Origin of the sequence: Virgisporangium aurantiacum, assembly GCF_016863635.1 — a bacterium.
GTDB classification, from domain to species: domain Bacteria; phylum Actinomycetota; class Actinomycetes; order Mycobacteriales; family Micromonosporaceae; genus Virgisporangium; species Virgisporangium aurantiacum.
Genome location: NZ_BOPG01000082.1, coordinates 56,728 through 108,140 on the forward strand (window position 1 = coordinate 56,728; position 51,413 = coordinate 108,140).

A 51,413-nucleotide genomic window follows, 5' to 3' on the forward strand; every position below is an offset into this window, starting at 1 on the left:
TCGCCGCCGAACTCCAGCGCAGCCGCCACCAGATCGTGACGGCGCGGGAGGAGGAACGCCGGCGCCTGCGCCGCGACCTGCACGACGGGTTGGGCCCGAGCCTCGGCGCGGTCGCGCTGCGCATCGACGCGGCCCGCAACGTCCTGCGCAAGGACGCGGTCCGCGGCGACGGGATGCTGGTCCAGGCCCGCGAGGACGCCCGTGCGGCACTCGCCGACGTGCGGCGGCTGGTGCACGACCTGCGTCCACCCGCCCTCGACGACGTGGGCCTCCTCGGCGCGATCCGGCAGCAGGCGGACAAGATGCCCGGCCCGACCGTGACCGTGGACGGCGGCGACGGGCTCGACCGGTTGCCGGCGGCGGTCGAGGTGGCGGCGTACCGGATCGTGTCGGAGGCGCTCACCAACGTGGTCAAGCACGCGTCGGCGTCCGCGTGCACGGTGACGCTGGCCGTGGCCGGTGGCGATCTCGTGGTCGAGGTGGCCGACGACGGCGTCGGGATCCGTCCCGAGACGCCCGCCGGGGTGGGCCTGGTCTCGATCCGCGAACGCGTGGCTGAGCTGGGCGGACACTGCCGGATAGAGTGCCCGGGCGAGCACGGGACCCTGGTGCGGGCGGTGCTTCCGTTGCTGGAGGTGGCGAAGTGACCAGTGTTCTCGTTGCCGACGACCACCCGGTGTTCCGCGACGGTCTGGCGATGCTGCTGGGGTCGGTCGACGGCATCGAGGTGGTCGGCACGGCCGCCAACGGGGTGGTCGCGGTGGAGTCCGCGGTGCGCCTGCGTCCCGACGTGGTCGTGATGGACGTGCAGATGCCCGAGCTGAACGGCGTCGAGGCCACCCGCCGACTGGCCGCCGAGGCGCCCGACGTCGGGATCCTCGTGCTCACGATGTCGGAGGACGACGGCACGGTGTTCGCCGCGCTCCGCGCCGGTGCGCGCGGCTACCTGGTCAAGGGCGCCGAGCAGGAGGAGATCGTGCGGGCGATCACCACGGTCGCGGCGGGCGGCGTGGTGTTCGGAGCGGCGCTCGCGCTGCGCATCGCCGAGTTCTTCGCGGGGGCGGCGGCGTCTGCGGTGGCTGAGCCGTTTCCGCAGCTCACGGTCCGCGAGCGGGAGATTTTGGACCTGTTGGCAGCGGGCCGGTCGAACGGCCAGATCGCGGGCACGCTCTACCTGTCGCCGAAGACGGTACGCAACACCGTGTCCAACGTCTTCGCGAAGCTGCAGGTGGCCGACCGCGCCGAGGCCATCGTGCGCGCCCGGGATGCGGGGCTGGGTCGGTAGCTGTTTGGTTTCGCTTTCTCAGCTGACCGGGTGCCGGACCGATGGGTTGAGCGTGACCGCCACCCCGAGGCTGCGGAGGGCAGCACCCCGACCGCTCCCCGGCGAACCCGACGAGTCCGACGAGGCCGACGCGCTTTGCGGGCGTCGGCCGCGCCGGCGCCACCGCGTGCTGCGCGCGTCGCTCGGGGTCGTCCTGCTCATCGTGCTGGGCGGCTGTTCGCTGCTCGGGTTGGGCACCGACCCGGGGTCGGACGGCGACGCGACGGAGAGCCCGGGCGCCGGCGCGGAGTGGTTCTGGTACCAGCAGGGCGACCGGGTGGCCTCCCCGGTGGCACCGGCCCTCCCGGCGACCGGCGTCCCGGGTGGCGACGACTACACGGTGACGCAGACCGTGTACCAGCAGCCCTCGGGCAGCGGCCGCCCGTACTGCCTGCGGCGGCTACGCGCCGACACCATGTACTGGCTCAACGCCACCCCGGGCGTCGGCCAGGCCGGCGTGACCTGGATGAGCCTCGGCGACCCGCGCATCGTCAACTACAAGGTCGCGGCGGTGCTGCAGAACCGGCCGGGTGGCTCGGTGCCGCCGGCCGTCTGGACCCAGGTGCCCGCGCCGGACGGGTGCCAGCAGGTGGACGTCACCGTCACCGGGCTGTTGAGCGGCAGCTGGTACGTGTTCTGGCTGGACGTCGTCCTCACCACGGCACCCACCGGCCGCCGCGAGCCGATGATCGGCCGGTCGCCCGCGTTCCAGGTCCTGTAGGCATCGTCCACCTACGATGGCTTCGTGGCCGAAGCCGGTATGACGCTGGTCCATGAAGCCGCCCGACGGCAGGGGCCCTGGCGGGCGCGATCCCCGACACCCGGTGGCGCTGGCCGGCGCTGCTGCTCGGCCCGGTGCTCGGTGCGGCGGCGGTGGTCGCGTACATGTTCCTGGGCGCGGTCGGCGGGGTCGAGCACCGCCGGCTCGTCGGCGTCAGCGCGGCCGGCGTGCTCGTGTACACCGAGGACGAGCTTTACACGTCGCTGAGAGAAGAGCGGTTCCACGAGACGATGAGCGACATCGTCGGCCCGCCCTAACCGCGGTCGGTCAGATACTCCTTCGCCAGCCGCTTGGGCGCCACCGCCAGCCACGCCTCTTCGAGGATCTCGGCGAGCTCGTCGGCGTCGATCTCCCCGAGCCGCACCAGCACCGCCGGATACCCGTTGAAGTGCGGCGTCGTGAAGTAGACGTGCGGGCTGTCGGCCAGCAGCGTCTCCTTGGCGCCGACGCCCGGCGTCCGCACGCAGAGGATCGGGCCGTCGGGCGCGGCGGCGCCGAGGTCGGCCAGGTCCTTCTTCCGGAGCGGACGCTCCCAGGCGAACCCCTTGTCCTTGACCTTCCAGGCCATCTCGGCCTCGGCGGTCTCCGGCAGGGCCAGCGCGAGCCGGCGCACGTCGTCCCAGGTCGCCATGGGTCCAGCCTAGGACTCGACGGGCACCGCCAACCCGGCCAACCGGTCGGGGTCGGCGATGATGTCGATCGTGGTCACCCGGTCGCCCCGCACGGTGAGCGCGATGACCGCGAACGGCTGCCCGCCGGGCATGGGCACGAACCCGACCGCGCCGTTCACCAGCACCCGCCGCGCGAACGGGGCCATCCGCGCGTAGCTGAGCACCTGCGGAGCGATCGCCTCGGCGCCGTGGAGTTCGGCCGGCGACCCGATGTCGGCGCGCAGCACCGCGTCGGGTGCCAGCACCTCCACCAGCGCCGAGAAGTCGCCGGCGCGGGCGGCGGCCAGGAACGCGTTCGCGACCTTCCACTGCCGGGCGAGGTCGACGTCGGGCGTCACGGCCGCGTCGCGGATCCGGCGCCGGGCCCGGCTGGCCAGTTGCGCGGCGGCGTTGGGTGACCGGCCGACCAGCCGGCCGATGTCGTCGAACGGGACGCCGAGCGTGTCGTGCAGCACGAACGCGAGCCGCTCGGCCGGGGTCAGCGTGTCGAGCACCACCAGCAGGGCCAGCCCGACGGCGTCGGCCAGCAGCACCTCGTGCTCGGGGTCGATCCCGTCGGGCGCGGTCAGCACGGGATCGGGGATCCGCATCCCGAACGGCTCCTCGGGACGGGCGGCGCGCCGGCGCAGCGCGTCCAGGCAGACCCGCGCCGTGATCGTGGTCAGCCAGCCGGCCGGGTTCGTCACCTCGCCGGCGTCGGCGCGGGCGACCCGGATCCAGGTCTCCTGTACGGCGTCGTCGGCCTCGGTGAGCGAGCCGAGCATCCGGTAGGCCACGGCCCGCAGCCGCGGCCGGTGGATCTCGAAGAGCTCTTCCACGTCATGATCCTCCGTCGGTGTGCGTCAAAGAGGTGACGGACCAGCGTCCGGAAACCTGACAAGGGAGACCCCCGTGAACCTGACAATTGTCGCCGCGACCGGCGGAATCGGCCGGCAACTCGTGGCACAGGCCCTGGCCGCGGGCCACGACGTGACCGCGGCGGTCCGGAATCCGGCCAACCTGCCGGCCGGACTGCGGGCGGTGAAGGTGGACCTCGCGACGCCCGACCCGGCGGCCCTGGCCGAGGCGGTGGCCGGTGCCGACGCGGTGCTGTCCGGCCTGGGCGCCCGTGGCAAGGCCGACTTCGGCGTCGCCGAGCGGGGGACGCGCGCCGTCGTCGCGGCGATGAAGGAGACGGGCGGGCGCCGCCTCGTCGTGGTCAGCGCCGCGCCGATCGGCACCGTGCCGTCGCCCGACCGCCCCAACCCGCCCCGGCACGACCCCGGCGACGGGTTCCTGATGCGGCACCTGGCGGCGCCGATCGTCAAGCGCGTGTTCCGGGACCACTACACCGACCTGGCCCGGATGGAGGACGTGATCCGCGACAGCGGCCTCGACTGGACGATCGTCCGCCCGCCGCAGCTCACCGACAAGCCGTTGACCGGGGTCTACCGGACGGCGTACGAACGGAACCTGCGCCGCGGTCTCAAGATTTCGCGGGCCGACGTCGCGCACTACATGCTGCACGCTCTCGCGCAGCCGGGGACGATCGGCCGGATCGTGGGGGTTTCCACGTAGAAATGGAGCCCGGCTCGCCGGGCTCCATTTATCACTATCTCGGTGCGCGCTTCACCGGCGCGCGGCCGTGCGGCTGGTGCACCGCCGGCCGGTCCTGCGGCAGCGGCGGGATCGCCATTACGGTCGGCTGGCTGCTGGTGATCGTCACCGGCTCGCCGTGGTGGCGGATCGGCAGCGTGCTGCCGTCGGTGCCGTTGCGCAGCGAGTACGTCACCTCGTTCGGCCGGACCTCCAGCCGCAGCCGCAGCCCCCGCCACAGCAGCGAGAACTCCATGCGTTCCAGGTGCTCCGGCAGGCGCGGCGCGAACGACAACTGCCCGCCGTGGTCGCGCATGCCGCCGAACCCGCACACCAGCGCCAGCCACGAACCGGCCAGCGCCGCGACGTGCAGGCCGTCGCTGGTGTTTCCGGCCAGGTCGTGCAGATCGACCAGCGCGGCCTCGGCGAGGTAGTCGTGGGCCAGTTTCAGGTAGCCCACCTCGGCCGCGAGCACCGCAAGCGTGCACGCCGACAGCGACGAGTCGCGCACGGTGAACTGCTCGTAGTGGACGAAGTTGCGCTGCTTCTCTTCGAACGTGAACGAGTCGCCGCACCAGTGCAGCGCGAGCACGAGGTCGGGCTGCTTGATGACCTTCTTCCGGTAGATGTCGAAGTACGGGAAGTTCAGCAGCAGCGGGAACTTCTCCGACGGCGTGTTCTCGAAGTCCCACTCCTGCAACCGGGTGAAGCCCCCGTGCTGCTGGTGGACCCGCAGCTCCTCGTCGTACGGGAGATGCATGGCCGCGGCGGCGACCCGCCACGCCTTCGTCTCGTCGTCGCTGACCTCGAGCTCGGCGGCCTTCTCCGGGTGCCGGCCGGCGGCGTCGGCCGCGTGCACCAGGTTCCGCTGGGCCATGAGGTTCGTGTAGAGGTTGTCGTTGACGATCGCGGTGTACTCGTCGGGGCCGGTCACGCCGTCGATGTGGAACTTGCCGTGCCGGTCGTGGTGCCCGAGCGAGTGCCACAGCCGCGCGGTCTCCACCAGCAGTTCCAGCCCGGTGTCGCGCTCGAAGTCGTCGTCGCCGGTGGCGTTGACGTAGCGCGTCACCGCCGCCGCGATCGCCGCGTTGTTGTGGAACGCCGCCGTGCCGGCCGGCCAGTACGCCGAGCACTCCTGGCCGCGCACGGTGCGCCACGGGAACGCCGCGCCCCTGAGCCCGAGCGTCTGCGCCCGCTCCCTCGCCAGGTCGAGCGTGCTCTGCCGCCAGCGCAGGACGTGCGCCACCACCGCCGGTTGGGTGTAGGTGAGCGCCGGCAGCATGAACATCTCGGTGTCCCAGAAGATGTGGCCGTCGTAGCCCGGGCCGCTCAGACCCTTCGCCGGGATCGACCGGTTCTCCGACCGGGCACCGCTCTGCAGCAGGTGGAACAGCGCCAGCCGCACCGCCTGCTGGATCTCCGGGTCGCCGTCGAGCTGCACGTCGGAGGCGTCCCAGAACACGTCGAGGTACTCGCGCTGCTCGCGGCACAGCCCGTCCCAGCCCGCGTAGCGGGCGCTGGTGAGGGCGGCGCCGACCTGGTCGCGCAGCGCCGGCAGCGACCGCCGGCTCGACCAGCCGTACGCGACCATCTTGACGATGCGCAGCTTCTCGCCCGGCTTCAGCACACACGCGACGGTGGTGCGCACCCAGTCGGGGAAGGACTCGGTCTTCACGTCGACCTTGCCCGGCGCCTCGACCACGTGGTCCATCGCCGACGCCATGCGCAGCCCGCTGGCCCGCGTCTGGTGCACGAGCAGGCCGCCGGAGGTCCCGGTGACGAGGTGCTCCTCCGACACGAGCGGCGCTTCGAGCGCCTTCTCGACCCGGGGGTCGGCCCGCGTCGTCGGCAGCTGCTCGTTCGCGACAAGCTCCGATTGGACGATCAGCCGGAGCGTCTCGTCGACCGCCTCGACCTCGTAGCAGATCGCCGCGATCGCCCGGTGGGTGAACGACACCAGCCGCGTCGAGTTGACGCGCACCGCGTCACCCGCCGGCGACGCCCACTCCAGTTCCCGGTGCAGGGTGCCGGCGCGCAGGTCGAGCACCCGCTCGTGCGAGCGCAGGTCGCCGTACCGCACGTCGAACGGCTCGTCGTCGACCAGCAGCCGGATCGGCTTGCCGTTGGTGACGTTGACGATGGACTGACCCGATTCCGGGAACCCGTAGCCGGCTTCCGCGTACGGCAGCGGGCGCAGTTCGTAGAACGAGTTCAGGTACGTGCCCGGCAGCCCGTGCGGCTCACCCTCGTCGAGGTTGCCGCGCAGGCCGATGTGCCCGTTCGACAGCGCGAAAATCGATTCCGACCAGGGCAGCTGCTCCAGGTCGAGGTTCTTCTCCCGAACCGCCCACGGCTCCACCTCGTACTTGGGGAGCGGGCGCTCCTCGTCGTCGAGGATCTGGACGTAGTCGTCGCCTTGAACGTAGTCGTCGGGAGACTGGACGTAGTCGTTCACGCTTGTTCCTCGTCCAGGAGCTCGGAAAGATCGCGCACGACGATGTCGGCACCCTGTTCGCTCAGCTCGGCCGCCTGCCCGACCCGGTCGACCCCGACGACGTAGCCGAAGTTGCCGGCCCGGCCGGCGGCGACGCCGGCCAGCGCGTCCTCGAAAACGGCGGCCTCGGCCGGCGACACGTTCAGGTGACGCGCGGCGGCCAGGAACGTGTCGGGCTCCGGCTTGCCGCGCAGGCCCTCCTGGCGGGCGACGATGCCGTCGACGATGTACTCGATGTACTGGTCGAGGCCGGTCGTACGGAGCACGTCGCGGGCGTTGGCGCTGGCGGAGACGACGGCGCGGCGGAGCCCCGCGGCCTCGGCGGCGCGCAGGTACGCGAGGGAGCCCTCGAACACGTCGACGCCCTTTTCGCGAATGATCTTCAGGAGCAGTTGGTTCTTCTTGTTGCCCAGGCCGTTGACGGTGTCGGCGCCGGGCTGGTCCTCCGGAGTCCCCTCGGTCAGCGTGATGCCACGCGATGCGAGAAAGGTTCGGACGCCGTCGGCGCGCGGGCGGCCGTCGACGTATCGGTTGTAGTCCGCTTCGGGATCGAACGGAACGAAGGGTTCCCCGGTCTTTGCTGAACGGTCCTTAAGGAACTCGTCGAACGTCGCCCGCCAGGCCGCATTATGAACGGCAGCGGTTTGGGTAAGCACGCCATCGAGGTCGAACAGGCATGCTTTGACGGTGGTGGGCAGGCCTAGCACATCGAGAATGTACATGCTGATAACCAATGCCACGCACCGGTCCGAAATCCCGGTGTAACCGGGTCGTCATGCCACAATGTGCCGGTGACGAAGGTACTGGTAACCGGCGGGGCCGGGTACATCGGCAGCACCGTGTGCTCCGCGCTCCTCGACCGGGGGATCCAGCCGATCATCCTCGACAATCTCGTCACCGGTCGTGAGCAGTTCACCGAGGGGCGCGTTTTCTACCGGGGCGACATCGCCGACGGCGCGCTGGTCGACGAGATCTTCGCGGTGCACCCGGAGATCTCGGCCACCATCCACTGCGCGGCGCTCATCGTCGTGCCGGAGTCGGTCGACAACCCGCTGCGGTACTTCCGCGAGAACGTCTCGAAGACGGTGGATCTGCTCGACCATCTACGGCGTAACGGCTGCGAGCGGGTGCTTTTCAGTTCATCGGCGTCGATGTACAAGCCGGGCAGCGACTTCGCGGTCGACGAATCCGCCGCGATCGAGCCCACCAGTCCCTACGCCCGAACCAAGTTCATGGTCGAGGGGATCCTGGAAGACGTGGCCGCGGCCGGCCAGCTGCGGGCCGTCTCGCTGCGGTACTTCAATCCCATCGGCGCCGACCCGAAGATGCGCACCGGCCTGCAGACCCGCAATCCGTCCCACGCCCTGGGCAAGATGATCGTGGCGTGGGAGGCCGGCGAGACGTTCACGATCACCGGCGTCGAATGGCCCACCCGCGACGGCACCGGCATCCGCGACTACATCCACGTGTGGGACCTGGCCCTCGCCCACGTGCAGGCCGTCGTCCGGTTCGACGAGATCCTGCCCCCCGACGGCAAGCACGGCTACGAGGCGATCAACCTCGGCACCGGCAACGGCACCACGGTGCGCGAACTGGTGGCCGCGTTCAACGCGGTGATCGGCGGCGAGCTGCCGGTGGCCGAGGCGCCACCCCGGCTGGGTGACGCGGCGGGCGCGTTCACCCGCAGCACGCGCGCCGCGACCCAGCTGGAATGGGAAGCGAAGTTCACGATCGAAGACGGCATCCGCCACTCGCTGGAGTGGCGGACGCTCGACAACGAACGGTCGTAACTAGCGCTGGTAGGTGCCGCGCAGGATGCCGCGGGCCAGCGTGTGGAAGGTCAGGTTGAAGCCCACGTAGGCGGGCGTCGCCGACGAGTCCAGCCCGAGGTCCTCGACGTCGAGCGCGTGCACCGCGAACACGTACCGGTGCACCACGTCGCCCTCGGGCGGCGCGCAGCCGCCGTACCCGGCCTGCCCGTAGTCGTTGCGCGCGTGGATCACCCCGCCGGGCAGCGGGCCGGACCGCGCGGCGTCGGTGAGCAGTTCGGTGGTGTCGGCCGGAATCCCGACGAGCACCCAGTGCCAGAACCCGCTGCCCGTGGGCGCGTCGGGGTCGTAGCACGTCACGGCGAAGCTCTTGGTCTCCGCCGGGAATCCCGACCAGCGCAGGTGCGGGCTGGCGTTGTCGCCGCCGGCGCTGTCGTGCGCGTGCCGCTTGTCGAGCGGCTGGCCCTCGCTGAAGTCGTTGCTGGTCAACTCGAAGGTCGGCTTGACCGGCAGGATGTCGAACGGGTCGGGCGCTGTGCCGCGTTCAAGGCTCATGGCGGGCTCCTATCAGGCGCTGGAATCAGAACTCACGCTACCGGCCCCATTCGGTTACCGTGCATCGCATCGTGATCCATCGACTTCACTGCGGGGAGTGTCGCGATGTCGTTGGTCGACCGGCGCCGGTCCTTGGTCCGGCCGTTGCTGCCGCAGCTGATCTGGGAAGGCGTGCTCCTCGTCGTCCTGGTGCTGCTGATCGCGATCGCCCGGGCCGCCGAGCCGGGGCTGTTCGGCAACGGGACGCTCTGGGCGCAGTGGGCGATCATCGGTCTCATGGCGGCGGCCGCGGCGTTCTCGCTGCGGATGGGCACCCCGAACCTGGCGATCCCGGCGCTGGCCGCCTTCGGCGCCTCGGCTTTCGTCGGCGGGGTGAACGACCTGTCCCCGGTCTGGATCTCGGCGCTCACGGCGGTCATCGTCTGCCTGGCGTGCGGGCTGGCACTGGGTGCGCTCGTGGGACTCACCGGCGTGCCGGCCTGGGCGGCGTCGCTCGGTGCGCTCGCGCTGCTGCAGGCCTATGCGGCCGCCTACACCGGGGGCCGGACCGAGCCGCTGCGCGGGCCCGCGATCTCGGCCAACGTCACCTGGTTCCTGCTGTTCGCGTTCATCTCGGTGCTCGGCGCCATCGCGTTGGCGACGCCCGCCGTGCGGGTCCGGCTCGTGTCGGCCGGCGCCGGGATGTCGGCGCGGCTGGTCACCTCGCTGGTCGGGCTCGGCGGGTCGTCGGCGCTGGCCGGCCTCGCCGGTGTGCTGCTGGCCGGCCACGCGCGGTCGACCGTCACCGTCCCGTTCGACCTGCTGCTGCTCGCGCTCGGGGTGGCGCTGATCGCCGGGGTCGGCGTGTACGGCGGCCAGGATCCGATCTTCGGTGTGGTGCTGGCCAGCGGCATCGCGGCGGTCATCGGCATGTGGACCGTGCTCGCCGGTGGCGCCTCGTGGTCACAGCTCGTGCTGGCCGGCGTCCTGATCCTGCTCGGCCTGCTGGTGAGTTGGGTGATCGCCCTGATCAACCGCCGGTTGCCGGCCTGACGAGGGAACCCGTTACCGATCAGTGACGTACCTGTGAGTGAGGTTTACGTTCGGTTGGGGTGATCATGGTGCTCGTCCGGTCTGCATTGACGCTGATCGTGGCGGCGTGCCTCTTCGTGGCCGTGCCGTCCGCGGGCCCGGCCGGTGCCGACCCCGCCGAGGACATCGCCGCCGACCTCCACCGTCAACTCGAAGCCGCGAGTCGCGGCTACCTCGACGCCGAGGCCACCCTGGCCGGCTCCCGGCAGCGGCAGGCCGACCTGGCCGGTCAGCTCGGCGCCGCCGAGGCGAAGGTGGCGGCCGCGCAGCCGCAGGCCAACGAGATCCTCGCCGCCACCTACCGCACCGGCGGCTCGGCGTCCACCGCGTCGATGCTGCTGGGCAGCGGCTCGGCGGGCGGGTTCGTCGACCGGGCCGCCAGCCTGCGGGTGGTCGCGGCCCGGAACGAGCGCACGCTCCGCGAGCTGATCGCGCTCCGCCGCGACCTGGCCGCCAAGAAGACCGCGATCGATGCCGAGGTCAAGCTCCAGGAGCAGCAACTCGCCGTGATGGCGAAGAAGAAAGCGGACGCCGAACGCGCGCTGGCCAGTTACGGCGGCGCCGCCGAGCAGGGCCCGCCCGCCGCCCAGCCGCCCGCTGCCCAACCGCCGGCCGGCTCCTCGGGTGGCGGCTCTTCGGGTGGCGGCTCTTCGGGTGGCGGCGGCAAGCCGCCGCCCGCCCAACCGCCGCCGGGAAACGGAACCTTCCCACCCGAACGCTGCTCCGTCGACGACCCGACGACGAACGGCTGCATCACCGCACGCACGCTGCACGCGATGCGGCAGGCCCAGTCGGCCGGCTTCACCCGCTTCGTCTCCTGCTACCGCTCCCAGGAGGACGGCGGCGAACACCCCCGCGGCCGAGCCTGCGACTTCGCCGCCCAGAAGAACGGTTTCGGCGGCGTGGCCAGCGGCGGCGACCGCACCTACGGCGACAACCTGTCGGTCTACTTCATCGACAACTCCCGGCGCCTGGGCGTGCTGTACGTAATCTGGTTCAAGCGGATCTGGCTACCGTCGAGCGGCTGGCGCGCCTACAACCGCGGCCGCGGCGACCCGAGCAGCGACCACACCAACCACGTCCACCTGAGCATGCGCTAGTCCGGGGTGAAGCGGATTCGCGCGGGTCTGGGTGATGTCGTAGTCACCGCGCGGCCGTCGACTGTGGCGCCGTCGACCGCAACGGGTTCGCGGTCGAATACCGCGATGTCGCCGCGGGGGCCCTGGGTCGGGCGGAGGACCACCTCGGCATCGGTGCGGCTGATCAGTTCGCACGTCGTTTCCAGGAGGGTTGCCGGGCCCACGCGGACGCCGTGCGGGAGCATCGCGCCGGCGCGGGCGGGTAGGTACAACCGGCGGCCGTCCAGCAGAAGGCTGTCGCGATAGGACAGTGAGAACGTGGCGTCGGTCGGGCCGATGTTCAGCAGGTGCAGCAGGCGCTGGCCGGCAGTGTCCACTGTGGACGTTACCAGCAGGCCCGGGTCGGCGGCGTCGTGGCGTAGGCGGGGTTCCACTCCGAGTTTGGCCAGGCAGGTGCGCCAGAAGTCGAGGTCGCACGGGTAGTCGGCGGTGACGAGCACCGCCCGGCCCGGGATCTCGACGCCGCACACCGCGTCTGACCCTGCCACCAGCAGCAGCGGCTCGCCGCCGGCCAGGAACTGGGCGTACCCGACGCGCACCTCGGGCTGCCCGTCCGCCGTTACCGACGGGAAGTAGTGCGGCGTGCCGTCGACCCGGCCGGTGACTCGGACGCCGAGGGCGTCGGCGAGTACCGTGCAGGGTGTGCCGTCGACGTCGAACTGCGGCAGGACGCCGTTCAGCAAGAGACGTCCGCCACCGTCCACATAGGACGCCAGCCGTTCCTGGACGGTACGACCCAGCGTCGAGGCGCTCGCGAGAACCACCGTGCCGGGGAGATCCGCGGACGACTGCAGATCCACCGCCGGGAACGAGTATCCGGCCAACAGGAGCGCCCGCGCCAGGATGTCACGCGGTCCCATTCCCCGGTACCGCACCAGATCCGCCACCTGCGCGGCCCGCACCGCCGACGCGGGATGGTGGTACTCCGTCATGTAGTGGTCGGGTACGAAGCCGAGCGCGAGGCCGTCGTCTTCCTCGTCGCCGTCTGCCAGCAGGTCGGCGGCCCCGCGCACGGCGGCGAACGCGTGGCGGACGGCCCCGAACGTGGGGTTGCGCCGGCCTTCCGGGTCGACCGGCGCGGCGAAGCCGTGGCGTTCCCCGGTGAACGCGATGCGGTCGTTGCCGTCGCCGACCGGTTCGGCGAGAAGGGGGTTGCGGCCGCCCGTGAAGAGGTAGAGGTTCAGCAGCCGGTTGCCCTGGGCCACGCACATGCGGGTCTTCAGCTCGACGGCCTCCGGCGGGTACAGCTTCGACAGGTCCTCGCCGTAGTCGCCGGTGCCGGCCTCGAACTCCAGCGACGTCAACGGTTGATCGGGGTCGAGCGACGCGGCCAGGAACGCGTTGGACGTGTAGAGGTCCGGCGCGTTCTCGACGGTGAGGTCGCCGAGGTAGTGGTCGGAGCCCGCCGTCAGCTGCGGCACGCCACGGTAGCTCTCGAAGAGCTGGCTGATGCCGATCGGGAACGTGCGGCCGCGTCCGGCGTCGGTGCCGTGGACGTTGATGAAGAACGGAATTCCGGTGACGCCGTGCCGCAGCGCCGATTCGCGCAGGATCGCGACGTAGCGGCGGTACCGGTCGCGCATGTAGCGGCCGAGGTCGTCGTGGACCGCCAACGAGTGCTCCTCGGCGGGAGTTCGGAAGTCGGCGGGAAGATCGGGGGAGTTGCTGACCCACGACAGCATGCCGATCTCGTTGTCGAGCTGGACGCCGATCACCGGCCCGCCGTTCGGCGCGAGCCGCGCCGCGAGCATGGGCATGACCGCCGCGTACCAGCCCTCGGCCGCCTCGAGGAACGCGGGCGCGAGGTAGTCCAGCGTCCTCGTGGGTACCACCGCGCCGTCCCAGGTCAACGGAGGGTCGTCGTACAGGCGGTACGGGATTCCCTCGTTCTTGAGCTCGGCCATGACGAACGGGCCGGGTCGCGCGAGAGCGCGCAGTCCCTTGCGGTGGGCCAGATCCAGGAACCCGGCCACGTCGCGCTGCGGATGCGTGCGCCCGGTGAGGTCGACACTACGGTCGGGAAGCTCGTGCCACAGCCACGGGATGTAGGTGGCGACGGTGTCGCAGCCGGCCTCGATCAGCTTGTCGAGCCGGTCGGCCCAGTAGGACGGGGAGAGCCGGAAATAGTGGACCTCACCAGCGAGAACGATCTGAGGCTTGCCGTCGATCAGGAGCCGGCGACGGGCGAGAGATACCTGGGACATCCGGGGCCTTCCATATGTCGCATGGACATAACCGACGCATCTGTTGCGGACTTCTCGGGGCCTGCTTATGGTGCCTGTAACCGGTTTCTGTGAAACGCACGTTACGGAAGAGGGAAACCTTTGAGCAACTCCAACCGGATGACCGTTCGCGAGATGGCCCGCCTGGCCGGCGTGTCCGTCGCGACGGTGTCCCGCGTCTTCAACGGCACCGGACAGGTGTCGGAGGAGATGCGGCAGCGGGTCCTGGAGTCCATCAAGGCGCACGGTTACCAGCCCGACCACCGCGGCAGGGCGCTCGCCGCCCGCCGGCACAACACGATCGGGCTCGTCTTCCCCGGGCTCGCCGGCCCCTACTTCGGCGAGCTGATCCAGGGGTTCGAGCTGGAAGTGGTGCAGTCACAGGCCGCCGTGCACATCCTCTGCACCCACATGCGCCGCGACTCCGACGAACAGGTCGTCGAGATGGCCCGCCGCGTCGACGGGCTGGCAGTGCTCGGCGGCACGGTCTCCGACGACACGCTGCGCCGGCTGGCCGGCACGCTGCCGGTGGTGGTGCTCGCCGGCACGGGCCCCGGTGCGATCGCGTCGATCCGGGCCGAGAACCACGACGCGATGCGCGACCTCACCACGCATCTCCTTACCGTGCACGGGTTGCGTGACCTCATCTTCGTCGGCAGCCCCGACGGCTCGCCCGACATCAGCGAGCGCTGGGAGGGCTTCCGCACGGCCCATCGCGAGGCCTGTCTTACACCACGGCGGCGCCCGGTACGCGCGGCTTTGAGACAAGAGGATGGTGTGCAGGTGGCGAGCCAGCTCCTGAAGCGCGGCACCCTCCCGCAGGCGATCGTGTGCGCCAACGACGAAACCGCCCTCGGCGTCCTCGTCGGGTTGCTCGGCGCCGGCGTGCGGGTGCCCGAAGACGTTGTCATCACGGGGTTCGACGACGTCCAGATGGCCGGCCTGGTCGCACCGGCGCTGACCACCGTGCGGCAGCCGATCCGAGAACTCGCGGCCGAGACCGCGCGCCAGTTGCTGCGTGCCGGCAGCACGCCGCCAGAGAACCGGTTGCTGCCCACCGAGCTTGTGATCCGCCGCAGTTGTGGCTGCGCCAGTGCAGGGAGCACCCCCGACCCGTAACCCAGATTCGAACATCGACCGCACCACATCCGAGGCCACGGGCCGCGGGTGCGATGCCCTACACCCCTGATCCCCCTGGCGCCCCTCCCGGCGCCGTACACAGGAGGTAGTGCAACGTGAGACGCCCAACGCGCTCGCTGATCGCCGCCGTCGCCACCGCCGCGATGCTCGTAGCCGCCGGCTGCACCGGAACCGAGAACCAGTCGGGCACCGGTTCCGAAGGCCGGGTCGACTACCTGAACCTGGGCGGCTTCGGCGGTGGCAGCAACCCCCAGCCGAACTACAACCCGTACCTCGAAGCCACCCGGCTCGAAGCCATCAACTACCTGTTCGAGCCCCTGATCCAGTTCGACAACTACGGCTGCGAGGCGAAGCCGTGGCTCGCCACCAAGTGGGAGTGGAAGGACCCGTCGACGCTCGTCTTCACCATGCGCGACGGCGTGAAGTGGAACGACGGCCAGGCGTTCACCGCCAAGGACGTCGAGTTCACGTTCAACATGCTGAAGCAGCACAAGGCATTGGACCTCCGCGGCCTGTGGCGCTACCTCTCCGCGGTGACCGCGCCCGACGACAAGACCGCCGAGTTCAAGTTCAACGGGCCCGGCGCCGGCGCGTTCACGGAGATCGACGACGTGAAGATCGTGCCCAAGCACATCTGGGAGAAGCAGACCGACCCGGTGACGTTCGTCAACGCCGACAACCCGGTCGGCACCGGACCGTTCACGGTGAAGTCCTTCAACGGCCAGCAGTTGGTGATCGCCCGTTCGCCCGGCTACTGGCAGGCCGACAAGGTCAGGGTCGACGAGGTCCGGTTCAACAACGACCAGACCGATCAGCAGATCAAGCAGCTCCAGCTCAGCCGCGGCGAGTTCGACAGCAACGCCATCTTCGTGCCCGACATCCAGAAGACGTACGTCGAACGCGACCCGAAGAACAACCACTACTGGTACCCGGCGGACGCGAACATCAGCCTGTACCTGAACCTCACCAAGGCGCCGTTCAACGACGTCGCGTTCCGCCGGGCGCTGCTCACCGCGATCAACCGCCAGGAGATCGCCGACAAGGCCCAGTTCGGCTACGTGAAGCCCGCCAGCCAGACCGGCATCAAGATTCCGAACCAGGAGGACTTCATCCCGGCGGACATCGCGAACAAGGGCGTCCAGCCGTTCGACACCGCGAAGGCCGACCGTGAGCTGACCGCCGCCGGTTACACCAAGAGCGGCGACGGCAAGCGTCTCGACAAGAGCGGCAAGCCGATCGCGTTCAAGTTCGCGGTGCCGGGTGACTGGACCGACTGGGTCGCCGCCCAGAAGATCATCATCGAGAACCTGACCGCGCTCGGGTTCCAGATCACCCAGGACGGCCCGGCGTTCCCGTCGTACGAGAACGACCGCGCCATCGGCAACTACGACGCGGTGCTCGGTGTGTACGGCGGCTCCTGCAACATGTACCGCAACTACCAGGAGGCGCTGTCGAGTGACGTGTCGGCCCCGATCGGGCAGAAGGCGGTCAGCAACTTCGTCCGCTGGAACGACCCGCGCACCGACGAGCTGATCGACAAGCTGTTCGCGGCGCAGGACAAGGACGCGCAGAAGCCGATCGTCGCCGACCTGGCGAAGATCATGATGGAGCAGGTGCCGGTGATCCCGCTGTGGTACGGCGCGCGCTGGTTCCAGTACTCGACGAAGAAGGCCACCGGCTGGCCGAACGAGAAGGACCCGTACGGCATGCCGACGGACAACCTCCTCTGGATCACGAACCTGAAGCCTGCGGGGTAGTCATGGCCTACTTCGCCAGGCGGTTCCTGTTCTTCCTCGCCACGCTGTGGGCCGCGGTGACCCTGAACTTCCTCATTCCGCGGCTCCAGCCCGGCGATCCCGCCGACGCCATCGTGCAGCGGCTGGTCGGCAAGGGCGGCTCGATCGACCCGGCACAGGTCGAGGCGATCCGGACGATGCTCGGCGCGCCCGACGGCAACCTGTTCGAGCAGTACGTCCAGTACCTGGGTGCGTTGTTCCGGGGAGACTTCGGGATCTCCTACACGTACTTCCCGTACACGGTGACGCACATGATCGGGCAGACCCTGCCGTGGACGGTGGTTCTGGTCAGCGTCACCCAGATCCTGGCCTTCGTCATCGGGAACCTGCTCGGCACGTGGGCGGCCCACCGCCGCAACAGCCGGGTCGACTCGGTGATCACGCTGGGGTCGACGTTCGTCGGCACGTTGCCGTTCTTCTGGATCGCGATGCTGCTGATCTACGTCTTCGCGTTCATGCTGCCGTGGTTCCCCAGCGACGGCGGCTTCGGGCCGGGCAGTTCGCCGGGCTGGAACTGGGTGTTCATCTCCGACGCGATCCAGCACAGCGTGCTGCCGGCGGTCGCGTTGCTCATCACCGGTCCGATCGGCTGGATCATCGGGATGCGCAACAACATGGTGCAGAGCCTCGGCGAGGACTACACGCGGCTCGCAGTGGCGAAGGGTCTGCGCGGCCGGCGGGTCGCGTTCACGTACGGCGGCCGGATCGCGATCCTGCCGAACGTCACCGGGTTCGCGATCGCGTTGGGCAGCATCCTCGGCGGCACCGTGCTGGTGGAGACGGTGTTCAACTACCCGGGCATGGGCCGGTTGCTACTGGAGGCGGTGACCAACCGGGACTTCCCGCTGATGCAGGCCATCTTCCTGTTCACCACCGTGGGCGTGCTGATCGCCAACTTCGGCGCCGACCTCCTCTACGGGTTCCTGGATCCGCGCGTTCGTAAGGGAGCCCACACATGAGCACTCCGGTACAGGCCGCTCCGACCCACGCGGTGCAGTCGGAAGGTCTTCAGGTCGAGTCGGCCGAGGTCGGTCGCAAGTGGATTCCCGGCTGGTTCGTGATCCTGTGGCGCAACCGCAAGTGCCGCATCGGTGTCGTGATGCTCGCGGTGTTCGTGCTCGCGGCTCTGTTCGCGCCACTCATCACGCCGGCCGACCCGCGGGCCGACGACTTCGCCCGGTCGGCCGGCCCGTCGGCCGAGCACTGGCTGGGCACCACCGCGCAGGGCGAGGACGTGTGGTCGCAACTCATCTACGGTGCCCGCGCCTCGCTGACCGTCGGAATCGTCGCCGGGGTCATCTGCACGGTGATCGCGCTCGTGATCGGGCTGCTGGCCGGTTACAAGCAGGGCTGGGTCGACGAGGTCCTGTCGTTCTTCATCAACCTGGGCCTCGTGATTCCGGCGCTGCCGCTGATGATCACGCTGGCCGCCTACGCACCGGTGCGCGGGCTGTGGCTCATCATCATCGTCATCAGCGTCACCGGGTGGGCGTACGGGGCGCGCATCAAACGGTCCCAGATCATCACCTTGCGCACCCGCGACTACATCACGGCGGCGCGGTTCGCCGGCGACCGCACGTGGCGCATAATCTTCCGCGAGATCGTGCCGAACATGACCTCGCTGATCGTGGTGGGCTTCATGGGCGCCGCGCTGGGCGCGATCGGTGGTGAGGCCGGGCTCGCGTTCCTCGGGCTCGGTGACCCGCAGACGGTCAGCTGGGGCACGATGCTCAACCAGGCGAGCCTCGGTGGCGCGATGCTCACCGGTCAGTGGGCGTGGCTGATCGCGCCCGGTCTCGCGTTGTCGTTGCTGATCCTGTCGTTCACGCTGATCAACTTCGGCATCGACGCCCTGAGCAACCCGCACCTCCGGGAGGACTGAGATGCCGCTCTTATCGGTGCAGAACCTGTCGGTGACCTACACCCCGCGCGACCACCCGGCCGTGCGTGCGGTCCACGACGTGTCGTTCACCGTCGACGACGACGAGTTCGTCGGCCTGCTCGGCGAGTCCGGCTGCGGAAAGTCCACATTGGGCAATGCGATCCTGCGGCTGCTGGCGCCACCGGCGCGGATCAGCGGCGGAACGGTCGAGTTCGGCGGCCGCGACATCACCAAGCTGGCGCAGGACGAGTTGCGGGAGATGCGCTGGGTCGACCTGTCGACGGTGTTCCAGAGCAGCATGAACTCGCTCAACCCGGTGATCCGCGTCGAGGACCAGTTCGCCGACACGTTCGACGCACACAGGGACGCGCCGAAGACCGATCCGGCCGAGCTGCTGCGGATGGTGTCGCTGGATCCCGAGGTGCTCAAGGCGTTCCCGCACGAGTTGTCGGGTGGCATGAAGCAGCGGGTGGCGCTCGCGCTGGCGCTCGCCCTGCGGCCGAAGCTCGTGCTGCTCGACGAGCCCACTACCGGGCTCGACGTCGTGGTGCAGCGCAGCATCCTGAACGAGCTGCGCACGCTGCGCGAGCAACTCGGGTTCGCGGTCATCTTCATCAGCCACGACCTCGGCACGGTGCTGGAACTGGCCGACCGCGTGATGGTGATGTACGGCGGCGAGCTCGTCGAGAACCGGCCGGCGGCCGAGATGCTCCGCGATCCGCGGCATCCGTACACCCGCGGGCTGCTCGGCTCCTACGCCGACCCGCGGCTCGCCGAGGTGAACGTCACCTACATTCCCGGCCGGCCGCCGGACCTGAGCCGCGAGCACCGGGGCTGCCTGTTCACCCCGCGCTGCCCGTACGCCGAGGACCAGTGCCGCGAAACGCATCCGGAGCTGCTGGAGAACCACGGCGGCCTGGTGCGGTGTCACGTCGCGCAGCAGGAGCGGCTGCCCGCGGCCCGGAAGGGCGGTTTCTCCACAGTGGACACTGCGGCCGTCGCCGTGGTCGAGCCGGTCGCGGACGCTCCGGTGCTCGCCGTCGAGAACGTCTCGAAGACCTACCGGACCCGTCGGGGGCTGCGTACCAGCACCACCGAGGCGGTGATCGACGTGTCGCTGAAACTGTTCGCGGGACGGGTGACCGCACTCGTCGGCCAGAGCGGCAGCGGCAAGTCCACGATCGCCCGCCTGGTGACGGGAGTGGAGCGGCCGACCGAGGGCACGGTCACGTTCGGCGAGACGCGCGTCGACCGGTTGCGCGGGCGCGCCCTGCGGGACTACCGGCGGCACGTGCAGATGGTGTTCCAGGACCCGTTCAGCGCGCTGAACCCGACCCGCACCGTCGCGTACGCGCTGTCGCGTCCGCTCGTCAACTATCGCGGGCTGCGCGGCCGCGCGGTCCGCGACCGCGCCGCGGAGCTGCTCGAAAGCGTCGGCCTGTCGCCGGCCGCGCAGTTCCTCGACAAGCTGCCGCACCAGCTCTCCGGCGGCCAGCGCCAGCGCGTGGTGACGGCGCGGGCGCTGGCGCCGGAACCGGAGATCCTGATCGCCGACGAGCCGATCTCGATGCTCGACGTGTCGATCCGGGCCGAGATCCTGGAGCTGCTCGGCGAGCTGGCGCGCAGCCGCGGCCTGGCGATGCTCTACATCACCCACGACCTGTTGAGCGCCCGCCTGCTCGCCGACGACGTGCTGGTGCTGAACAAGGGCCAGCTCGTCGAGAGCGGGCCGACGCTCGAGGTCATCCGTTCGGCGAAGGACGACTACACGCGACTGCTGCTGGACTCGATCCCCAACCCGTTCGCCAAGACCGCCTGACGGTTGTTGGCCATGAGGAACGCGACGCCGAACGCGGCGACCGCGAGGAGCACGTGCGGATAGGAGCTCAGGAAACTCCAGATACCCCGCGCCGAGTGGAAGCTGTGCGCGCCCTCGTCGGTCGCCGACTCGAACGGCTGCGGCGGTACGAGCCACTGCGCGAACCACTTCCACGCCTGGGATCGCGGCGCCGTCGACGATCCGAACTGGACGAACGTCGCCGCCGTGACCGCCAGAGCCGCGATGAGTGTGGCGGTGACGCTCGCGGTCACCAGCCGCCAGCCCGTACGCCGTCCCGCCACCGACCGCAGTTTCGCGGCGAACAGCACGAAGGCGACCAGCCACACGGCCCAGCTCGTCACCATGCCGTACGGCTGGTTGCCGAAGTGGTAGGCCATGGTCGACGGGTACGGCACGCCGTTCGGCATCTCGTTGTACAGGGCCAGCCGTTCCAGGCCGAAGCCCAGCCCGACCCACCCCGCGACCACCGCGATCAGGCACAGCCCGAGCGTGGTGGGACGGACCCGGCGGGCCGCGAACCGGCGGCCCAGCCACCATCCGGTGACGGCCGCCAGCAGCACCGGAATCAGCGCCACGGCACCCTGTACGAGACGGGCGCCCAGGTTGCTGTCGTCGATGATCGGACGCTCGCCCTCGGCCATCGACTGGTAGACGGTCCGCCAGCCCTGATCGGCCAGCGCGAGCACGAGCAGGTAGCCGACGACGGCCGCGACCACGCCGGTGATCCGCTTCCAACCGAGCGGCGGGAGCGTCGGCTCGCCGCCGGGCCGGGCCAACGCGAGGCTGATGCCGAAGCCGAGCATGAGCCGGGCCCGCCGGAACGTCGACAGGCTGCGGTCGCGCGCGATCGTGCGGATCTCGGCCGTCCACTCCCGCAGCAGCTCGCCGCGGATCGCGGCCGGCCACCGATCGGCGGCCCGGTGAACCAGCCACAACGACGCCCGGGTCACCATGCCGGCCCCAATGCCGGCGGGGCTTCGGTCATCGGGGCGACGATCGAGGTCTGCGCCCGCAGTTCGGCCAGGCCGGTGCGGGCCGCCTCGGCGCCCTCCGGGGTGAGCTGGTAGTAGCGCCGGACCGGCCGGCCGGCGTCGGAGGGATCCTCGTCCTCCCACCGCGCCGTGAGCCAGCCGGCGTTCTGCAGCCGCGTCAGGATCGGGTAGAGGGTGCCGCTGGCGATTCCGGTCTGCTGCATGAGCTGCAGCCCGTAGTGCTCGCCCGCCGGATCGGCGAGCAGGGCGGCGAGCACCTTCGCCACCGGGACGGTCATCTTGACGGTCATGCCCGGGACTCTACATAGCCCCTCTCGCGGTTGTCTACATAGCCTCGGTTACAGCTCGATCAGGACGGCTCCGGGCTGCGGAATGTCGACCGTGAACTCGCCGTCGCCGGGTAGCGGTTCCGTCGTCAGCGTGTCGGCGGCGCGGAGCGCGGCCCACTGGTCGACGGTCGGCCAGCCGCGGACCTTCAGCTCCGCGGCGAGCGTCGTGACGTCGCTGTGGTTCCGGTCGAGGCGGGTGACGGTGGCGGTGCGCCCGGCCGCGCCGTCGACGGTCAGGACCACGCGCCGGGCGAGCGCCGGGTCACCGTCCATCTTGGACTGGTCCAATGTGGACACCCAGACCAGCACCGTGATGCGGCCGTCGTCGTGGCGGCTGGCCCACGTCTGCACGAGGCCGCCGGCGCCGTCGCCGGTCGCGGTCACCGGCAGTTCGGTGTCGCCGAGTTTCGACAGCATGGACAGTGCGTGGTAGCGCGGCTTCGCGATGCCGCCGACCGTGATGAGCCCGAAGCCGCCATGCAGCAGGCGCGGCGGGCGGCCCAGTTCCTCGAAGTGGTCGCTCGCCACCCAGTAGGAGAGCGCGTCGACCCGGCCGGCGGCCGACCGCATGCCGGTCAGCAGGAACGTCGCCGCCGAGGTGCCGTCGTTCACGGGGTTGAAGTGGGTGGGGGTCACGCCCCACTCCGTCCACAGGATGCGGGCCTCGGGCCGGCCGTACCGGTCGAGCGTGGCGCGGAGGTCGAGCGGCGGGCTGCCGTAGGTGTGTGTGGAGACGAAGTCGACCGGCGCACCGCTCGTCGCCGCGTGCGAAAGCAACGCGTCGACCCAACCGGCCGCCGCCGACGACGGTCCGCCGACGGGAATGCGCGGGTCGACGTCCTTGACCGCCCGCGCGGTGACGTCGTACAGCCGCATCCACTCGTCGCGGGTGCCCGACCAGAACACGTCGAGGTTCGCCTCGTTCCACACCTCGAAGTCCCACCCGAGCACCTCGTCGCCGTACCGGTCGAGCAGGTGCGCGACGAGCGCGCGCACCAGGTCGCCCCAGCGGTCCCAATCCTTCGGCGGCGAGATGACGCCGCGGTACTCGAACACGGTCTGCGACGGATCGCGCGCGAGATCGCGCGGCATGAACCCGATCTCGACGACGGGCCGCAGCCCGGTGGCGATCAGCATGTCGTACACGCGGTCGACGCCGGTGAAGTCGTGCACCGGCGTGCCGTCGCGCTCGGTGTAGACGCCGAGGTCGTCGTGCAGAATCGAGTGCGCGCGCACGGTTTCGACGCCCACCTCGTCCCGGATACGCTTGAGCGCGGCGAGCAGTTCGGTGCCGATCTCCCGGCCGCCCGACCGGTCGGTGCAGAGCAGTTGCGACAGGCGCTCGCTGCCGATCATCGGCTGCCACGGCCGGTGCAGCGGCGTTCCGTTCGCGGTCGCGTCGAGTCCCAAGTGGACGGTCCGGTCGCCGTCCCCGCGGGACGCGGCGGTGACGGTGGTGCTCAACGGCCCCAGGGCGGTGACCTCGGGGACGGCGGCAACCGCGTACACGTAGGTGACGCCGGGACTGCCGGTGGTGTCGATGTACCACGTGTCGGGCACCGACAGCACGTCGCCGCCGAGATGGTCGACGGGCGCGAGCCTGGCTTCGGCGCCGGATTCGGCGCGGTGCACGAGATAGCCGACCGCACCGGGAACCGGTTGCCACGTAAGGCGGACATGCCCGACGCCTTCCGCGGCTTCCAGACCGGCGGGCGCCGGAAGGTCGGGGAGCGGCGCGCCCGCGATGCTCGATCGCACCCCGATGCGCTGCTCCCAATCGGCCCGGGCAGTGGAATTCTCGGTCATCCTGGGACGGTAACCGGTTTCTGCCCGGGCCGCCTGTCGAGGAGTTGGCCCTCCGAAGATCCGCTCGCTCGGATACATTGCGGTTGGTGCAACACCCTAACCGGATCGGCCGATCGGCCGACTTCCCGGACCCATTTCACCGGTCGGCTCGTATTTCCGAGGGATGAGTGTGTTCGTAAAGACCCCGCGGGTGGGGACCGCCCTGGTGTTCCTCGCCAGCGGCGCGGTACAGGCGTCGCTGTTCGCGCGCCTCCCGGCCCTTCAGGACGCCTCCGGCGCCGGCACCGCCGCGCTCGGAACCGCGCTGGCCGTGATGGGTGCCGGAACCTTTGTGGGAATGTGCACCGCCGCCCGGCACTTCCGCACGTTCGACGATCGCCGGATCGTCGCCGTCGCGTCCACGCTCACCATCGGCGCGCTGCTCGGGGCGAGCTATGCGTCGTCACCGTGGCAGCTGACGTTCGCGCTGCTCGCGCTGGGCGTCCCCGCGGGCATGTGGGACGCCCGGATGAACGTGCACGCCGCCGTCGTCGAGCGGCAGGCCGGGCGGCACCTGATGACCGAGTTCCACGGCCTGTGGAGCCTCGGCTGCGTGGTCGGTGCCGGCGTGGGGGTGCTCGCGGCGTCGCGGGGTTGGCCGGTCCTGCACCAGAGCCTGGTGGTCGGCGGGCTGGCCCTCGCCGCCTGTCTCTTCGGGGTCTCGACCTTCGTCGACCGCGACGACGCGCCGCCCCGGCCGGTCCCGACGGGCCGCCGCCCGTTCCAGCCCTACCTCGCGCACCTGATCGCGATCATCTTCCTCGGCGCGATCATCGAGGGCGCCGCCGGCGACTGGCTGGCCGTCCTGCTCGCCGACGAACGGGGGCAGTCGCACGGTGCGGCCGCCTCCGGCTACCTGACCTTCGTGGCGGCGATGGCGGTCGGGCGGCTCGGCGCCAACCGGCTCTACCGGTTCTACCCCGAGGTGAGTCTCCGGCAGGCGGTACTGCTCGGCACCGGCACCGCCGCCGCCGGCGTCGTGCTGACCGCGTACGCGCCCGTGGGGATCGCCGTGCATCTCGGCGCGGTGTGCTGGGGCGTCGGGATCTGTGTCGTGTTCCCCGGCGTGCTCAGCGTGGCCGGACGGAAGTCCGACTCGGGGCGGACCGTGGCGCTGCTGTCGTCGATCGGATACGCGGCCAGCATGGCCGGGCCGATCGGCCTCGGGCTCGCTTCCTCGGCGCTCGCGCGCCCCGATCTGCGGCTCGCGCTGGCGGTTCTGCTGCCGCTGTGCGCGGCCGTGGCCGTGGCGGTGGCCTGGTGGACGAAGCCCGACTCCGAGCCCGTCCGGATGGAATCACCACGGCAACCACGCGTGGGTACCCTCGCGTTCGAACCCACCCCCGAAGGCGGACGTTGAGACCGGGAGGTCGAACAGCTCCGCCGCCGACCCGATCGGCAGGCCGAGCGGCAGGTTGGCGCGGAACGTTGCCCAGGTACCGAGATCGTGGCGCCACGCGTCGAGGTAGTGGCGGCACAGTTCCGGGCTGACGTGCTCGTCGAGTTGCCCGCGGGCCGCCAGCAGCGCCGCGGCGATCTGCTCCGAACCGGGCATGGCGTTCAGTTCGAGCCGTTCGAGGATCCCGTCGATGAACCGCCGGCGTTGCTCGATGAACCACCGCCAGTAGGCGATGTCGGCGTGCCTGATCCGGCCGCCCCGGTCGAGGATCGCGAACAGTCCCTCCGCCAACAGGTCGCCGAACTCCTGGCCGCGCGCCCGGTCGGGATCGTCGAACGGGTCGAACCGGTCCTGTACCGCCACCCCGGTGACCGCCACCGGCAGCAGCGTCGAGTGGTCGAGCAGGAAGAACCAGTCTTCGTTGTAGATCTCCGGGAAGAACGAGTTGACGCGGTCCGAGCCGACCGCGAGGGCACCGGCACCGACGAACGTGCCCTGGCGCCCGCCGGTCTCCCGGTTCGCGTGGCACACCACCGAGTTGTCCGGGTAGCCCTCGACCCGCATGCCGACCGCGTCGTGCGTGCGCAGCAGCCAGGCCGCCCGCCGGAGGTCGGCGGTCTCCGGGATCCGGATGTCGTCGTCGAGGAAGAGGATCCGCCCGAGCCGGGCCATGTACGTCAGGGCCAGCCCGAGGTTCCGCTTCGCGCTCACGTCGGTCTTCCGGTGGAAGCCCTCGCCGGCGAGCAGGTCGGTGGTGGCCAACTGCGGCAGGCGCTCGCCGAGGTCGGGCGGCACGTCGACGATGTACTGGTTGCCCCGGTCGTGCTGGCCGATCGCGGCCCGGATCTCCGTGCCCAGGGAGTCGCGGCTCGCGAGCACGAGCAGAACGCAGTCGAGCTCCCGCGCGAGTTCCGCGGCGTGTTCGCACCGGCTCGCCGACCGGCCGCTCGGCACCACGATCGCGTCGAGGCGGGCCAGCATCCGCGGGCCGGGAACGACCTTCCGCAGGAGCGGGGAGTGGGCGGTGGGTGCGCACGATGCGGTCACGAACCACCACCGGACGGCGGCCACTCGTGCAGGACGGTGGTGGGAATCGTCCAGTCCGGTGTGACCGCGTCGCCGTTGGTGGTCACTCTGACCCGCGCGAGCACGCTGAACCGTTCGAACCCGCCGAACCGGTTGTGGATGAACCGTTCGTTGCGGTCTCGGAAGCGGACGTCGGTGAGGGCACGAACGGCGCCGAACGTGCCCCGGCCGAACATGCCGCTGCACAGCGTCAGCGTGCGCCGGGTGTTGTAGGGGTTGACCGACCGGAACACGTGCGCGAGGTCCTCGCGCAGCACCGGCACCCCGTTCTCCTCGACGAGGACGGGCGTGAACCGCTCACCGGTCGCGCCGTTCTGCACGACCTCGAAGTAGCCGTGGCGGTCCTCGGCCGTACGCGAGCCCGGTAGCAACGGAAGCTGCACCAGGCGGACGATCTCCTCGGTGAACGGGTTCCAGTCGACGCCGCCCAGCAGCACCAGGTGCGTGGTGTAGTCGTCGGCGTCGAGATCGTCGGCGGTGCGGATGTTGACCGGAATTGTGGGGTTCACCGCGCGGACATGGCCGAACATCTCGATCAACGCATCGATGTCGGCGTACGTGTAGGACCGCACGTAGTCGGGATCCTTGTTGTCCGTGTACGGCATCCGCTCCAGCATCTTGCCGGGTAGGCGGGCGCACACGATCGTGACCGGCCGCCGGTCGGGGAAGTAGTACGGGCCGCCGCCGATCATGTCGCCCGCCGATGCCAGCGGCTGCCGGTGCGCGGGCGCCGACTCGGCCTCGGCCGGATCCTCCGAATCGCGCAGCCGGAGGAGTTCCTCGTACAGCTTCTCGCGTTCGGCCTTCTCGGCCTGGGTCAGCTCGCTCTCGGCCAACAAGCGGGGCCGTTGCCCGGAAACCGAGCGCCGGGTGGCGAAGAAGCCGGCGTATTGCCGGAGGCGGGTGACGGGCGGCTTGACCGGCCGCTCTCTATTTTCCCAGGACGAGATCAACGACAGGCTCAGTGGACGGTCGGTTCCGAAGGCTTCTGCAAGTTGCGGTTGGGTTATGCGGAGGTCGGGCCAGTGGCGTTCACGGAGCGACCGCAGGCGCCTCGCCAGTGCCTGCTCAGGCTCGCCAACACCCGACATCCGACTTCACTCCAGGGCCTACTGAACTTCAGTTCATCGAGTCAGTAAACCACCCAAAGGCCCGAGAACAAAGCAACGTGATTTTCACTCGCGTACGCCAATCGACGGTGCACCAGCACGGGTGTTCCGGCTAACGGCCTCGATATCGGAGCGTGCGATCAGGAATCAGTGGATCACGCTGGAACCTGAATATTGTCGATGATCCGACTCGATCGACGAGTGGAACTCACACCTTCGGTGAAGTTTGATCGGTCCACCTTGACTTCAGGCGGGCCGACGAATGCACGGAAACACCGGACGATTCGTGTTCCACGATGCGGACGACATGATTCCCGCTCACCGTCCTTTCGCAAGTGATCGTTCGAACTGAAATCGGCCACTTCGGTACACCCGAAACCGCAACCCGCCGAATATAAGAAAAGACTCCAGAACTGGCTGTCAGAAGCGTTCTTCAGCGTGCGAATCTGATGGCATGGTTACCGAACGTAACGAGCAGATTCGCAACATGCCACGCTTACGGCCGCCACGAACACCGAAGCAGGCCACGATATGGCCGAGTGTCGTCGTGTCGGCAACGGCCATGCCGCTGCTCACCGGCTGCGTCACGGCCTCCGGCGACGCCGCCGCACCGCTCCGGCCGAACTTCGTCGCGGCCGCCGTCGGTCTTGTGATGGTCTGGGTCTTCATGGTCAAGGCGACCGCCGCCGTCATGGTCGCCCTCGTGAAGATCAGGCAGGCCCTCTTCGAGTTGGCGGCGGTCGTCGTGTCGTTCCTCGGCGCCGCGGCGATCACCGGCGCCGGCCTCGCGCTCGTCACCTGGGTGACCCTGAGCTGAGCCGCCGCGGGTGCCCCCGAGCTGAGGCGGCCGCGCGGCCGGGCGCGCGGCACCTCGGGAAAAGCGATCTTGGACGCCCAACCGTTGGTCGCCTCGGGACGGCGTCCAAGGTCGCGAGACCCGTACCTACGACAGATCGTGTGAAGCGGCGATCACGGCGTCGCCCCAGAAGCGGACATGCGCCGCCGTCCGTTCCTCCGCCAACCCGGCCTCGGCGGCCGCGATCGCGTCGTAGATCGCCTGGTGTTCGGCGATGAGGCGGGGCCGCACCGACGACCAGTCGTTCGCCACCAGGGCCACGTCGGCGATCAGTGACCGCAGTGTGCTGTCCGCCGCCGTCTCCACCAGGTTCACCAGCCGGTTCCCGGCGGAGCGCACCAGCGTCACGTGGAAGCTGGCGTCGAGTTGGTGGAACGAGGCCTGGTCGAGCGCCGGGTCGGCCATCCGGTCGAGCAGCGACCGCAGCGTCTCCAGGGCGGATCCGGGGTCGGACGCCAGCCGCCGCACCGCGTTGGTCTCCAGCATCACGCGGAACTCGACCACGTCGGCCAGCGGCACGTGCCGCAACGCCACCAGCAGGTCGAGAACGGTGGTGAACGCGTTGCCGGGCTCGCTGAGCAGCACGGCGCCGTTGTCGGCGCCCCGTCGCGTCCCCACCAGGCCCAACGCTTCGAGGACCCGCAGCGCCTCGCGGACCGATGCGCGCGACACCCCGAACTGTGACGCCAGTTCCCGCTCCGACGGGAGGCGGGATCCGGCCCGCAGATGACCCGCGCCGATGGCCTCCTTCAGCTGGAGAAGGATGGCCTCGAAGGCGCGCGGCGTGCTGATCGGCCGGAACGCGGGTGCTGACATCCAGGCGAGGGTACAACGAGTGTTGACCCTGTCACCGGCTTGGTCCTATGGTCAGACCAATGCCGCCGTAACCCGACCGGGGGCCCTGTGGAACCTCTGATCCAGAAGCTGCGCGACATCGTGGGCGATGAGTGGCTGTTCACGCATGAGCACCAGCTCCGCACCTACGAGTCCGACGGACTGCTCCAGTACCACGCCCTGCCCGCCGTTGCGGTTCTTCCGGGCGACGGGGAGCAGGTCCGCGCCGTGGTGATGGCGTGCGCCGACGCCAACGTGCCGTGGGTTCCCCGGGGGGCCGGATCGGGGCTGTCCGGCGGCGCCCTGCCGGTGGCCGACGGCGTGCTCATCGTCCTCTCCCGGCTCACGAAGGTGCTGGAGATCGACCTCGACAACGGGCGGGTGTGCGTGGAGCCCGGCGTCACCAACGTGTCGGTGTCGGCCGCCGTGGCGCCGGACTTCTTCTACCCGCCCGACCCGTCGAGCCAGATCGTGTGCACCATCGGCGGCAACGTCGCCGAGAACTCGGGTGGCGCGCACTGCTTCAAGTACGGCTTCACGACGAACTACGTCACCGGCCTCACCGTCGTCCTGTCGGACGGCGAAGAGATCGAACTCGGCGGTCCGGAACTCGACGCGCCGGGCTACGACCTGCTGGGCGCGTTCGTCGGTGCGGAGGGCACGCTCGGCATCGCGACGAAGGTCTGGCTGCGCGTCGTGCCGGTGCCCGAGTCGACCCGCACGCTCGTCGCGTTCTTCGACAGCACCCGCCAGGCCGGCGAGGCCGTGTCGGAGATCGTGCAGGGCGGCGTCGTGCCGGGCGCGATCGAGATGATGGACGCGGTGACGATCGCCGCCGCCGAGGCGATGGCCCACGCCGGTTACCCGGTGGGCCGGGGTGCGGCGTTGCTGGTCGAACTCGACGGGTCCGAGCAGGAGTGCGTCGCCCAGTTCGACGAGGTCGTCGCGATCTGCCGGCGGTGCGGGTCCGACGACGTGCGGGTCAGCCGCGACGAGGCCGAGCGCGCGCTCTTCTGGAAGACGCGCAAGGCCGCGTTCCCGGCGATGGGACGCATGTCGCCCAACTACTTCGTGCAGGACGGCGTGATCCCCCGCACGAAGCTGCCCGACGTGCTGACCCGCATCGACGAGCTCGCGCAGACCTACGGCCTCACCGTCGCGAACGTCTTCCACGCCGGCGACGGCAACCTGCACCCGCTGGTCTGCTACGACGGCCGGGTGGCCGGGGAGGCCGAGAAGGCGGAGGAGCTGTCGGGCCGCATCCTCGACGTGTGCCTGGAGGCCGGCGGCTCGATCACCGGCGAGCACGGGGTGGGCGTCGACAAGAAGAAGCACATGCCGAAGATGTTCGCCGAGGCCGACCTCGACGCGTTCCAGCGCCTGCGGTGCGCGTTCGACCCGGCCCGGCTGGCCAACCCCGGCAAGGTGATGCCGACGCCGCGGCTGTGCGGCGAGGTGCCCGGGCCGTACCGGCAGCATCCCCTCGAAAAGGCCGGACTGGCGGAGCGCTTCTGATGCTCGAACCATCCACAGTGGACGAAGCCGCGTCCCTCCTGAAGGCCGTCGACGGTCCGGTGCACCCGACAGGCGCGGGCTCGCACGGGATCCCGGTTCTCGGCGAACCGTTGAGCACGCGCCGGCTGAACCGGATCCTCGAACACAACCCCGGCGACTTCACGGCCGTCCTCGAAGCCGGTGTGCCGCTCGCCGAGGCGCAGGCGGCGTTCGCCACGGCCGGCCAGTGGCTCGCGCTCGACCCGCCCGGCGGCGGAACGATCGGCGGCCTGGTCGCCACGGCCGACTCGGGGCCGGCGCGGCACCGGTACGGCGCCGTGCGCGACCTCGTCATCGGGATCACCGTGGTGCTCTCCGACGGCACCGTGGCCCGCGCCGGCGGGAAGGTCATCAAGAACGTCGCCGGCTACGACCTCGCGAAGCTGTTCGCCGGCTCGTACGGCACGCTCGGGCTGATCGCCGAGGTGGCGGTGCGCCTGCACCCGCAACCGCTGCGCACCGCGACGGTCACCGGCGCCTCCGCCGACCCGGACCGGCTGGCCGCCGCCGCGAAGGCGCTCGCGGCCCGCCCGCTGGAGGCGAGCTGCCTCGACGTCGCGTGGTCCGGCCACAGTGGACAGCTCCTGGTTCGCTTCGGCGGCCACACCGCCGTCGAGCGCGCCGAGGCGGCCCGCGACCTGCTCGACGGGCTCGACGACATCGCGGTCGTCAGCGACGACGCCGAGACCTGGGCCGCGCAGCGCGCCCGCCAACGCCGTCCCGACGGCCTGACCCTCAAGGTGTCCGGCCGCCCCACCGACCTGGCCCGGGTGCTGGCGGTGGCCCGCGACACCGGCGCCGAGGCGGTCGGCCGGGCCGCGCTCGGACTGTTCTGGTTGGGCGGCCCGCCGACAGCCGAGTGGGTGGCCACGGTCCGCGCGGCCCTCGCGCCGCGGGCGTGCTCCATCGTGGACGGTGTCGTACCCGACGGCGTGGACCCGTGGCCCGCGCCGGATCCGGGCGCGTTGACGGTCATGCGGCGGGTCAAGGCCCGCTTCGATCCCGCCGGTGTGTTCCGGCCCGGAACGTTCGTGGGAGGGATCTGATGACCGCCTGGGACACCCAGCGGCCCCCGTCGCCCGAGCTCATCAAGGACTGCGTCCACTGTGGATTCTGCCTGCCGACGTGCCCGAGCTACGTGGCGTTCGGCGAGGAGATGGACTCGCCCCGGGGCCGGATCCTGCTCATGCGGGTGGGCCACGAGGAGGGCGAGAAGCTCTCGCTGCCGATGCTCCAGCACTTCGACCGGTGCCTCGGCTGCATGGCGTGCGTCACCGCGTGCCCGTCGGGCGTGCAGTACGACCGGCTGATCGAGCAGGTGCGTCCGCAATTGGAGCGCAACGGTCCGCGGACGCCCGCGGAACGCCGCTACCGTAGGGCGATCTTCGCGTTGTTCACCCACCCCGGCCGGTTGCGCGCGGTGGTGCCGGCGCTCGCGGCGGACAGCCGGCTGGGCGTGGGACGGCGGTTGGCGGCGCTGATCGGGCGGCGCTTCCCCGCGTCCAAGATGAAGGCCCTCATGACGTTGGCGCCGCGCGTGCCGATCAGCGCGACCACCCGCCGCCTCGCCACGGTGACCCCGCCCGCGCCCGGCCGCGAGAAGCGCGGGCGGATCGCGCTGATGCAGGGCTGCATCAACCGCGTGCTGTTCGGCGACGTGAACGCCGCGACCGTGCGGGTGCTCGCCGCCGAGGGGTACGAGGTGCACGCGCCGCGCCGGCCGCGCTGCTGCGGCGCGCTGCAACTGCACAGCGGGTTCGAGCCGGAGGCGCTCGGCCTCGCCAAGGAGACGATCGAGGCGTACGAGGACTTCGACGCGATCGCCGTGAACGTGGCCGGCTGCGGCTCGGCGATGAAGGACTACGGGCACCTGCTGGCCGACGATCCACAGTGGAGCGAGCGGGCGCGGGCGTTTTCTGCCAAGGTGAAAGACGTGCACGAGGTGCTCGCTTCCGATCCGCCGCAGGCCGCCCGTCATCCGCTGGAGCTGACGGTGGCGTACCACGACGCGTGCCACCTCGCGCACGCGCAGGGGGTGCGGAAGCCGCCACGGGAGCTTCTGACGGGGATCCCCGGCCTCACGCTCGTGGAGCCGAAGGAGTGGGAGATCTGCTGCGGCTCGGCCGGCATCTACAACCTCACCCAGCCGGAGGCGGCGGCGAAACTGGGCGCCCGCAAGGCCGCCAACCTCGCGGCCACCGGTGCACAGGCGATCGCCGCGGCGAACCCCGGGTGCGCGCTGCAGATCACGGCGCATATGGCGGATGCCGTGCCGGTCTACCATCCGATGACCCTGCTCGACGCGTCGATCCGAGGAGTGCAACCGTGACCGTTGAATACACGTCGCTGCCCGAACTCGACGAGCGGACCCGCGCCGAGGTCCTGACCCCCGAGGCGCTGGCGTTCCTGGGCGAGTTGCACGGCCGCTTCAACACCCGCCGCACGGAACTGCTGGCGGCGCGGCGGGAGCGAATGGCGCCGGAGGACTTCCTGCTGGAGACGCACGACGTGCGGGAGGACGACTGGCAGGTGGCGCCGCCGCGGCCCGACTACGCCGACCGGCGCGTCGAGATCACCGGCCCGACCGACCGCAAGCTCGTCATCAACGCGTTGAACTCCGGTGCCAAGGGGTTCATGGCCGACTTCGAAGACGCCAACAGCCCCACGTGGAAGAACCAGGCCGAGGGGCACGTCAACCTGATCGACGCGATCGAGGGCACGATCACGTACGAGTCCTCGGAGGGCAAGCGGTACGCGCTCAAGGAGAATCCGGCCACGTTGCTGGTGCGCCCGCGCGGCTGGCACCTCCCCGAGAACCACCTCACCGTGAACGACGGGCCGATCGCGGGCGCGTTCATGGACTTCGGGCTCTACGTGTTCCACAACGCGAAGCGGTTGCTGGCAAAGGGATCCGCGCCGTACCTCTACCTGCCGAAGATGGAGCACTTCCTCGAAGCGCGGCTGTGGAACGACGTCTTCACGTTCACCGAAGACGCGCTGGGCGTCGGGCACGGGTCGATCCGGGCCACCGTGCTCATCGAGACGTTGCCGGCGGCGTTCCAGATGGAGGAGATCCTGTTCGAGTTGCGCGAGCACTCGTACGGGCTGAACGCCGGCCGCTGGGACTACATCTTCTCGATGATCAAGTCGTACCGGAACGAGCCGGGCTTCGTGCTGCCCGACCGCACCGACGTCAAGATGACCGTGCCGTTCATGCGTTCCTACGCCGAACTGCTGGTGGCCACCTGCCACCGGCGCGGCGCGTTCGCGATGGGCGGCATGGCCGCGCTCATCCCGTCGCGCAAGGACGCGGAGGCGAACAAGCGCGCGATCGAGGCGGTGGAGGAGGACAAGCGCCGCGAGGCCGGCGCCGGATTCGACGGGACGTGGGTGGCGCACCCCGACGTGGTGTCGGTGGCGCTGAAGGCATTCGACGACGTCCTCGGCGACAAGCCGAACCAGATCGACCGCCAGCGCCCCGACGTGTCGGTGACCGCCGCCCAGTTGCTCGACGCCGGCGCCACACCGGGTGCGATCACCGAGGCCGGCCTGCGCGGCAACATCGCGGTCGCGTTCCAGTATATCTCGTTCTGGCTCAGCGGGCGCGGCGCCGCCGGCATCAACAACCTCATGGAGGACGCCGCCACGGCGGAGATCTCGCGATCGCAGATCTGGCAGTGGATCCGGCACCGGTCCACATTGGACAACGGCGCCACCGTGACGCGCGAACTCGTGCTGCGCTACCTCGACGAGGAGCTGGCGAAGATCCGCGGCGCGGTCGGCGACGACGTGTGGGAGAAGGGCCGCCCGGCGGAGACCCGCGAGGTGTTCGAAAAGGTCACCCTGGGCGACGAGCTGCCGGAGTTCCTCACGCTGGTGGCGTACGAGAAGCTCGGTTAGGAAAACAGCTTCGCCAGCTCGATGCGCGACCGGATGCCCAGCCGGACGAAGATGTTGCGCATGTGGTGGTCCACCGTGCGGGTGCTCAGGTAGAGCCGCGCGGCCACCTCGCGGTTTGTCGCGCCGGCGGCCACCATGCGGGCGATCAGCATCTGTTGTGCCGTCAGGGTTTCGGCCGCCGGATCCGCGTCGGCGGCGCGCAGCGCGTCGGTCGTCCTGGCCACCCACGCGTGGAGGCCCAGCCGTTCGAACGTGGCCAGGGCCGCCTTGAGCGCGGCGTGGCCCCGCTGGTCGCGGCCGAACAGCAACTCCGTGCGGGCCCGCTCGAAGTCGTTGCCGGCGGCGCGGTGCAGCCGCAGCGCCTCCCGGAAGGACTCGGCCGCCTCCGGGCTGCCGCGCCGCTGCGCCAGGGCCCGGCAGCGGGCCGCGAGCGCGCGGCGCAGCGGGTCACCCGTGGCGTCGGCCCACCGGGTGAAGGCGGTGGTGTCCGTCGGGCCGGCCTCGGCGAGGTCGGGCGCGGCCATCATGTACACGGCGAGCTGCCCCCGACCGGTGCGTGGGTCGGCGATCGTGCCGATCCGGGCGGCCGCGTCGGTCGCGCGTCCGGCGGCGAGGTCGAGTAGCGCCAGCGCCCACTCGCTGAGGGCCTGCGGCCGGTTCATGAGATCGGCGCTGGGTCGCCGGGTGGCCGTCGCCGCGTACCGGCGGCAGGCCGCCTCGTCCCCGTGCCGCGCGGCGAGCACCGCGAGAAACCCGGCGAACGTGTCGGCGGTGTTGTCCTGGGCGGCGGCCTCGGCCTCGCGCAGGCCGTCGCGGGCGGTGGTCTGTGCGGCGTCGAGCCGGCCCAGCCAGTACTCGGCGTAGGCGCGGATCTCCAGCGCCCGCGGCCGGGCCGAGACGTCGCCCGCCTCCGCCGCGCGGCCGGCCAGGTGGTCGGCGCCGGCGTCGTCGGCGAGCAGGAGGCTGGCGGTGGCGGCCCAGGTGAGCGCCGCCGGGTCGGCCGTCGACGAGCCGAGTTCGGCGGCCCGCCGCAACTGCTCGACCGCGTCGGCATGGCGTCCGCGCAGCATGGCCGCCATCCCGCCGAGATACCGGGCGGCGAGTTCATCGGCCCGGGAGACGCCGGGCCGGGGCGGGGTGGCGGGCCGGATCCCGGCGCCGGGCGGAGGCGGGTCGAACAGCGCGGCGGCGCGGCGGGCCAGGCCGGGGAACCGGGCGTGGTTGCCGGCGTAGCAGAGGGCGTCGCCGGCGAAGGCCAGGGCCCGGAGAGCCGGCGCCGGAGCGAGCCGGTCGGCGGCCGCGAGCAGGGTCCGCAACGCGCCGGCCGGTGCGCCCGCGCGCAGTTCGATCTCGCCGGCGAGGAGGTCGGCTGCCGGGCCGTGGGGCGTGCGGCGGAGCAGCATCCGGGCCCGGTGCGGTTGGCCGGCCGTCCACGCGAGCCGGGCCGCCGCGACCAGCCTGGCCGCGGCCACCGCCGGGTCGCTGGTGAGGTCGGCGGCGCGTTCGAGGGCGTCGGCGGCACCGCGGCCGGAAGCGGCCGCGGCGGCCAGTTCGTCGCCGTCGGCGGTCGAGGGTTCGGCCGTGCCGGCGGTCCGGTGCAGCGCGCACCGCAGGCGGTGCCGCCCCGGGTCGAGCGTTTCGGCGAGCAGCCGGTGGGCGGCCTGCCGCTGACCCATCGGCGCCTCGTCGTACGTCACCGTGCGGGCCATCGGCTGGGGGAAGGTCAGCCGATCGCCGTGCACCCGGAGCACGCCGCACAACTCGGCCGGTGCGAGCGCCGCGAGGTCGGTGCCGCTGGCGTGGGCGGCCCGGACGAGTTCGGTGGCGTCGAGGTGGTCGTCGGCCGCGGCGAGCAGCAGCAGCCAGCGGGTGTCGGGCGGGAGCAGCGCGAGGCGGGCGCGGTAGGCGCGGCGCAGCGTGCTGTCGAGGGGGAGACCGCGGGGCAGCGGCGCCTCGCCGCGACGCTGCGCCGGCGTGAGCGACCGGGCCAGGTCGACCAGTGCCTGCGGGTTGCCCCGGGCGAGGTCGACCAGCGCGCCGGCCACGTCGGAGGGCAGGCCGCCCGGCACCAGGTCGGCGAGCAGGGCGCGGCTCGCGGGCTGGGCCAGCCCGGAGATCCACCGGCACGGCACGCCCGGCACCGGGTCGTCGGCCGCGCCGTCGCCACCGGCCGTGAACACGACGGCGACCCGGTGCGGCCCGACCCGCCGGGCGACGAACCCGAGCGTGTCGGCCGACGCCGGATCGAGCAGGTGGGCGTCGTCGACGCAGCACACGACCGGGCCGGCGGCGGCGAGCAGGCGCAGCACGGCCGTCGACAGCCGCAACCGGTCGGCGGGCGGGCACCCGCCGCCCGAGATGGCCCGCTCCACGAGCGGCGGCAGCCCGGCACCGGCGAGCGGCTGCAGCAACCGGTGCAGGGCGGCGTACGGCAGCGCCGCCTCCTCGGCCAGGCCGGCGGTGCGCAGGACGGTGCCGTCGGCCGTCGACTCCACGTGCCGCAGCAGCGTCGACTTTCCGGTGCCCGGTTCGCCCCGGATCAGCAGTGCTCCGCCGCGTCCACCGGCCGCCCGTCGACGGAGCGCGTCGAGCCCGCGCTGATCGGCCGCGCGTCCGCGGATCGGAGTTTTTTGCATGGTCGTTGCAACAACCATGCTCCGTAAGTTAACTGATCAGTAACGGAAGAAAAAGGCCTTTGGCCATAGCAGATTCACCATAGCCGATGCGATCGCGAGCGCGTGTTCCTGTCCCGGGCACGCATGCGGACCGGCACCGAACGGATGTTCGCTCAGATCCACCGGCACCACCACGCCGGCGCGCACGCGCCGCGTCCGCGGAACCGGCGGGCCGCCGCGCAACGCCGCCTCGACCGACCCGGCCCGCATCCCGTCGCGCACCAGCGCCGCCGTCGCCTCGCACGCCTGAACCAGCAGCCCGATCCGCGCGGCCGACTCCTCGCTCGCGTCGCCGGCCGCGAGGGCGTCCACCGCGTCGTCGGCGCACCGGTCGGCCGCCGGGCCGCCGTCGTGGTCGGGCTGGTAGGCCCGCGCGGCGGCCGCGATCCGCGCGGCAAGATCATCATCGTGGACGCCGAGAGCACGGCCGAGCACCGTCACCGGCACCGGCCGCGCCACCGCCGTCATCAGGTCGGTGCCCGGGGTGTCGATCCGTTCGAGGAGTGCCGCGGTCTCGGTGGCGGCGTCCCGGGCCAGCGCGCGCGGGTCGAGGTCCGCGAGCATCGCGACGGCGTACGCCCGGCGCCTGCGGTGCGCCGGTCCGTCGCTGAACCGGGCGACCGTGGCGCGCAGCCACCCGATGCCCGATTCCGCCGGACCCACCGCGGGCATCCGGTACCGCTCGTCGTCGGTCAACACGGCATATGCGTCGTCCATGGGGGAACGCTAGGCCCGCGACGGTTCGGCGCGCGCCGAACCGTCCGGCTGGCACGATTGGCCCATGTTGCCCGACGCCCAGGCACTGGCCGGCCTCGCCGGCCTGCTCGCCGACCGCACTCGGGCGGCGTTCTGCCTGGCGCTGCTCGACGGGCGGGCCTGGACCGCGGGCGAACTGGCCCGGGTGGCCGGCGTCGCCGCGCCCACGGCGTCGGAGCACATCAACCGGCTGCACGCCGGTGGGCTGGTCACCGAGCGGCGGCAGGGCCGGCACCGGTACGTCGAGTTGGCCGGCCCGGCGGTGGCCCGGCTGGTCGAGGACCTGCTGGCCGCGACCGCGCCGGCGGAACCGCCGCGCACGTTGCGGGGCGTCAACGCGGCGGCGGCCCTGGCCCGCGGCCGCACCTGCTACGACCACCTCGCCGGGCGGCTCGGCGTCGCGGTGACCGACGCACTCGCGTCCCGCAAGCTTCTCGACCCGACCGGCGGGCTCTCCCTCACCCCGGCCGGCCGCGAATGGCTGACGATCGAGCTCGGCGTGGCACCCGAGCGGCTACGGGGCAGCCGGCCGCTGACGCGGGAATGCCTCGACTGGACCGAGCGACGTCCGCACCTCGCCGGCCTCGCGGGTGCGCTGATCGCGGAGACGTTCCTGCGCCGGGGATGGATCGCCCGGGTCGGAAGCGGTCGGGCGGTGCGCGTCACCCGGCCCGGTGCGGTCGCCCTGTGCGACCTTCTCGGCGTCGATCTCCCGCTCAGCTAGTCGGCGGCGTTCGCTGGACGCCGACGGTCGGACCGACCGGCTGGTCCGACCCCTCGACGCTCTCCCGCACCACGTAGGCCGGCCGACCCATGCCGCCGGCGTGGATGCGGCCCACGTACTCGCCGAGCACGCCGATGGCGATCATCTGCGCGGACGAGAACAGCGCGACCATCGCCGAGATCGTGGTGAAGCCGGCCACCGTGGTCGCGCCGTTGACGTAGAGCCAGATGAGCCGCACGAACAACGCCAGGCCGGCCAGACCGACCAGCAGACCCAGGTAGGTGACCAGCCGGAGCGGTGCGGTCGAGTACCCGAGCACCATGGTGGCGGCGTGTCTGAGCAGAACGCGGAAGGTGTAGCCGGAGGTGCCCTCGGCCCGTTCCGCCATCCGCACCTCCACCGCCCGGATGCGTGTCGTGCCCCACGACAACGCCACGTCGATCGAGACGTGCGGGCCGTTCACGAGGTCGAGCCCGTCCCGGAGAAAGCTCCGGAACGCCCGGAAGGCGCTGGTCTGGACGGCGCCGCGCACACCGAGCGCGACGGACATGCCGGCCTTGGCCGAGCGTGACGCCATGCTGCGCAGGACGCCGTGCTCCTCGTCGCGCGCGATGCCGTACACCAGGTCGACCTCGTCGGTCAGCTCCGCCAGCAGGCGGGGGATCTCCTCCGGCGGGTGCTGCAGGTCGTCGTCCATCGTGACGACGGTGTCGAACCGGGCCGCCCGTAGACCGGCGAGCAACGCGTTGTGCTGCCCGTAGTTGCGCGCCAGCCGGATCGCCCGCACCGGCACCTCACGCTGCGCCAGGTCGTGCGCGACGGCCCACGTGCCGTCCGGGCTCCCGTCGACGACGAGGATGATCTCGTACGCCGCCGTCGCCTCCGGAAGGATCTGCCGTAGCCGCGCGACCAGAGCCGGCAGGGTGCGCGCCGAGCGGTAGCAGGGGACGACGACGGATACGGACATACTGCGCTCAACGAGCCGCCCCCACCCGGGACGCTGGTCGTTGCACAACACATGACCGAAGCAGCCGTCCTGGCCGGGATCGGCGGATTCCTCCCGCCGGCCAGGGTCACCAACGCGGAGCTGGGTGCTCGGTTGGGCGTCACCGACGAGTGGATCCACAGCCGCACGGGCATCCGCGAGCGGCGCGTCGTGGCGCCGGGCACGTCCACCGCCGATCTCGCGGTGGAGGCCGGCCGGCGCGCGTTGGCGTCCGCGGGCATCCCGACGGTGGATGCCGTGCTCGTCGCGACGACCACGCCGGACCACCCCATGCCGGCGACGGCGCCGGCGGTCGCTGCCCGGCTCGGACAGGGCACCGTGCCGGCGTTCGACCTCAACGCGGTCTGCGCGGGTTTCGTGTACGGGCTCGCGACGGGGGCGGCGTTGATCCGCGGCGGTCTCGTCCAAAGCGTGCTGATGATCGGCGCGGACGTGTTCTCCAGCGTCGTCCGCTCCGACGACCGCATCACTGGCCCGCTGTTCGGCGACGGAGCCGGCGCGGTGGTGCTCCGCGCGGGCCACGCCGACGAGCCCGGCGCACTCGTCGCCTTCGACCTCGGCAGCGACGGCGAGCTCGCGGAACTCATCATGGTTCCGGGCGGCGGTTCCCGGCAGCGGTCCGGCGGTCAGGCTCCCGCTCCGGAGGAGATGTACTTCACCATGGACGGCAAGCGGGTCTTCGCCGCCGCCGTCCGTCACATGAGCCGGTCGTCCCGCGTTGTGCTGGAGCGGCTGGGCCGGACCCCGCACGAGGTCGACCGGATCGTCGGGCACCAGGCCAACGTCCGGATCCTGCACGCGGTCGCCGATCAACTCGATGTGTCCCGGGACCGGCTGGTCGTGAACATCGAGCGGGTCGGTAACACCTCCGCCGCGTCGATTCCGTTGGCGTTGTGCGACGCGGCCGCCGCCGGCGACCTGCGGCCGGGGGAGTTCGTGCTCCTCACCGCGTTCGGCGGCGGCCTGGCCTGGGGCTCGACCGCGTTGACCTGGCCGGCCGTGTCACCGGCCTGAGCGGAGCTCGGTCCAGATCACCTCGCGGGCGTGCCCGTCGATCTCGGTCGTGTACCGGCGCTGGGGGACCTCGCGGAATCCGCAGCGCCGGTGCAGCTCCAGGACGGCGGTGTTGGAGGCGAGCGTCCGGCCACCGAGCACCGCCAGTCCGAGCACGTCGAACCCGTACCGGATGGCGGCCCGTTCCAGCCCGATCCACGCGGTGAGCAGGGCGCCACGGTCGCGGAGGCCGTCCACGTCGAGGAAGAAGCCCCACTCGGCGGTGCGCGCGACGGGGTCATGGTCCCGGAAGATGACCGCACCGGCCGGCACGCCGTCGGCTTCGTACACCAGCACCGTCGAGGCGGGGTCGACGCTCACCGCGGTCCACCAGTTCCAGTGCTCTTCCGGGGTGATTTCCGCGGTGTGGATGAAGTGCCGGCGTACGTCGGGGTGGTTGCGCCAGCGCCGGACGGCCTCGACGTCGCCGTCGGTCGCGGCCCGCAGCACGGTCAGCCGGCGGTGGAGCGCGCGGCCCGGTGCCCGACGGCGGCGAGGTCCGAGACGGTCTGCGCGCCGGCCACCTCGGCGTCGTCGATCTCCACGCCGAGCTCCTTCTGCATCGCGAGGCCGACCTCGAGCATCGCGAGCGAGTCGAGTCCCAGGGCGTCGAGCCGGGTGTCCGGCGCCAACCGGTCGACCGGAACGCCCGCGATCCGCACAAGTACACCGGCAACGGTGTGGTACATCTCGTCGTCCACTGTGGTCCTCACTCCCGGTTCGGTCTGGTCGGTCCACAGGAGACAACGACCGGTGGAGCCGGTCGGTGGCGGAAGGTCCAGTACCGGTTCAGGTTGTAGTTGACCAGGGGCACCACGAGGATGACGATCGCCTGCGCCACCAACACCGGCAGGTGGGCGATCTCGACGAGGGCCGGCAGGCCGATGGCGGTGAAGGCCAGCGCGCCGAGGCAGATCACGTAGAAGCGGGCGAAGCCGGAAAGCCACGGCGCGGCGGAACCGAACACCACCGTGCGGTACAGCGGATAGGTCACGACCGTGGTCACGGCGTTCGCGACGACGGCCATCAGCAGGTACGGCACCCGCCCGCCGGAGAGCAGCCAGCCACCGGCGAAGGACGAGTAGTAGACGGCGGCGGCGATCCCGCCGGCGAACAGGTACCGGACCCGCCGGTCTCGCACGATCCGCCCCAGCACGGGTCAGCCGTGCAGCTTGAACGATTGCACCGACGCGACGACGTGGTCGAGCTCGTTCGGTGTCATCGCGGCGAACATCGGCAACCGGACCAGCCGGTCGGCGACGTTCTCGGTCACCGGGCAGCCACCCGGTGCGGTCCGGCCGAACCTCCGCCCGGCCGGAGAGGAGTGCAACGGCTGGTAGTGGAACGTCGCCTGCACTCCCCGTTCCGCCAGGTGCGCGATGATCGCCTGCCGGCTCCGCAGGTCGGGCATCAAGAGGTGGTACAGGTGCGCCGGGTGGGTGCGGTCGTCGGCCACGGTGGGTTGGGTCACGCCCTGCTGAACCGCCCAGTCGGCGAGTTCGTCGTGGTACGTGCGCCACACGTACATCCGGTCGCGTTGGCTCTCGTCGAACCGTTCCAGCTGGGCGGTGAGGAACGCGGCGAGCAGATCGGACAGCAGGTAGCTCGACCCGATGTCCATCCACCGGTACTTGTCGACCATGCCGCGGAAGAACTGGCTGCGGTTGGTCCCCTTCTCCCGGATGATCTCGGCCCGCTCCAGGTAGCGCTCGTCGTTGAAGACGAGCGCACCACCCTCGCCGCACTGGACGTTCTTGGTCTCGTGGAAGCTCTGGGTGGCCAGTGCGCCGAAGGAGCCGAGCGGCCGGCCGCCGAACGTTCCACCGAGACCGTGCGCGTTGTCCTCGACGACCACCAGGCCGTGCCGCGCCGCGATCGCGGCGATCTCGCGCATTTCGCAGCTGACGCCGGCATAGTGCATGACGACGATCGCCCTCGTGCGGTCGGTGACGGCCCGCTCGATCAACCGCTCGTCGACGTTGAGCGTGTCCGGCCGGCAGTCCACGAAGACCGGGGTGGCTCCCCGCAACGCGTACGCCGTCGCGACGGAGCAGAACGTGAACGAGGGGACGATGACCTCGTCGCCCGGGCCCACGTCGAGCAGGATCGCGGTCATGTCCAGCGCGTGCGTACACGAGGTGGTCAGCAGCGCGGCGGGCGCGCCGACGAGGTCGACCAGCATGCGCGTCGCGCGCCGGGTGAACGGTCCGTCGCCGGAGAGCGGGCCGTCGTTCGTCGCCGCGACCAGATACTGCGTCTCCCGCCCGACCGGCCGGGTCCGGTTGAACGGCACCGTCAATCCGGCGGCAAGCGTCGTTCGTCTCTGCACGTGGACGTCCTCTACCTATCGCTCGCCGGCTCGACCAGTTCGTACACCGCGGTGCGGCCCGATCGGAACCGGAACTCCGCGACATCGCCGGGCATGTTCGGCACCGGCCCGGTCTCGTCAACGAACAACCAACGCACGCGGTAGCGGCTCCGGAGCAACGCGGCACCGGCCACGTCCGGCGCCCGGAACACCGCGTCGTTGGCGGTGAGCTTCTCCGGATCCCAGTAGGGCACGAACCCCATCCAGGTTCCGCGCTCCTTCGCCACCTGGTGCGCCCGGTGGGTGAATCCCCAACCCTCCACGAGCACCCGACGCTCGGTGTAGGCGGCGATGGCGAAGTGCAGGTTGACGCACGTCGGGTACCGCGCCGGCAGGCAGTGTGCGTTCGTCGCGATCAGGTCGTCCGGATCGGAGTGGCCCCGTAGCCACCGTCCGGCCTCCCGGGTGCCCTCGGTGATGATCGGACCCGGCACCATCGGGTCGGCCGGTCGCTGCCGGAGCGCGTCGCCGCGCCAGCCCTGGCGGGCGCCGTCGGCGCCGAGACGCGTGTAGTTCTGGACCGTGGCCGCCACGCCGAAGCCGGCCAGCAGCGCGATGACCAGAGCATGGCTGGTGCCCCGGAGCAGCGGCACCGACCGCCGGAAGAATGCCAGCGCGACGATCGCGACGGCCGCGCATCCGGCCAGTGCCAGGTACGGCCAGAGCAGCTCGGCGACGAGGTGCGTCGGGCCGGACGTGTTCCACGTCGCGGGCATCGTGGTCCGGTCAAGGCTCCGGGTCAGCCGCACCACGACCGCACCGGCGCACACCGCACCGAGCAGCATCGGCACGCGGAGGCGGGCGGGTGCCCCCGGTCGCAGCACCGCGGCGAGCCCGCCGACCGCGGCAACCGACAGGTACGGCCGGGCGGCCTCGAAGAAGAACCGTTGACTGTCGCCCTGCTGCGCGAGCAGCAGCATCGCCCCCGCGCCGGCGACGCCGAGACCGATCAGCAGCAGGACCGCCGGCTCCAGCACCTGACGTCGGCGCACGAGACCGGAGATGCCGGCCCACACGCAGATCCAGCACCACGCGGTCACGGCCAGCACGAGCAGCGGTCGCCACAGTCCCGGCCCGGCCAGCACTCCGGTACCGGTGATGCCGGCGAGGTTCAGGTTCTTCAGCGCGCCGACGTACAGACCGCCCTGCGCCGTCCCGCCGAACAGGACCACCTGCGCGCACAGGCCGATCCCGAGGGCGATGCCGACGGCGCCGGTCGCGGGCCGGTGCAGCTGGCGGGCGGCCACCGCCCGACCGGCAATGACCAGAAGCAGCGCGGCCACCAGCAACGGCAGATAGGTCGCCTTCGCACCCGCGACGGCGGCGACCATCAGCCCGAACAACACCCACGCGGCGACACCGGTGGCCTGCCGCCGGAGCAGATCCACGAGGACGAGCACGACCGGCACGAACAGCAGCGCGCCGAACGTCTGGGTGGGGCCCGTCCACACCGTCAACCGCAGCACGGAACCGTCGTCGACCGGGCCGAAGGCGTTGGTTATGTGGAACGTCGGAAGCGGCCAGGCGTACGGGTCGGGCGCCAGCACGAACAGCGTGACGAATGGCGCGGCGATACCGGTCCACCACGCACCGAACAGCCGCATCGCCAACGGGGCCACGAGTACCACGAACGCGCCGAGCATCGGCAGCACCGCCAACCGCAGAAGCAACACCTGCGGCTCGATGCCGGTCACCCAACTGGTCGCGGCCATCTCGGCGTAGACGAACCAGTGATAGTAGAGCGGCTCACCGGCCAGCCACGGTACCTGCATCGGCATGTGGTGCTTCGCCTCGCCGATGAGCGCGAGGTGGAACGGCGAGTCGGTGTCGACGTTCGCGTAGCCGGGCCACGTGAGCCCGTACCAGCGGAAGAACTTCACGCTCCAGAGCACGGTCGCCGCGACGGTCGCGGCCAGGCACCACGAATACCACACCGGTGTCCGCCGTGCGTCCGGTGCGCCGCGGAAGTACCGGCGCAACCGCGGAACGGCGAGGAAAGTGCCGATGACGCCGACCGGCCAGGCGAGGACCAGGAACGGCACGTCGAGCCAGCGGCCGACGATGTACACCGCCACCTCACCGGCGTATCCGACGGCGGCCCCGGCGGCCACGTCCGCGCCGAACCACCGGCCCGCGGGCGTCGCGGCGCGCCAGACCAGGGCGCCGGGAAGCACGACACACACGACGATGTACGCGGCGAACGCGGCGGTCGTGCCGACACCCACTCCGTAGAACGACAGCAGGGCCGTTGTCGCGAGCACGAGCAGTGCCGCCGGCGGCCAGCCGGAGCCGGCGAGCCACCGCAGCCGGCCCGCGCGGGTCGCCGGGGCGGAGGGTGCCGCCGGTTCGCCGGTGGGACCGACGCGCTGGGCGATGATCGGGGAGCGTTCATCGGTGGGCAGGGTCACGACCGGTCAACGATCGCGCCATTCACCCGTCACGAGACCTGGTTGTGTCTCCTTCGGTTGAGCATCTGCCTCCGCGCCTGACAACGCCGGGAAACTCCAGCTCATCACGCGTGCCCCCGGAGGTGACCGGGCGAAATGAAGAGACCGACTCGCACCTCGTTACCCAATTTGCCACGAAAAGTCCACCCTCGCCATACATTGCTAGGGGATGGCGCGTCGGCACCGAAGCTGGCGCCTCGCAACGGGGGGTTAGACGCAATGATCGAAGTATCCGAGTCGCGCGGCCGCCGGGCAGGGCCCAGACGCGGGCTGCTCGGCACTGTCGCGGCGCTGGGAATGGTGGCCGGTTCCCTGGTGATGGCCCAGCCGGCCTGGGCTGTGCCGGCGCCAATCAGCGCCCTCGCGGCTCCCACGTCGACACCCGGCCCGAATTCGCTGGCGATCGCGTGGGTGACCACACCGGCGCAGGCACCCGGTGACCCCAGCGACGTCGGTAGCTACATCGCGTCGGCGGACGGCCCGGACGCCGACACGACAGCGGACTCGACGTGCACGGTCCTCGGTGCGGTTTCGACGACGTGCACCATTTCGAGCCTGACCGCGGGGACGCCCTACACGGTGACCGTGCAGGCCATGGACCTCGCCGGCAACACCGCGTTGAAGACGTCCACCCTCCTGGCCAGTGCGGGCGCCACGACCACTCCCGCGCTGCCGGCCGCACCGACCGGTGTGACCGCGACGCCGACCGGGAACAGCGGCGAGGTCAACGTCATCTGGACACCGGCGGCGAACACCGGTGCCGTCCTGGCCAACTTCACCGCGACGGCCTACCTGGGCTCGAACGCCACGGCGCAGACGTGCACGACCCCGAGCGCCCTCGTGTCCGGCTGCAAGATCACCGGGCTGACCAACGGCTCGCCGTACACCGTCAAGGTCGTGGCGAACGGCACGGGCACCACCGGAAACTCGCTGCCCAGCACCGCGTCCTCCGCAGTGTCGCCGGCCGTCAAGCCGGGTCCGCCGACCAACGTCGTCGCGAACGCCACGTCCGCCACCACTGCGACCGTGACCTGGACCGCGCCGACCACCGCGGGCGCGACCATCGCGAGCTACACGGTGGTGGCGTACACCGCGGCCGGATCGGTCGTTGTCGGTGCCACCTGCGTGCCCAGCCCTGCGACGGCGACGACGTGTGACACGGGTGGTACCGCGCTGACCAACGGTAGCGCCTACTACTACACGGTCACCGCGACCAGCACGGACTCCCAGACCTCGACGGCCGGGACGTCCAACCTGATCGTGCCGACCACGCCGCCGAACGTGCCCACCGGCGCGACGGCCGTGGCGGGAGACACCCAGGCCGTGGTGGCGTGGACCGCTCCGGTGGCGGGTGCCACGGTCGCCAGCTACCGGGTGGTCGCCTGGACCGTGTCCCCGGCCGCTGCCACCAGCAAGACCTGCACGAGCACCACCACGACCTGCACGGTCACCGGGTTGACCAACGGGGTGGCGTACATCTTCAAGGTGTACTCCGTCGGTAACACCGGCAGCGGGACCTCCTCGGCGACGTCGGCGGACACCACCGCGACAACGCCGGCCGAGGCGGCCAAGCCCGTCACGCCGACCGGTGTCACCGCGACGCCGACCAGCTCGACGATCGCCGTCGCCTGGGACACCCCGGCCGCGAACCCGACCGTTCCGGTGCTCTTCTACACCGCGACGGCAACCCCGGGTGGCAAGGCCTGTGCGACCGTCAGCGGCGCCGTCTACGGCTGCACGATCACCGGGCTGACGCCCGAAACCGCCTACACGGTGACAGTGGTCGCCAAGGCGGCGAACTCGAACAGTGCCGACGCCACGGCCACCACGACCACGACCGCCGGACCGGCGACGCCGGGTGAGCCGGGCAGCGGTCCCGGAGAACCGACCGGGCCGATCGTGGTCAACAAGGACGGCAAGGCGCAGATCTTCGCACGGGGCGGCGGTCCCACCGCCAAGCTGTGGACCGCCGTTCAGAACTCCACCACCGGTGCGTGGGACAGCTGGACCGACCTGGGTGGCCCGATCTACAGCGACCCGGTGGCGGTCGCGAACACCGACGGCACGCTGCAGGTGTTCGTGCTCGACGCGAACGGATACGTCACCTACAAGGTGCAGTCGAGCACCGGCGCCTTCGGCGCGTGGACCCGCATCTCGATGACCATGTCGCTCGCCAACATCGAGGTGGCGACGAACGCGAACGGCAAGGTTCAGGTCTTCGGCCGGAGCGGCGATCACCTCGTCTACTCCGTCCAGACCACCGGCGCCGACGCGTGGTCCAGCTGGGTCGACCTCGGTTGGCCGATCAGCGGCGCCCCGGTCGTGACGGCGATGGGCGACGGGCGTCTCGAGGTGTTCGTGTCCGGTTACCAGGGCGCGATCTACCGCCGGGCGCAGAAGGTGGTCAACGTGAACACCAGTGAGGCCGACTGGAGCTCGTGGGAGCGCGTCGCGCCCTCCGTGTCCGCAGCCGACTTCATGTGATCTCCGCTCCACGTGATTGACCGAACGCCCCGGGCTCCGGCCCGGGGCGTTCGCTTTCGCGAACAGGTTCGTTGAGTGTGGTGTCAGCGCCGCCGACGAACCGGAGGCCACGTGAGCGCACAGACCCTGGCGGCGTCCGGGTGGGTTCCGGCGGTGCTGGTGACCGTCGGGGCCGCGCTGTTGCTGAACTTCTACGGCGTGCCGATCGCCACCACGGCCGTGTTCGCCGCGTACCTCGTGCTCTGTGTCGTGCTGCCCGGAACGCTCGTGTGGCGCGCCGCGCACCGCGGTGGTGGTTCATTCGTGGCCGATGTCGCCGCCGGCACAGCGGTGGGTTACGCCGGCGAGGTGCTGACGTACATTCCGGCCCGCGCCGTCGGCCAGCCGCTCCTGGTTCTCGCCTGGCCGGTCGGCGTCGTCGGTGTGTTCCTCGCGGTTCCACGGTTGCGCCGGTATTTCCGGGGTCCGCCGGACGCGCCGCGACCGCCGGCGCTGTGGTCCTGGGCCGTAGCCGGCCTCGTCGCGCTCCTCGTGTTCTGGAGCAGCAAGTTCTTCCGGGTGCACGGCCTGGCCTGGCCCGCCTACGGCACGCCCGACATGGACTCTCCGTTCCACCTCGCGCTGATCGGCGAGGCCAGGCACCACATGCCCATGACCTCTCCCTGGGTCCACGGCGAGCCGCTCTACTACCACTGGTTCGTGTACGCCGAGATGGCCGCGACGAGCTGGGTCACCGGGATAGAACCGCAGCTGTTGCTGCTGCGGTTGTCGCCGTTGCCGATGCTCGCGGCATTCGTGGTGCTGGTCGCGGTTCTGGCGCGGAAACTGTTCGGGCACTGGTGGACGGGCGTCGCCGCCGTCGTGGGCACGTTGCTCGTACTCGCCCCCGACCCGTACGGCTGGCAGCCGAACTACTTCACCACGTACTTCGCCTTCAGCCCGTTCGAGGACGGCTCGTCGCTGCGCCTGCAGCTCTGGACCAGCCCCACGCAGACGTTCGGCGCGCTGCTGTTCGTCCCCGTCGTGATCCTCCTGGTGGACCTGCTCCGCGGTCACGGCCGGGGCCCGCGCACCTGGGCCCTCTTCGTGGGGCTGTCGGGTGCCGTCATGGGTGCCAAGGCGACGTTCCTGCCGCTGCTGCTGGCCGGGGTCCTGGTCGTGGTCGCGGTTCACCTCCTCGTCCATCGCCGCCCGCACATCCCGGCCGTCCTGGCCGCCGCGTCGACCCTGGCGTGTCTGCTGATCGCGCAGGCGGTTCTGTTCCGGGGTGCCCGCCAGGGGCTCGGCTGGCAGCCGTTGGCGTCGATGCGCGGTGCCGCGGCCGCCGTCAGCACAAGCTTCGGGACGGACGGCAGTCCGGGGCGGCTGGGGATGCTCGCGCTGCTGACCGTCGGGTGCTGGGTGTGCATGTGGGCCGGCTGCGCGGGTCTGCTGCCCCGACGGCGCCTCCTCGCGCCGGAGATCCTGCTGCTGCTCGGCATCGGCGTCGCCGGCCTCGGCGCGGTCACCCTGCTGTCACAGGGCGGTGGCAGCCAGAGCTATTTCCTGCAGTCGGCCCGGCCCTATCTCGCGCTCGCCGCGGTCGGTGGGCTCGCCGCGCTCCTCGGTGACCGGTCGATGAACTGGCGGCGCGGCGCTTCGCTGGCCGGCGCCGCGCTGGCCGGAATACTGATCATGAAGATCGTCCGGGACGCCGGTGCGGCGGCCACGCCTACGGAGGCGAACTCGGGTGGGCCGACCGGCCTCGCGGCAGCCCTGGCCCGACCGTACCTCGCCGCTGCCGGTGCCGTCGTCATCGTCGCCGTGGTGACGGTCGTCGTGGTCACCGCGCTCGCGCGCTCCGGCCGGTTGCGGGCCGGCACACCGCGCGGACTGAGCGGCGCGCTCGTCGTCTGCCTCCTGGCCGGGTTGTGCATGGCCACCGCCTACAGCAACGTGGCCCGCATGCTGCGCGAGTCGTCGGCGCACGGTTGGCGCGACGCGTCGGCGTCCCAGCCGATCGTCACCGGCGGGACGCTGGAGGCCGGCCGGTGGCTACGCGACCACTCGCGCCCCGACGACCTCGTCGCGACGAACGTGCACTGTCTGGCCGAGGCCGCCACGGAGTGCCTCAATCTGCATTTCTCGGTGGCGGCCTTCACCGAACGCCGGGTTCTGGTCGAGGGCTGGGGGTTCACCGCGAAGGCACACGACCGGGCCGGGAAACTCGGCGTTCCGGCCGGCGACGTTCCGTTCTGGAAACCGGATCTGTTGGCGGCCAACGACGCCGCGTTCACCGCCACCTCGGCGGCGACGCTCGGCGACCTCCGGAACCGGTACGGCGTCACGTGGCTCTTCGTCGACGAGACGCGATCCCCGGTTTCGCCGCGGCTGGCCGACTTCGCCGTCTTCCGCTACCGGTCCGGTGGCTGCGCGGTGTACGAACTCGTCGACGTCATGGCTGGAAGTTCTCGATCGGTGCCGTCCGCCGGTAGATGAGGTCGAAGACCCGGCGGTACTCGGCGACCTCGTCGGGCTTCTCCAGGTAGCGGGCGCCGGCGTGGGTCTCGGCATGGACGACGGCCGGGTCGGCCGCGTGGTGGAAGTCGAAGATCATGAAGGGGCCGGCGAGCATCGCGGGATGGGCGCCGGCTTCCCACGGCAGCACCCGGATGTCGACGTTGTCGCGCCGGTTCAGGTCGCGGAGGTGCGCGAGCTGGTCCGCCATCACCGCCGGACCGCCCACCGGACGCGTCAGGACGCCGGCACCGAGCACCGCGACGAGCCGTTGCGGCGGCGTGCGGGTGAGCAGCCGCTGTTGGCGTTCGGCCCGGAGCTTCACCTGGTTCCGGATGCACTCGTCGGTGGTGTCGGGTCGGGCCGCCCGGCAGAGCGACCGCACATAGTCGGGCGTCTGCAGGAGGTCGTGTACAAGCTCAGCGTTGTAAGTGCGCATCTCGTCGGCGGTCTCCTCCAACCCGAGCCGCAGGCCGGACCATCGGTGTCCGTAGTCGTCCCACCAGCCCTGGCCGCGGGTGCCGGTGGCGAGCGTCGCCAGTGCGTCGATGGTTCTCGGGTCGGTGCCGTAGAGCCAGCACAGCCCGCGCACGTCGCCGGGCTTGACCGTCACCTTGCCGGTTTCGATGCGCCACAGCTTGGCCTTCGATGCCAGGCCCGCCTCTTCGACGTCTGCGTCGGTCTTGCCCGCCCCGTCACGCAGCCGCCGCAGGTAGCGCCCGAGTTGCCGGCGCACCACGGTGGAACCCGCCAGTGGCATTTCCTTCTCCCGTTCGTTTCCCGGAGTGGATGGTGTTGCTTTCATCCTGGTGGGAAACGCCGGGCGCCCGCGACGGCGCGAATAGACAGCAGAACCGGGCCGCCGGACGCCCGCGAAGCAACAGAAAACGACCGGGGTTGCTTCGTCGCGAATAGAACCGTTGCAGCGTGTGATGGATGCGATAACGCTGTTCGGCGTGGTGATCGCTCCGGCGGGCTTCACCATGCCGGCAGCCGGCGGATCTGAACGGGGAAGGTTCGCTGACAGCCGCGCCGACAATTTCCGGCCCGACAACGGCGGTCTGACAACGCTCGCTGACACCCCTTGACCGGCACCGGATTCGGGTGCTTGCCGGTCAATTCGGGCTGCCCGCGTGCGGTCACCGGCCCCGGATTGTCACCGGATCCGTGACAACGCACCAACTGGAGTATTCGATGACAACAACTACCGACATCTACGCCCTTGACAATGGTCGGGCGGG

At 71.0% G+C, this 51,413-nt stretch carries 45 protein-coding genes (1 of these 45 running past the window's edge); 24 read left to right on the forward strand and 21 right to left on the reverse strand.

What is annotated here, in order from left to right:
• From Vau01_RS51060 to Vau01_RS51075, 4 genes are all read left to right on the forward strand, one after another.
• Positions 1 to 647, forward strand: the 3' portion of a protein-coding gene (locus tag Vau01_RS51060; RefSeq protein ID WP_204008552.1) for a sensor histidine kinase. The gene continues 1,375 nt to the left of window position 1, outside the view; only the last 647 of its 2,022 coding nucleotides appear in the window; its start codon lies off the left edge, out of view; the stop codon is at positions 645 to 647.
• Entirely contained in the window at positions 644 to 1,285 is a 642-nt protein-coding gene (locus tag Vau01_RS51065; protein ID WP_204008553.1) for a response regulator transcription factor, read from the forward strand. The genes Vau01_RS51060 and Vau01_RS51065 overlap by 4 nt, the downstream gene beginning before the upstream one ends.
• A 52-nt stretch (positions 1,286 to 1,337) precedes the next feature.
• Positions 1,338 to 2,045, forward strand: coding sequence for a hypothetical protein (locus tag Vau01_RS51070; RefSeq protein WP_204008554.1), 708 nt, complete (start codon positions 1,338 to 1,340; stop codon positions 2,043 to 2,045).
• Between the two features lie 134 nt (positions 2,046 to 2,179).
• Entirely contained in the window at positions 2,180 to 2,362 is a 183-nt protein-coding gene (locus tag Vau01_RS51075) for a hypothetical protein (protein ID WP_204008555.1), read from the forward strand.
• Here Vau01_RS51075 and Vau01_RS51080 read toward each other — a convergent pair.
• Together Vau01_RS51080 and Vau01_RS51085 are read right to left on the reverse strand one after the other, a co-directional pair.
• Positions 2,359 to 2,736, reverse strand: coding sequence for an MmcQ/YjbR family DNA-binding protein (locus Vau01_RS51080; RefSeq protein ID WP_204008556.1), 378 nt, complete (start codon positions 2,734 to 2,736; stop codon positions 2,359 to 2,361). The genes Vau01_RS51075 and Vau01_RS51080 overlap by 4 nt on opposite strands.
• Positions 2,737 to 2,745: 9 nt before the next feature.
• Positions 2,746 to 3,594 carry a sigma-70 family RNA polymerase sigma factor gene (locus Vau01_RS51085; RefSeq protein WP_204008558.1) on the reverse strand — a complete coding sequence of 283 codons (849 nt, stop codon included), beginning with the start codon at positions 3,592 to 3,594 and terminating at the stop codon, positions 2,746 to 2,748.
• A gap of 73 nt (positions 3,595 to 3,667) precedes the next feature.
• Between Vau01_RS51085 and Vau01_RS51090 the strand changes: the two genes are divergently transcribed.
• Positions 3,668 to 4,333 carry an NAD(P)-dependent oxidoreductase gene (locus Vau01_RS51090; RefSeq protein ID WP_204008560.1) on the forward strand — a complete coding sequence of 222 codons (666 nt, stop codon included), beginning with the start codon at positions 3,668 to 3,670 and terminating at the stop codon, positions 4,331 to 4,333.
• 34 nt (positions 4,334 to 4,367) lie between these two features.
• Here Vau01_RS51090 and Vau01_RS51095 read toward each other — a convergent pair whose 3' ends face one another.
• The gene (locus Vau01_RS51095) at positions 4,368 to 6,749 is read right to left on the reverse strand and encodes a glycoside hydrolase family 65 protein (RefSeq protein WP_204008627.1); all 2,382 of its coding nucleotides are present in this window, start codon (positions 6,747 to 6,749) and stop codon (positions 4,368 to 4,370) included.
• Positions 6,750 to 6,802: 53 nt separating this feature from the next.
• Entirely contained in the window at positions 6,803 to 7,552 is a 750-nt protein-coding gene (locus tag Vau01_RS51100) for an HAD family hydrolase (protein ID WP_204008628.1), read from the reverse strand.
• Between the two features lie 84 nt (positions 7,553 to 7,636).
• On the opposite strand from Vau01_RS51100, the gene galE reads away from it, so the two are divergent.
• Positions 7,637 to 8,635, forward strand: coding sequence for a UDP-glucose 4-epimerase GalE (gene galE / locus Vau01_RS51105; RefSeq protein WP_204008561.1), 999 nt, complete (start codon positions 7,637 to 7,639; stop codon positions 8,633 to 8,635).
• Here the strand turns inward: galE and Vau01_RS51110 are convergent, their stop codons facing one another.
• Positions 8,636 to 9,169 carry a YbhB/YbcL family Raf kinase inhibitor-like protein gene (locus tag Vau01_RS51110; RefSeq protein ID WP_204008563.1) on the reverse strand — a complete coding sequence of 178 codons (534 nt, stop codon included), beginning with the start codon at positions 9,167 to 9,169 and terminating at the stop codon, positions 8,636 to 8,638.
• 105 nt (positions 9,170 to 9,274) lie between these two features.
• Here Vau01_RS51110 and Vau01_RS51115 point away from each other — a divergent pair, with 105 nt between their 5' ends.
• Both Vau01_RS51115 and Vau01_RS51120 read left to right on the forward strand, forming a co-directional pair.
• A complete protein-coding gene (locus Vau01_RS51115) occupies positions 9,275 to 10,201 on the forward strand; it encodes a hypothetical protein (RefSeq protein WP_204008565.1) in 927 nt (308 codons plus the stop codon).
• Between the two features lie 65 nt (positions 10,202 to 10,266).
• Positions 10,267 to 11,340: a coiled-coil domain-containing protein gene (locus tag Vau01_RS51120; RefSeq protein ID WP_204008629.1), complete on the forward strand. Its 1,074-nt coding sequence runs from the start codon at positions 10,267 to 10,269 to the stop codon at positions 11,338 to 11,340.
• Here the strand turns inward: Vau01_RS51120 and Vau01_RS51125 are convergent.
• Positions 11,337 to 13,583, reverse strand: coding sequence for a beta-galactosidase (locus tag Vau01_RS51125; protein WP_204008566.1), 2,247 nt, complete (start codon positions 13,581 to 13,583; stop codon positions 11,337 to 11,339). The genes Vau01_RS51120 and Vau01_RS51125 overlap by 4 nt on opposite strands.
• Before the next feature lie 138 nt (positions 13,584 to 13,721).
• Between Vau01_RS51125 and Vau01_RS51130 the strand changes: the two genes are divergently transcribed.
• From Vau01_RS51130 to Vau01_RS51150, 5 genes are all read left to right on the forward strand, one after another.
• Positions 13,722 to 14,720: a LacI family DNA-binding transcriptional regulator gene (locus Vau01_RS51130; RefSeq protein WP_204008568.1), complete on the forward strand. Its 999-nt coding sequence runs from the start codon at positions 13,722 to 13,724 to the stop codon at positions 14,718 to 14,720.
• Positions 14,721 to 14,836: 116 nt separating this feature from the next.
• A complete protein-coding gene (locus tag Vau01_RS51135) occupies positions 14,837 to 16,498 on the forward strand; it encodes an ABC transporter substrate-binding protein (protein WP_204008570.1) in 1,662 nt (553 codons plus the stop codon).
• Positions 16,499 to 16,500: 2 nt separating this feature from the next.
• A complete protein-coding gene (locus Vau01_RS51140) occupies positions 16,501 to 17,496 on the forward strand; it encodes an ABC transporter permease (protein ID WP_204008572.1) in 996 nt (331 codons plus the stop codon).
• Entirely contained in the window at positions 17,493 to 18,419 is a 927-nt protein-coding gene (locus Vau01_RS51145; protein ID WP_204008574.1) for an ABC transporter permease, read from the forward strand. The genes Vau01_RS51140 and Vau01_RS51145 overlap by 4 nt, the downstream gene beginning before the upstream one ends.
• Before the next feature lies 1 nt (position 18,420).
• On the forward strand, positions 18,421 to 20,238 hold the full coding sequence (locus Vau01_RS51150) for an ABC transporter ATP-binding protein (RefSeq protein ID WP_204008575.1): 1,818 nt from the start codon (positions 18,421 to 18,423) through the stop codon (positions 20,236 to 20,238).
• Here the strand turns inward: Vau01_RS51150 and Vau01_RS51155 are convergent.
• From Vau01_RS51155 to Vau01_RS51165, 3 genes are read right to left on the reverse strand one after another with little or no spacing between them, the layout of a single operon-like run.
• Complete coding sequence (locus Vau01_RS51155; RefSeq protein WP_204008577.1) at positions 20,184 to 21,212, reverse strand: hypothetical protein; 1,029 nt, start codon at positions 21,210 to 21,212, stop codon at positions 20,184 to 20,186. The two genes, Vau01_RS51150 and Vau01_RS51155, sit on opposite strands and share 55 nt — an antisense overlap.
• Positions 21,206 to 21,541 (reverse strand): PadR family transcriptional regulator, encoded by a 336-nt coding sequence (locus tag Vau01_RS51160; protein WP_204008578.1) that lies wholly within the window; start codon positions 21,539 to 21,541, stop codon positions 21,206 to 21,208. Before Vau01_RS51160 ends, Vau01_RS51155 begins: the two co-directional genes overlap by 7 nt.
• Positions 21,542 to 21,589: 48 nt before the next feature.
• Positions 21,590 to 23,386: a GH39 family glycosyl hydrolase gene (locus tag Vau01_RS51165; protein ID WP_204008580.1), complete on the reverse strand. Its 1,797-nt coding sequence runs from the start codon at positions 23,384 to 23,386 to the stop codon at positions 21,590 to 21,592.
• Positions 23,387 to 23,549: 163 nt separating this feature from the next.
• Between Vau01_RS51165 and Vau01_RS51170 the strand changes: the two genes are divergently transcribed.
• The gene (locus tag Vau01_RS51170) at positions 23,550 to 24,785 is read left to right on the forward strand and encodes an MFS transporter (RefSeq protein ID WP_204008582.1); all 1,236 of its coding nucleotides are present in this window, start codon (positions 23,550 to 23,552) and stop codon (positions 24,783 to 24,785) included.
• Here Vau01_RS51170 and Vau01_RS51175 read toward each other — a convergent pair.
• Both Vau01_RS51175 and Vau01_RS51180 read right to left on the reverse strand, forming a co-directional pair.
• Complete coding sequence (locus tag Vau01_RS51175; protein ID WP_204008584.1) at positions 24,723 to 25,871, reverse strand: hypothetical protein; 1,149 nt, start codon at positions 25,869 to 25,871, stop codon at positions 24,723 to 24,725. The genes Vau01_RS51170 and Vau01_RS51175 overlap by 63 nt on opposite strands.
• Positions 25,868 to 26,749, reverse strand: a complete 882-nt coding sequence (locus tag Vau01_RS51180; RefSeq protein WP_239152618.1) for an XRE family transcriptional regulator — start codon at positions 26,747 to 26,749, stop codon at positions 25,868 to 25,870. The genes Vau01_RS51175 and Vau01_RS51180 overlap by 4 nt, the downstream gene beginning before the upstream one ends.
• Before the next feature lie 757 nt (positions 26,750 to 27,506).
• On the opposite strand from Vau01_RS51180, the gene Vau01_RS51185 reads away from it, so the two are divergent.
• Positions 27,507 to 27,836, forward strand: coding sequence for a hypothetical protein (locus Vau01_RS51185; protein ID WP_204008587.1), 330 nt, complete (start codon positions 27,507 to 27,509; stop codon positions 27,834 to 27,836).
• Positions 27,837 to 27,962: 126 nt separating this feature from the next.
• Here Vau01_RS51185 and Vau01_RS51190 read toward each other — a convergent pair whose 3' ends face one another.
• Positions 27,963 to 28,691, reverse strand: a complete 729-nt coding sequence (locus Vau01_RS51190) for a FadR/GntR family transcriptional regulator (protein WP_204008589.1) — start codon at positions 28,689 to 28,691, stop codon at positions 27,963 to 27,965.
• Between the two features lie 87 nt (positions 28,692 to 28,778).
• Here Vau01_RS51190 and Vau01_RS51195 point away from each other — a divergent pair, with 87 nt between their 5' ends.
• From Vau01_RS51195 to aceB, 4 genes are read left to right on the forward strand one after another with little or no spacing between them, the layout of a single operon-like run.
• Positions 28,779 to 30,224 (forward strand): FAD-linked oxidase C-terminal domain-containing protein, encoded by a 1,446-nt coding sequence (locus tag Vau01_RS51195; protein WP_204008591.1) that lies wholly within the window; start codon positions 28,779 to 28,781, stop codon positions 30,222 to 30,224.
• Entirely contained in the window at positions 30,224 to 31,309 is a 1,086-nt protein-coding gene (locus tag Vau01_RS51200; protein WP_204008593.1) for an FAD-binding oxidoreductase, read from the forward strand. The genes Vau01_RS51195 and Vau01_RS51200 overlap by 1 nt, the downstream gene beginning before the upstream one ends.
• Positions 31,309 to 32,592, forward strand: a complete 1,284-nt coding sequence (locus tag Vau01_RS51205; protein ID WP_204008595.1) for a (Fe-S)-binding protein — start codon at positions 31,309 to 31,311, stop codon at positions 32,590 to 32,592. The genes Vau01_RS51200 and Vau01_RS51205 overlap by 1 nt, the downstream gene beginning before the upstream one ends.
• Positions 32,589 to 34,163 carry a malate synthase A gene (aceB, locus tag Vau01_RS51210; protein WP_239152620.1) on the forward strand — a complete coding sequence of 525 codons (1,575 nt, stop codon included), beginning with the start codon at positions 32,589 to 32,591 and terminating at the stop codon, positions 34,161 to 34,163. The genes Vau01_RS51205 and aceB overlap by 4 nt, the downstream gene beginning before the upstream one ends.
• Here aceB and Vau01_RS51215 read toward each other — a convergent pair.
• Positions 34,160 to 36,817, reverse strand: a complete 2,658-nt coding sequence (locus Vau01_RS51215; protein WP_204008597.1) for an AAA family ATPase — start codon at positions 36,815 to 36,817, stop codon at positions 34,160 to 34,162. The genes aceB and Vau01_RS51215 overlap by 4 nt on opposite strands.
• A gap of 18 nt (positions 36,818 to 36,835) precedes the next feature.
• Positions 36,836 to 37,555, reverse strand: a complete 720-nt coding sequence (locus Vau01_RS51220) for a cytochrome P450 family protein (protein ID WP_204008599.1) — start codon at positions 37,553 to 37,555, stop codon at positions 36,836 to 36,838.
• 64 nt (positions 37,556 to 37,619) lie between these two features.
• Between Vau01_RS51220 and Vau01_RS51225 the strand changes: the two genes are divergently transcribed.
• The gene (locus tag Vau01_RS51225; protein ID WP_204008601.1) at positions 37,620 to 38,318 is read left to right on the forward strand and encodes a helix-turn-helix domain-containing protein; all 699 of its coding nucleotides are present in this window, start codon (positions 37,620 to 37,622) and stop codon (positions 38,316 to 38,318) included.
• On the opposite strand, the gene Vau01_RS51230 is transcribed toward Vau01_RS51225, so the two are convergent.
• Positions 38,311 to 39,285 carry a glycosyltransferase family 2 protein gene (locus Vau01_RS51230; RefSeq protein ID WP_204008603.1) on the reverse strand — a complete coding sequence of 325 codons (975 nt, stop codon included), beginning with the start codon at positions 39,283 to 39,285 and terminating at the stop codon, positions 38,311 to 38,313. The genes Vau01_RS51225 and Vau01_RS51230 overlap by 8 nt on opposite strands.
• Before the next feature lie 51 nt (positions 39,286 to 39,336).
• On the opposite strand from Vau01_RS51230, the gene Vau01_RS51235 reads away from it, so the two are divergent.
• Positions 39,337 to 40,338, forward strand: coding sequence for a beta-ketoacyl-ACP synthase III (locus Vau01_RS51235; RefSeq protein WP_204008605.1), 1,002 nt, complete (start codon positions 39,337 to 39,339; stop codon positions 40,336 to 40,338).
• On the opposite strand, the gene Vau01_RS51240 is transcribed toward Vau01_RS51235, so the two are convergent.
• From Vau01_RS51240 to Vau01_RS51260, 5 genes are read right to left on the reverse strand one after another with little or no spacing between them, the layout of a single operon-like run.
• Entirely contained in the window at positions 40,327 to 40,827 is a 501-nt protein-coding gene (locus tag Vau01_RS51240) for a GNAT family N-acetyltransferase (protein ID WP_204008607.1), read from the reverse strand. The genes Vau01_RS51235 and Vau01_RS51240 overlap by 12 nt on opposite strands.
• 2 nt (positions 40,828 to 40,829) lie before the next feature.
• Entirely contained in the window at positions 40,830 to 41,090 is a 261-nt protein-coding gene (locus tag Vau01_RS51245) for an acyl carrier protein (protein ID WP_204008609.1), read from the reverse strand.
• A complete protein-coding gene (locus tag Vau01_RS51250; protein WP_204008611.1) occupies positions 41,087 to 41,533 on the reverse strand; it encodes a GtrA family protein in 447 nt (148 codons plus the stop codon). Before Vau01_RS51250 ends, Vau01_RS51245 begins: the two co-directional genes overlap by 4 nt.
• Positions 41,534 to 41,536: 3 nt before the next feature.
• Positions 41,537 to 42,706, reverse strand: coding sequence for a dTDP-4-amino-4,6-dideoxygalactose transaminase (rffA, locus tag Vau01_RS51255; RefSeq protein ID WP_204008613.1), 1,170 nt, complete (start codon positions 42,704 to 42,706; stop codon positions 41,537 to 41,539).
• Between the two features lie 11 nt (positions 42,707 to 42,717).
• Positions 42,718 to 45,153 (reverse strand): hypothetical protein, encoded by a 2,436-nt coding sequence (locus tag Vau01_RS51260; protein WP_204008615.1) that lies wholly within the window; start codon positions 45,151 to 45,153, stop codon positions 42,718 to 42,720.
• Positions 45,154 to 45,411: 258 nt separating this feature from the next.
• On the opposite strand from Vau01_RS51260, the gene Vau01_RS51265 reads away from it, so the two are divergent.
• Positions 45,412 to 47,676, forward strand: a complete 2,265-nt coding sequence (locus Vau01_RS51265) for a fibronectin type III domain-containing protein (RefSeq protein WP_204008617.1) — start codon at positions 45,412 to 45,414, stop codon at positions 47,674 to 47,676.
• 111 nt (positions 47,677 to 47,787) lie between these two features.
• Positions 47,788 to 50,154 carry a hypothetical protein gene (locus tag Vau01_RS51270; RefSeq protein ID WP_204008620.1) on the forward strand — a complete coding sequence of 789 codons (2,367 nt, stop codon included), beginning with the start codon at positions 47,788 to 47,790 and terminating at the stop codon, positions 50,152 to 50,154.
• On the opposite strand, the gene Vau01_RS51275 is transcribed toward Vau01_RS51270, so the two are convergent.
• Complete coding sequence (locus tag Vau01_RS51275; RefSeq protein ID WP_204008621.1) at positions 50,111 to 50,932, reverse strand: helix-turn-helix domain-containing protein; 822 nt, start codon at positions 50,930 to 50,932, stop codon at positions 50,111 to 50,113. The two genes, Vau01_RS51270 and Vau01_RS51275, sit on opposite strands and share 44 nt — an antisense overlap.
• 172 nt (positions 50,933 to 51,104) lie before the next feature.
• Between Vau01_RS51275 and Vau01_RS51280 the strand changes: the two genes are divergently transcribed.
• The gene (locus Vau01_RS51280; RefSeq protein WP_204008623.1) at positions 51,105 to 51,260 is read left to right on the forward strand and encodes a hypothetical protein; all 156 of its coding nucleotides are present in this window, start codon (positions 51,105 to 51,107) and stop codon (positions 51,258 to 51,260) included.
• Positions 51,261 to 51,413: the final 153 nt, after the last annotated feature.

Excerpts from the sequence above, each read along its gene's own strand:
- Vau01_RS51125 (WP_204008566.1), bottom strand. The coding sequence starts at position 13,583 with ATGTCCCAGGTATCTCTCGCCCGTCGCCGGCTCCTGATCGACGGCAAG.
- Vau01_RS51275 (WP_204008621.1), bottom strand. The coding sequence starts at position 50,932 with ATGCCACTGGCGGGTTCCACCGTGGTGCGCCGGCAACTCGGGCGCTAC.
- Vau01_RS51235 (WP_204008605.1), top strand. The coding sequence starts at position 39,337 with ATGACCGAAGCAGCCGTCCTGGCCGGGATCGGCGGATTCCTCCCGCCG.
- Vau01_RS51110 (WP_204008563.1), bottom strand. The coding sequence starts at position 9,169 with ATGAGCCTTGAACGCGGCACAGCGCCCGACCCGTTCGACATCCTGCCG.
- Vau01_RS51115 (WP_204008565.1), top strand. The coding sequence starts at position 9,275 with ATGTCGTTGGTCGACCGGCGCCGGTCCTTGGTCCGGCCGTTGCTGCCG.
- Vau01_RS51185 (WP_204008587.1), top strand. The coding sequence starts at position 27,507 with ATGCCACGCTTACGGCCGCCACGAACACCGAAGCAGGCCACGATATGG.
- Vau01_RS51220 (WP_204008599.1), bottom strand. The coding sequence starts at position 37,555 with ATGGACGACGCATATGCCGTGTTGACCGACGACGAGCGGTACCGGATG.
- Vau01_RS51230 (WP_204008603.1), bottom strand. The coding sequence starts at position 39,285 with ATGTCCGTATCCGTCGTCGTCCCCTGCTACCGCTCGGCGCGCACCCTG.
- Vau01_RS51080 (WP_204008556.1), bottom strand. The coding sequence starts at position 2,736 with ATGGCGACCTGGGACGACGTGCGCCGGCTCGCGCTGGCCCTGCCGGAG.
- Vau01_RS51215 (WP_204008597.1), bottom strand. The coding sequence starts at position 36,817 with ATGGTTGTTGCAACGACCATGCAAAAAACTCCGATCCGCGGACGCGCG.
- Vau01_RS51205 (WP_204008595.1), top strand. The coding sequence starts at position 31,309 with ATGACCGCCTGGGACACCCAGCGGCCCCCGTCGCCCGAGCTCATCAAG.
- Vau01_RS51160 (WP_204008578.1), bottom strand. The coding sequence starts at position 21,541 with ATGACCGTCAAGATGACCGTCCCGGTGGCGAAGGTGCTCGCCGCCCTG.
- Vau01_RS51190 (WP_204008589.1), bottom strand. The coding sequence starts at position 28,691 with ATGTCAGCACCCGCGTTCCGGCCGATCAGCACGCCGCGCGCCTTCGAG.
- Vau01_RS51200 (WP_204008593.1), top strand. The coding sequence starts at position 30,224 with ATGCTCGAACCATCCACAGTGGACGAAGCCGCGTCCCTCCTGAAGGCC.
- Vau01_RS51120 (WP_204008629.1), top strand. The coding sequence starts at position 10,267 with ATGGTGCTCGTCCGGTCTGCATTGACGCTGATCGTGGCGGCGTGCCTC.
- Vau01_RS51170 (WP_204008582.1), top strand. The coding sequence starts at position 23,550 with ATGAGTGTGTTCGTAAAGACCCCGCGGGTGGGGACCGCCCTGGTGTTC.
- Vau01_RS51140 (WP_204008572.1), top strand. The coding sequence starts at position 16,501 with ATGGCCTACTTCGCCAGGCGGTTCCTGTTCTTCCTCGCCACGCTGTGG.
- Vau01_RS51145 (WP_204008574.1), top strand. The coding sequence starts at position 17,493 with ATGAGCACTCCGGTACAGGCCGCTCCGACCCACGCGGTGCAGTCGGAA.
- Vau01_RS51150 (WP_204008575.1), top strand. The coding sequence starts at position 18,421 with ATGCCGCTCTTATCGGTGCAGAACCTGTCGGTGACCTACACCCCGCGC.
- Vau01_RS51165 (WP_204008580.1), bottom strand. The coding sequence starts at position 23,386 with ATGACCGAGAATTCCACTGCCCGGGCCGATTGGGAGCAGCGCATCGGG.
- Vau01_RS51155 (WP_204008577.1), bottom strand. The coding sequence starts at position 21,212 with ATGGTGACCCGGGCGTCGTTGTGGCTGGTTCACCGGGCCGCCGATCGG.
- Vau01_RS51265 (WP_204008617.1), top strand. The coding sequence starts at position 45,412 with ATGATCGAAGTATCCGAGTCGCGCGGCCGCCGGGCAGGGCCCAGACGC.
- Vau01_RS51130 (WP_204008568.1), top strand. The coding sequence starts at position 13,722 with ATGACCGTTCGCGAGATGGCCCGCCTGGCCGGCGTGTCCGTCGCGACG.
- Vau01_RS51225 (WP_204008601.1), top strand. The coding sequence starts at position 37,620 with ATGTTGCCCGACGCCCAGGCACTGGCCGGCCTCGCCGGCCTGCTCGCC.
- Vau01_RS51280 (WP_204008623.1), top strand. The coding sequence starts at position 51,105 with ATGGATGCGATAACGCTGTTCGGCGTGGTGATCGCTCCGGCGGGCTTC.